Raw genomic sequence first — 57,671 nt, 5'->3', positions numbered from 1 at the left:
CGCGTGCTGGAAGCCGCCGGGGCGCTGGGATACCGGGCTGACCCTCTGGTATCCCTGCTGATGAGCCATCGTCGTACCGCCACCACGCCGAGTTTCCAGGGAGTCATCGCCTACCTCACCCGTTATGAGACACCGGGCGCGTGGCAGGAGTTTTCGGAAAGTTTCACCCGCATCCACCAGGGAGCGACCCACGCGGCGGAGCGGCATGGATATGCGCTGGAGGAGTTCTGCGTGCCGCAAGTCAAAGGTGCCGTGGCGACCTTCCAGCGGGTGGCCCTGGCCCGCGGCATCCAGTGCATCCTCCTCGCTCCCCTGCCCAGGCCGAACGGGCATCTGCGGCTGGACTGGGACAAGTTCAACACCATCGGCATCGGCTACTCGCTCATCCGCCCTGAGATTCACCGTGTCGCCACGGATCACTTCGGCTGCCTCATCCTGGCGACCCGGCAGGCACGGCGGAGAGGGTACCGGCGGATCGGCGTGACGCTCAACGGACAGGTCAATGAACGAACAGACCGCCGCTGGCTGGGAGCGCTGCTGGTGGAGCATGAAAGGTCACGTCCGGAGGAGCGGATCCCGCCGCTGGTCACACGGGATTGGGACGAGGCGGCCTTTCTTGAATGGTACAAGGTCCACCGGCCGGAGGTCATCATGGGGGTGCACATGTACCGTGTGGCGGATGCCCTGAAGAAAATGGGCCTGCGCGTCCCGGAGGACGTGGGGTTGATCTCACTCGAACTCCGTGACCGGGAGAAAGGCATGAGCGGCATCGACCAGAACTTCGAGCAGATCGGCGCCACCGCCGTCCACAACGTCATCGGGATGTTCCACCGCGGTGAACGTGGACTTCCCGTGGCGGCGCAGAAGAGCCTGATCGACGGAAACTGGGTCGAGGGAAGCACGCTGCGCTGACCTCTAGTTCCCTGCCCCGCCCCGCTTGATCGCCGGAGCGAGCTTGTCATCAAGCAGACGATGCCGGCTCCAGAGGTTCTCGTGGTGGGCCCAATCGAATGAGACGAAACCGGCGGCTGCGGCCTGTGCGATCGCATTGGCGGCCATGTCGCCATAGTAGTAGTCGCCGTTGGCGTCCCCCTTCCCTGGATTCTCTCCGGACTTGAGGAAGCCATAATGGTCGGCGATAACGGCGATCCAGCGTGAGGCTCCCAGTCCGTCGATGAACGGCCAGTTCGCCTTGTCCATCGGATCACGCGCATCTCCGGGTTTCGTGAGATCAACCGGGTTTTCCTCCGCCACGGAGCTGCAGTGCAGGGAGACCTGGGCTTTATCGTGGATGGCCCGGGCGACCATGTGCCATGCCACACCCATCGAAACCAATTCATTCGGCTTGGGCTCCCCGGCGGACAATGCAGACAGGCTTTTCGCCACCGTCGAGGGCCCCGCGCCTTTGCCGGGCATCATGATCTGGAAAGGACCGTTGAAACCCGCCTGTTTGAACGCGATGATCTGGAACTCCGCCGCGTCCGCCAGTGCGCCGACATACCATTCGTACCATTGTTCCATCTGCTCCGCAGTGGCCGGTTGTCCGGGCCTCCAATCACCGAGCGGACGTCTCGGGATCGTCGCGGGTCGCGCTGATTCCCCCTCCGCTCCGGCATTCGCATCGTATGCCCAGAGTGCGTCTTCCCTGGCATCGGGAAACGCGAGTTCGCCCTGGATGCCGCCATTGCTGACGCGGACGCTGAAGAAGTTCTGCGGACCGAGTTCTTTCGCGAGACTGCGGATGACGCCGATCAAATGATCACGGACGTTCTGATTGAAAACGATGTTCGGACGTCTGCCGCGCGATCGCCGTTCGAGATCGCCACTGCGGATTCCGGCGGCGCCGACATAGGAGGAATCAGGAATCTGCCAGATCCACCCGGGATAGCGGTGCCATTCGATGTTGAGCACGCCTTTCAGGCCATTGCGCTCCAGCATCGCCACGCGGTCTTTGAGGAACTTGATTTTCTCCGGTGAATAGACGGAGGGAGCGATCTCATACTCGCTCCACGGGACGCGGATTTCGACATTGCGGATGCCCGCTTCGTGGAGCCGCTGGGGACGGTCCGTGTTGGGGCAACCGGGACAGCCTTGCGGATCATTCACCCATCTGGTGTCACCCAGCACACCGAAGACGGGCCGGGCAGGCGCACGGGGAATGCCAATTGCAATAACCGTGAGAAGGAGGATGAACCCCGGTATCCGCGGGCGGAGAATGCCAACGGCTGCCGGGGTGTGGATCACTTCGCGTGGAGATACTGCCAGATGGCCTCGTATTGCTTGCCAGCGTCTCCCTCCAGCACATCGGTGCGCTGGGACGCGTTGCCATCGGCATAGCGCGGCATCTTGGTGCTCGGCGTGACCATCGCCGGATTGTCCATCCAGCGGTGGTAGTAGTCCGGGCGCATGCGGTCCGGAACAAACTGGAAGTTGATGCCCTCCACCTCGAACGCGGCGGTGGGTTTCACCGGGCCGACACCGTGGCAGGTGGTGCATCCGAAACCTTCCGTCCCGGCGAGCTTTTTGCCGATCTCCACCATCTCCGGATTCGTCTCCACCTTCACCGGCGCGCTTGGCTCGAATCCGTGTAGTTTGGAGAATCCTTCCGCAAGAGGCTTTGCGTGCGCCTTGAACGCCGGCATGCGGGTGCCCAGCCACGGGCGGGGCCGCTGCTCCATGGAGCCATCCAGCATCTTCTCGATGTAGCTGGTGAAAAGCATCTCGCCGATATAGGTCAGTTGGGGCCGGGTCTGGTCCACCCGCTCATGCAGGCCCGCCAGGTGCTCGGTCAGCTTCTTGCTCTCCTCATGGGTCGAGCTGAGGAGCGACTGCCGGTCATCCATCGAGTGACAGCCGATGCAGCGCATGGACTCGATCTGGCGGCGCGCGAACTCCGCCGGAGTGTCCCGCTTGAGCGAGTCCCCGCCGGTCTTGCCAAAGGCAGCCAGCGCGGTGCGTGCGTCATCGTCGAGGTTCAGCACCGGCGACTTGCCGCGCTTGTCCTCAGGAGCGGCGCACCCGGAGGCGGACCAGTCCTTTTTGAAAATGGCCTCCAGCGGAGCGACCTTGCCGGGTTCCATCGGCAGGCCAGGGTGGCAGGTGCCGCATTGCATGGAAGCGGCGACTTTCTCCCCCCGCGCGGCGTCGCCCTTCGGATACGGTTTGGCCGCTTTGGTCTCGTTCCCGGCGGAGGCCTTGGTGAGATACGCGGCGATGGAATTCGCCTCTTCATCGGAGAACTTGAAATCCGGCATGCCGGTGGTGGCGTGGTAGGCGTCCGGCCTCTTCAGGAATGCCACCAGCGCGCCGGGCTGGAATTTGGAAGCGACGTTGTTCAGCGGAATCCGCTTGTTGTCGAGATCCGGACCATCCCGGTCGGGGGTGCTGTGGCAGGCCACGCAGCCGAGTTCATGGAAATGTCCGCCACCCTTTTCAGCCAGGGCGGGATCAGGTGCGGGAGTCGCTGGCAGGCCCAGCTTCGAACCGGCGAGGAATGCGGCGAGGTCCGCCGCCTGCTGGCGACCTTCCTCCGTCTCCGCATTCACCAGAGTCGGCATGTGGGTGCCGGGGCGGAGGTGCTTCGGATCGGCGATCCACCGTTGCAGCCATTCCTCCGTCACGCGCTCCCCGATGCCGATGAGGATGGGTCCGATCTCGCTGGTCTCCGGCATGGGCGTGGCGCCAAAGCCTTCGCTGGGCACGTGGCACTTCGCGCAGTTCTGCTGGGCGAAATGAAGCCTGCCGGAACGCAGGAGGTCACCCGCCTTGCTCTCTTCCGTCTCTTCCACGGCAAAGGCGGTCGGAGGGATGGTCTGGCGGACGAAGCCCGCCTCCTGCCAATAGACCCGCATGGCGGCGGAGCCATCCTCCTTGCTTTTGTAGATCAGTTCGAAGTCGTGCTCGCCTGGATTGAGACGCTTCGTTTCCGATGGCTCACCCGCGAGCGGTCCCTCGCGCTTGAGCATCTCATTCCCGCCGATCTTCAGCTCGACGCTGCCTTCGCCTTCGAACGAGAAGGCGAGCCGCTGGCGCTTGTCCAGTTTCAGTTTCCCCCTCCAGACGACTTCGAACTGGCCGGGCGTGAGGAAGGGGGTGGCAGGTTCCCCTTTCGCGATGCTCAGTGCCGGAAACCGGTCGCGCCGGGTGTCCGTGGCACCTTCACGGGTGAAGGTGGCGATCAGTTCGGCGCGGGCCGTGGCGGCCAGCATGAGCAATGCGAGAAAGGGGCGCAGCATGTTCGAAGACTTCGGGATAAGTCGTCTCTGGGATGGGATCAGTCCTTGTAGACGGTGGCGAAGATGTCGCCCTTCAGGATCTCACCTTCGGTTCCTTCCAGGTCGAAGGAAACCTTGAGCTGGTGGGATGGCTTCATGCCGGCGAGGACCAGTTCGACGGTCTTGCCGTCTGCGGTCAGCTTCGCGGATTCCACGGTGACGGTGTCGTGCTTGCGGACGCCCTTGGACTCCTTGGCCAGCGCGGCCTCTTCGGCGGCGGCGTCCACTTCATCCACGGAGAACTCACCGGAACCATACATCGGTCCGCGGACGTAGTTCCAGCGCTCCACGCCGTAGCTGGAGGGGTCGTTGGCCAGTTCAGCGTCCAGCTTGGAGGCGAAGCTGATCTTCACACCGGTCGGGGTGTATTCGAGCTTGTCCGGCACCGGCAGGGTCTCACCGCTGTAGCGCACGCGTTGGAAGGCGCACTCGGTGGCGGCATTCGTCTGCCAGCCGCGGAAGCCGAGGAGGTAGAGCGAGCCGTCGTCGTGGAAGCGTCCGCGCATCGCGGAGGACTGGAGCTTGATCGGCAGCTTCACCACACCGCCCTGCAGCGTGTCGCCGCGCTTCACGGGCAGCACGCGGTAGACGCTGGACTGGCCGTAGGAAAGGTGGATGAGTTCGTTTTCCGCAAGGCCGAATTTCGCCTTCTTGTCCACCCACACCTGGGAACCGCCGGAGTTGTCCACCTCCATCGGCAGGTAGCAAAGTGGTTCCAGATACTTGGCGTCCTTCAGCGCGTGGCGGGCGTCCTCCGTGCCCCAGAATACAGGGAGCTGGGATGCCTTGGCGAAGTTGATCTTGCAGCGTGGCTGCCAGGTACCCTCGTTCTCGCCGGTGGTGATCTCACCATTCGGCCCGACGGCCAGACCGCCGGGTGCGCGCAGGCCGGTGGCGACCACCTCGAACTTCGCGCCGTCCGGAGAAATTTTCGCAACAACGCCGTTGTGATCGAGGATGCGGTCGAAGCCACGGCCGCCGCCCTTCACCGGGGACGCCTTGGCGAAGTAGAAGTTGCCTTCCTTGTCGGTCTGCAGATCGAAGGCGAACTCGTGGAAGTTCGCGGTGATGATGACATCGCGGTTGAAGGTCTTGAAGTGATCCGTCTCACCGTCGCCGTTGAGGTCGATGAGCTGGGTGATCTGGTCGCGGCCGTTCACGTAGATCGCGCCGTTGACGACCTTCACGCCGAGCGTCTCGAACAGACCGGAGGCGATCCGCTGCCACTTGAGGTTCTTCCAGTCGCCCTTCAGGCCCTTCACGGTCCAGACGTCGCCGTTCCAGGAGGAAAGCGCCGCGCTGTCCTCGTCGATGAAGTCGAAGCCACCGAAACGCAGGTTCGCGTTCCATGGGTTCTCCGTCGGCAGGGTCAGGATGTCCGTCGCATACGGGGACTCCTTGTCCTCGGAAACGGTTCCGGCGGTCTCGATGGTGCCGGGCCAGAGAGGCTCGCCGCCTTTCTGGAGCGCCGCGAAATCCGGAGCTGCGGCAGGCTTCGGCTCGCCGCCTTTGCCGAAGGCGAGCTGGACAACCGTCTCGCCGCCCTTGGCGATGGTGCCGATCTTGCGGCCCGGGGTCTTCGCGTCGTCGGAAATCTTGATGTCGCCACCGGCAGCCACTTTCAGATCGGCGGAGGAACCGTCATCGCTGACGAGCAGGACCAGGTCCTTGTCGCGCTTGCCGACCTTCAGCGTCCGGGTGAATACGCCGTCTTTCTGGCTGACGATCTCCTGCACGGAAACGCCGTTCACCACGTAGTCGAAAACGATGGTCTTGCCGCTGCGGAAGTAACCCTTGAAGGAGGCGTCCTTGAGGTTGCCGTAACCGGCGGTCGCGCGTTTGTCCTCGAAGGAACCACCCTGGTCCGCCCAACCCGGTCCGGAGGCGGTGTTCACCAGGGCTTCCTTGTTGCCGAGCGTCACCAGCGGCCCGTGGGCACCGGTCCATGGGGTGCCGCCCCACTCGATGCCGCCGTTGAACACGGTCACAAGACGCAGCGTTTCCGTATCGAAAAGGGCACGGTTGCCGTCGCCCAGGTCCAGCAGGATGCCCTTCAGGGCCGCCGTCCGCTTCTCCCCCTTCAGGTAGTCGCCGAAAGTGTTCGACCATGCCGGGCCGATCTGCATTTCTTCATACCATTTGGTGCCTTTCTTCGCTTCCGCCGCATGGGTTACGGGGAGCAGGGCAGCACTGAGGGCAAGGGTGGCGTAGAGTTTCTGCATGAGGCCCGACGATACGAACCGCCGGTTGGCCGTCTAGCACAGAAATCCGTGTTTTTTATCTTCGGAAATCTGTGAGGATCCGCTTCATTTCCATGCATGATCGACATGCTCGTGCGGCTCTACGACCTCCCGGATGGCACGGAACTCTACCGGTCGGTCGCGGAAAAAGGCGTCACCCTGCGGAAGGCCCGCGCCTTTGAGAAACACACCGTCGCCGCCTTCGCGAAAGAACACTTCTCCGCGAAATGGGTCAGCGAGGTGGAGGTCGCCATCTCCCGCCAGCCCGTCGTCTGCTACATCGCCACCCGGGACAAGGAGATCCTCGGCTTCTCCTGCTATGACGTGACCCAGAAGGCCTTCTTCGGCCCCACGGGCGTCGCGGAATCCGCCCGCGGTCTGGGATTGGGAAAGGCCCTGCTCCTGAAAGCCCTGGAAGGCCTGCGCGACAGCGGCTACGCCTACGGCGTCATCGGCGGCGTGGGACCGAGGGAGTTTTACGAAAAGGCGGTCGGCGCGTTCGAGATCCCGGGGAGCAGCCCGGGGGTGTATGGGGATATATTGCCGTGAATGCGGGCGGAGGCCATTTCCGGCTGCCAATTCATCACAGATCATCTACATGATCGTCTGTTCGTCATGGCTGTAGCTCCCACCTCCCCCGCCGCCGTGGATTTCCCCTATTACGCATTCATCAGCTATTCCCGGAAGGACGCGAAAGCTGCCGCATGGCTCCAGAAACGGCTCGAATGGTTCCCTGTCCCGGTCAAATTGGTGAAAAATGGGGTCACCACCAAGCGATCACGATATCTCCGCCCCATCTACCGGGACAAAACCCATCTGGAGATCGATAGCGCCCACTACTGGGACAACATCCGTTCCGCCATCAGCGGCAGCCGCTATCTGATCGTCCTCTGCTCTCCCCATTCCGCGCAGTCCGGTCCTGTGGACAAGGAAGTGCGGCATTTTCTGGAAACCCACCAAGGTCCAGCCTTCGTGATCCCGGTTATTCTTTCTGGACGGATCACCGAGGACAACGAAGAGAACTGTCTCTGCCCCGCCCTGAAAGAGCTCGGCGAGCATATCACCGGAAGGAACCTGCCCCAGATGGTTCAGGAAGACGATTCCTCAGCAGCAGACTCTTGGGAGCGAGGCTTCATCGGCATCATTTCCTACATGCTGGGAGTGAAACGGGAATCCCTGGCCGATCACATCCGGCGCGAGGAACGCAAACGTGCCGCACGGGCCAGGAAACTTGCCGGCGTCATGCTTGTCCTAGCCTTGGCCGCCGTCGCTGGTGCTGTTTTCAGCGTTATCAAAACCCACCAGGCGGAAGCAGCGGAACGAAGAGCCACAAACTCAGCCCGAGCGGAAGAGACAGCAAAAAAAGAAGCGGTCGCCAAGAACGTGGAAGCAGCTCTCAAGGCACACGGTCGCGCGCAACAGGCATTCGACAAGGGAGAGCCGCGGGCCGGCATGGCTTATCTAGCTGAGGCTTTAAGGTATACCCCGGATGCCCCCCTTATCCGCCTGGATTCAGTGAACCGCTTGGTCCATCTTGTCACCCTCCATCCCATACCGACAGTCCCTCCTCTTAAGCACGCAGGTCGGGTCGCCATGGTATCCTTCAGTCCCGATGGAGCTCGTGTCGTCACCGCCAGCATCGACGGAACTGCGCGCATCTGGGATGCCGCTTCAGGCAAACCCATCGGTGAACCTCTTAGGCACGAATCTATGGTCGCCAGCGCCTCCTTCAGTCCGGATGGATCGCGTATCGTCACCGCCAGCTTGGACAAATCCGCGCGCATCTGGGATGCAGCTTCAGGCAAACCCATTAGCGAACCTCTAAAGCACGAAGATTTCGTCACCAGCGCTTCTTTCAGTCCGGATGGATCGCGCGTCGTCACCGCCAGCTTCGACAAAACCGCTCGCATATGGGACCCCACTTCAGGCCAACCCATCGGTGGGTCGCTAAACCACGAATACTCCGTCTCCAGCGCCTCCTTCAGTCCCGATGGATCTCGCATCCTCCTCACCGACCATAACGGTAATACCGCGCGCATTTGGGATGCCGCTTCAGGCAAACCCATTAGCGAACTTCTAAGGCACGAATATCCCGTCACCGGCGCTTCTTTCAATCCCGATGGATCGCACGTCGTCACCGCCAGCCTCGATCAAGATGTCCTCATCCTGGACGCAGCCTCAGGTGAAACCATTAGCGAACCTATATGGCACGAATATTCCGTCAACAGCGCTTCTTTCAATCCAGATGGATCGCGCGTCGTCACCGCCAGCCTCGACAAAACCGCGCGCATCTGGGATACCGCTTCAGGCAAACCCATTAGCGAACCTCTAAGTCACGAGGATTCCGTCAACAGCGCTTCTTTCAGTCCCGATGGGTCGCGAGTCGTGACCGCCAGCCTCGACCGAACTGCGCGCATCTGGGATGCCGCTTCAGGCAAACCCATTGGTGAACCTCTAAGGCACAAAGATTCCGTCACCAGCGCCTACTTCAGCCCCGATGGATCGCGAGTCGTCACCGCCAGCCCCGACGGGACTGCGCAAATCTGGGATGCTGCTTCAGGCAAACCCATTGGTGAACCTCTAAGGCACAAAGATTCCGTCACCAGCGCCTACTTCAGCCCCGATGGATCGCGAGTCGTCACCGCCAGCCCCGACGGAACTGCGCACATCTGGAATGTGGCTTCAGGCAAACCCATCGGTGAACCGCTAAAGCACGAATATTCCGTCAACAGCGCTTCTTTCAGTCCCGATGGATCGCGCGTCATCACCGCCAGCCTCGACCGAACTGCCCGCATCTGGGATGCAGCTTCAGGAAAACCCATCGGGGAACCTCTAAAGCACGGATCTTCTATCACTAGCGCTTCTTTCAGTCCCGATGGATCGCGCGTCGTCACCGCCAGCCTCAACGGAATTACCCGTATCTGGGATACCGCTTCAAGCAAACCCATTAGCGAACCTCTAAGGCACGAAGATTCCGTCACCAGCGCCTCCTTCAGTCCTGATGGATCGCGCGTCGTCACCGCTAGCAAGGATAACACCGCTCGCATCTGGAATGTTGAAGAAACGGAAAAAATCGATACGGATACGCTGCACACCTTAATATCCCTGACTTCAGGAATGACCATATCAGCGTCCGGAGAAACTAAGGAGATCCCCATTTCCACCTTACTGGATCTCCTGACGCGCACCAAGGAGGAGGCCGGTCAATCCAATGATCGGCACGCGGCCCTTATCCGCTGGCTATTCTCCTCTCCATCCTCACGCACCATTACGCCATCCAGCACAGTCACGGCCTACGAGCATGTCGAACGTGAGATCAACTGGTGCTTTAGACACCCGAGCTCTGAACAGCGAGTCCATATCATCCGGGAAGCAGGAAACTTTGTCCCCAACCATCCTTTGCTCCCATTTGCCAGGGCTTCCTTGGAAACGAATACCATGCGGAAGGAATTTCTCATCAACTATGGAGAAAAACGCCTGCCGGAGGATGTGGAACTGCTGGAAAAAGTAGTGGGATATCTGGACACACTCGAAGCTGCACCCGGGGCCACTCTACGGGTCGCCGAGCGGCTTCTCAAGTTCTCGCCGAAGTCTGCCGCCGCTCTTCGACTGAAAGTATGGGCCTTAGGCGAACTCAACAACAGCGAGGCTGTCATCGCTACCTACCATGAACTTCTCGCCCTGGAAGAGGCGGAGACAAGGGATTTCACGGACGGAGGATACTTCGCATCGAAAATGAACCGCACGGATCTGGTTCAGCAGTGGTTCTCCCTGGTCGCAGGGACGGCCCTTGAAGATGAAAGTATCCCACGCACTCATGGCTGGGCTCTCCTCAACCTTGGCGATGCTGCGGGAGCCACCGCGGCATTCGAAAAGTCCCGTTCCCTTCTTCCAGCGAGCTCCCAATCAGGCCAAGACCTCCTTGCTGGGCTCGCGATAGCAGCCTGGCTTACCGACCGTCGCGATGAGGCAACCGCCTACTACTGGGATCTGATCAAAACCGGCAATTCCGCAGAGAAGCCCACCTACTGGACCAAAGCCGAAACCATCACAGCCCAAGGCTGGCCTGAGGTCGAAATCCGCCCATTGGAAGAAATACGGAAGGAAACCCTCCGCCGCTTTCCGGAAGCAGCAGAGGAACAATAGGCGGAAAAGCAACCCCGCTACATATCACGGGTGGCTACACCGCATGCACACCCACGCCGTGCCTCGCACAGAGCTCCGCGACTTTCTCCTTCTCCAGCAGCAGGGTCATCCCGGCCTCGATGGCGATGCCGGCGACGCCTGCTTTCGCACAATTTTCGATGGTGTGCGGGCCGATGACCGGCACGTCGAAGCGCATGTCCTGGTTCGGTTTTGAGACTTTGACCAGCATCACGTCCTTGCCCCGACCAAGCGCACCTCCGCGGACGATGCATTCGTTGGTGCCTTCGAAGGCTTCCACCGCCAGCACGGTGCCATTCCGGACGACGACGGTCTGGCCGATGTCGAGGCGGCTGGTTTCCTTGGCGATCCTGAAACCGAAGGCGGCGTCCGCGAGCTGACGTTTCTTGAAAGCGGGGCCGCAGACATGGCCAGCGCCGGGAAGATGGTCCTCCAGAAAGGTGGTGGCGGGCAGCAGGGTGATGCCGTCCTTGGCCATTTCCTCGCCGATGGCGCCGAAAAGCGTCTCCGCATTCCGCTCCTTCACACGCGCCAGCATCATCAGGATGCGGAGGTCCGGACGGAGGTCGAAGAGGTTCTTCGGGGAAATCTGGCCAACCATCACGGCTTCCGTGGCACCTTCCTTTTTGAAAAATTTGATGAGCTTCGAGAGCTGGCCGACGCGGAACCAGCCGATGGCGTCCACCTTGTCCGCCAGCTCGGGCTTGGTTTCGTTCTCAAAGGCGGTGACGACCAGACGCGTGCCCGGGGAATGCCTGCGCGCGGCGGCGACAAACGTCTCCGGATAGACTCCGTTTCCTGCGATGATACCGATCGTGCGGGTGGCTGCCATGCGTGTTACCAAGGCAGTGTTCCGGGTGAATCCGGCCGCGTCAACCATCCCGACATCAGGTGAGATCCACAATGCTGATCTCCGGGGGACAGAACAGGCGGATGCCATGCAGGCAACCGACGCCCCGCGTGATGTGGATCTTCCGTCCTTTCCAGTCGTAGATCCCCTCCACCATGGAGCGGTCCTCGACGGGAAGCAGCGGTGCCCAGTCGATGATGGGCACCTTGACCTGCCCGCCATGGGTGTGGCCGGAGAACATGACATCCCAGGCGTAGTCCTCCGCGTCCACCTTGCTGTCCGGATTGTGCGAAAGCAGCAGGGTCGGCGGACCGTCGGACCCTGCGGGGATCAGGCACTCCCACGGCTTCGCCTCATGCCGCCAGATGTCACCGAGACCGGCGATCCGCAGCATCTGCCCGCCCACTTCCTCATCCACGCGCCGGTTGACCAGAAAGCGGACTCCGGCTTTCCCCATCTCCGCCTCGATCTGCCGGGCGCGGCTGTCCGGCGGGAGATACTTGCCGTCATGGTTGCCGAAACTGGCGTAGCAGTGCGGAAAATCCCGCAGCGGAGAGAGCGCATCCGCATAGCCGGAAATGTCATCCCTCCGGGAACTGATGTAGTCTCCGGTCAGCACCACCAGGTCCGGCTTCTGCGCCATGCCGGTCCTCACCGCCTCATGGATGTGTTCCCATGAAACACACCAGGAAGCGTGGAAGTCGGAAAGATGCAGCACACGCAGCGGGCGGACCAAGCCCAGTCCGGAGATCTTCTTGAACGTGGTGTTAAGCCACTTCGCCTCGATCGTGGCCGCCCCGATGCCACCAGCGGTCCCCAGGACACCGAGACCTCCCAACATCAGAAAATTCCGGCGGGTCAGCAGGCGGCGCGGTTTGCGGTTCATGGCGGGATGTTACTCCGGCACCGAACCGCCGCGTGTGAAATTACCGTGAAATCGGCAATTCGAAGAAGAGAGAAAGTAGCGGCCGTGGGACTCGAACCCACACTCGTTGGAACTCGATTTTGAGTCGAGCGCGTCTACCGATTCCGCCAGACCGCCATCTGGTGCGGGCGGAATGTGGCAATCCCGGTGCGTGCGTGCAAGAGGATTCTGGAACCGCCCGCGCCGCGCGGCTAGCGGTTGGTGACGGTGTATCCCTTCGAGGTGTTGTTGAACGCTTCCTTGCCCTCCGGGAGTCCGGAGATGGTGTTGCCCTCGAAGATGCCGGTGCCTTTCGCCTGATCCGTGATGTGGACGGCGGAGCCTCCCGGGGAGTCGATGGTGTTTCCGCGGAAGAGGATCTGCTGTTCCGCCCCGCCGGTGATCTGGATGCCGCTGTACATCGGGGAAAGGATCCGGTTGTTCTCGAAGACGACGCCTTTGACCGTGTCATTGCCCGCGAAGATCCACGCGGCTCCCCTCCTCTGTCCGACGTAGTTCCCGCCACCGCGCAACAGCGTGTTGCCGCGGACGATGCTGTCGGAAAGCGGATGGTTCGGGTAGGCGCTGGTCATGTTGATGGTGAAGACGCCCATCATCGCATTGTCCGCGAGCAGGTTGTTCTCGACGAGGTGTTTCGACCCACCGGCGAGGTCGAGGTTGTGGCCCCACCAGACGGCCTCGACGGTGTTGTTGCGGAGGATGTTCCGCTCCGCGGGCGGATCCTTCCGCTCCGTCTCAGAAAGGATGGCAATGCCATCATCCCCGCAGCCGCGGACATGGCAGTGTTCCACCAGATTGTGGCTGGCTCCGCGGTTGAGGTTGATGCCATCCGCATAGGTGAAGCGGACGCGGCAGCCCTGGACCTTCCCCTTGGACGCCACACTCATCCAGAAGCCGGTCTGGGTATGGGTGATCCAGACGTTCCGCACGGTCCAGTTAACGGGCGTAGCCCCGGTGAAACCCTTGCCATTCGACTTCCCCCGCTGGGTCTGGGCGATGCATTCCAAATAGAGGTCCGCGACCTCCGCTCCGTCCCCGGCAAGGCGGAAGCCCATGTTGCTGGCGAAATCCTCTCCGAGGACCGTCCCGAGGATGGAAGTGTGCCACATCCCCGCGCCGTGCACCTTCACCGGGCCTTCCAGCTCGAAGCGCTTCGACTGGTGGTAGGTGCCCGCCGGGATCCATACGACCTTCCTCTGCGCCTTCGCCTCCCGGATGCAGGCGATGATGGCGTCCGTATCGTCCTTCCCGTCCGTTCCATTGGCTCCGAAATCCACGACAGACAGCGAATTGGCGGGCTGTGGCAGCGGCGGGGGCGCGAGTTCCAGATCAATGAGGTCGATGCGGTAAAAGGCCGCCGCGTCCTTTTCCTGACGGCGCAGCTCGATGCGATCGCCCGGCTTGATCTGTTGCTTGAGGATATGCCGCGACTCCTCCCAGAAAACATGGGGAGCCTGTCCCGGAGTGTTCGACTGGCCGTTCTGCCCCTCCTCCCCGTAGAGCCAGTTGTGACGGGAGCTGAGGGTGAGCGATTCGCTGAACGCGCCGTTGATGAACAGGGACAGCGTGGCTTCCAGTCCGCCACCCTCCGGCGCATCCGGAATGCAATGGCGGATGACGATGCTGTTGGCGCGGGCCTTGACCGGGAACACCACCGCATCACCGGTTGCCTTCAGTTCCACATACCCACGCCCGGAGGCCTCCATCTCCGGCGTCACGACCTTTCCCGGCAGTCCCTGCAGGGTGACCACCGCGGCCTTCGTGCTGGCTTTCTCCGCCTCCAGGGTGGTGAAAGGCACCTCCGCGCCCACGGATGCGGCATGGACGGAAACGGGCAGACAGAGGACGGCAAAGGCGAGGGGCTTCATCATGCGGTTGGTTTCAACGCATGATGAAAGCCGGATATATCAAGACCAGCCGAAAGGAGGATGAAAGGAAACCGCGCCCGGAGACTTGCCGGGCGCGGAAATCGGGATCACCACTCGGGCAGGAAGGTGCCGGATTCGCAGGTCATCCGCATGGCCTTGCCTCCCTTCGGAGCACGCACGACGATCTTGTGGATGCCCGGCTGGAGGTCGGCGGTGCCGCTGGGGGCGGACTTGCCGTTGATCCAGATGTCGGTCGGCTTGAAGCCATCCGCGAAGGTGAGCTGGATCTTCGCCGCTTCGGAAAGCTGGAGCTTCGTTCCGGCCATGATCTCACTGGAGCTGGGAGCCATGGCGGCGACATCCTCCGGGAGCAGGCGTCCGTTCACGGTGGCGGTGACAGGCGTCCAGCCCAGGGAAGGATCTCCGGCGGAGGCTTTCTCCTGGAGGTCCGTGGTGAGGCCCAGCACGGCCCACACCTTCGGGGCCTTGCTCTTGGTGGCGTCGTAGTCACCGGGCTTGCCGAGTTGGGAAAGGAACTTGAACAGGTCGTTCACGTCGTTCTCCGGAAGTCCGGCGATCAGGTTGCCGGGCATGAGGCTGCCGGCGTCCGTCTTCTTCGCCACGTTGCTCTCCGGAATGACGATCTCCTGGCCCGCGCCGTCACGGATGGTCATGCCGCTGCCACCGCTGCGGATGAGCTGGCCCATGATGGCCTTGCCGTCCTTGGTCTCGATGATGACGGAGTGGTAGCCTTCCTTCACCTTCGCGCCCGGGTTCACCACGGACTCGATGAGGTAGTCCATGGGCGCGCTGGCACCGATGGAGGTCATGTCCGGGCCGACCTTCCCCCCTGCCCCGCCGATCGCGTGGCAGGCGGTGCAAGCGAGCGCCGGACGACGGTAGACCGCTTCACCGCGGGCGGCGTCGCCTTTCTCCGTGGCCTGTGCGGCCATTTTCTTGATGGTGGCGTCATCGTAGGTCTTCTGGGCGGAACCCGCCTGCTCACGCAGCACTTTCAGGAGCGCGTCATGCTCCGCCACATCCGGGATGTGCTGGAGGGATGCGACGGCGGTTTCCGGCGAGAATTTCTTCTCGGTGATGACTGCTGCCAGTTGTTTGGAGATGCCTTTCGAGGAAAGCGCCTTCTGCCAGAACTCGCGGCCCTGCTCCGCCTCGGTGATGCCGGAGGCGTAAGCGGCGATGAGTGGCACGGCGGTGTCCCGGTGATGCTTCGCCAGCGAAAGCACGGCGTGGCTGCGGATGTCCGCGGGCTGACCATCGGCCGCGGCGGCCACCAGGGCCGCCTTCGCGGCGGGTGCCGGGAAGTTCCCCAGGGCATTGATCGCGGCACCACGGATGGCCGGGTTCCCCTTCGCGGAAAGTTCCACCAGCGCCGGGATGAGGTCGGACGATACGGTGGCACCGGCGAGCGAGATCGCGGCGACCTTCTGGGCGTCGGAGCCGCCATTGATGAGCGGCAGCAGCTTCGAGCCATCGCCCGCGGGCTTGATCTGGCGCTGGGAAACGGCATCCCCGAGACCACGGAGGGCAGACAGGGTTATGGCCTCATCAAAGCCCTGCGAAATCACCTGGTCGTAGATGGCGGTGAGGACGGTGGCGTCGCCATTCTTCAGGCCGAGCGCGAGCCATGGACCGGAACCATCCTTCGGCAGCGGCTTGGGGAACAGCTTGGCAATGGCTGCGGTCGCCTTGCTTGGAGGAAGATTGCCGAGCACGAACTCGAGCGCCTTTGCGTTTTCCTTCGACTCTGGCGAGGCGAGCCATTCCTCACCGTGTTCCTGGATGTTCAGCCAAAGAGCGTAGTCGATGAAGCGGTCCGTCGGCTTGTCGAGTGCCTTCAAGGCGAGGTCCATAGCCTGCGCGCCGGGCACCTTGGAAAGAGCGCGGATCGCCTCGATGCGGACGCGGGCGAAGTCATCGGCAACCGCCGCCGCGAGGATCTCCATCGCCTTTTCCGGACCGATCTTCCCATCGGTGATGGAGTCGCCATAGACACGCACCGCCGCGGCGCGCACCTCGCCCACCTTACTGTTCAGAGCAGCGGCCAAAAGCTTTTCATCCAGCCCCTTCGTGTCGCGTGTCTGCTGCAGCCAGAGAGCCGCCAGCAGGACGCGGTCATCCTTCGCTCCGGCGGACCATTTCCCGATCTCCGCATCCAGCGTCGCGGACTTGCTCTCGAACAGGATCGCCGTCGCCTGGTCACGGTCGTAGCGGTTGTCGCTGACGAGCGACTCCAGAAGCTCCTTTTCGGAAAGCTTGGTGAAGTCCTTCGTCTTGGTGACCGGGCCACCTTTCTTCGTGATCCTCCAGATCCGGCCGTGCTCGCGGTCGCGGCGCGGGTCGCGGAAATCGACCTCGCCGTGGTTGATGATCGGGTTCGACCAGTCCGCGATGTAGAGCGCGCCGTCCGGGCCGATCTTCGCGTCAATGGGGCGGAAATTGACATCATCCGTGCGGACGAGATCGCCCAGTTCCTGCGCCGCGTAGCCGGAACCCTGGTCCGCGATGCCGAAGCGGACGATGCGGTGCGCGCGGAAGTCGCAGGTGATCATGTTCCCCTGCCAGTCCGCCGGGAAGTGCGCGGACTCCACGATCTCCAGGCCGGAGAATTTCGGGTAGCTGCCTGGGCTGATGCTGCCGAGGATCTTCGGTGCCTTGGCAAAGGTGAAATACATCGCACCGGGGACGCCCCAGTTGATGCCCGCGCCACCGGCACCGTCGGTGACGAAGGACTGGCCGTATTTGTCGAACTGGTGGCCCCACGGGTTGCACCAGCCGTAGAAGACCGGCTCGATCTTCGAGTCACGCGGGTCGAAGCGCATGATGCCGCCGCTTTTCAGACGGAAGACGCCATGCGGGGTCTCCGTGTCCGTGCGGGTGTAAATGCTCTGGTTGAACCAGAGGCGGCCGTCCGGCCCGCGGCGCAGGGTGTGGATGTTGTGGTGGGTATCCTCCGTGCCGAAGCCGCTGAGGACGCGGGTCTTCACATCCGCCTTTCCGTCGCCGTCGGTGTCCTTGAAGTGCAGCAGGTCCGTGCTCTGGCCGACATACACGCCGCCATCCCCCGGCAGCACCGCGGTGGGCATGAGCATCCCGTCGGCAAAGACGGAGGACTTGTCCGCCTTGCCATCGCCATCACTGTCGGAAAGGACGATGATCTTGTCATCCGCGGTCTGGCCGACCTCCACCTGCGGGTAGGTTTCGGAACTGGCGACCCACAGTTTCCCTGACGGGTCGAAGTTCATTTGCGTCGGCTTGTGGAGGAGAGGGTTCTCCGCCCACAGGGTGATCTCGTAACCCTCCGCCACCGTGAAGTTGGGATGCGGCTGGGTGACATTCTTCGCGAAGGCGGACTCCGTGCGCACCGGGGCGTCAGGCACCACGACGTTCTTGGAAAGGTCGCGCATCTTCGCGATGGCGGCCTCCTGCTCCGCGATGAGCGCGTCGAACTGCGGGATCTCCTTCGCGTTGTTCCCCTGCTCCTTCTTCCGGAAGCCGAAGATGTAGGCCATGTTCGCCGGCCGGGAACGGTTGAAGAACCACTCGTTCTTCTTGAGGATGTGGCGGCGCAGGGCGGCTGCGCTGTCGCCCTTGTCCCATGCTCCGGCTTTCCAGCCGAGACCCTTCTCGATATGGCGGGCCAGCGCCTTGTAGCCTTCACCGGTGAGGTGGATGCCGTTCTGCGTGTAGGCCGCCTCCTGCGGGAGGTCCGCCAGGGCAACGAAAGGAAGGCTGCGCTTCGCCGCGGTGTCCTTCAGCACCTTGTCAAACGCGGCGAGGCGTTCGCGGTGCGCCGCCGCCTCCGACGCGGCGATGCCGGGGAACTCGAAACGCGGTGGCGCTCCCAGCACCACGATGCGCACTTCATTTCCGGCGGACTTCGCCGCATCATCCAGCAGGCGGTCGAGTTCCTTCTGGAACTGCTCCGGCGTCCCGCCCTTCACCAGGGAGGATGCCATGCCGTAGCCGAGGACGATGACGTTCGGCTTGTAGGTGGTGAGCTGGTTCTGGAGCTGCCTCCATCCTTCCTCCGGGGGTTCCAGTCCGGCTTGCAGCAGGCTCAGGCCATTCCGCGAATCGCCGGCCGGGGTGTCCGCATTCCAGCCAAGGTTGCGGAACGTCACATTGCGGTCCGGAAATTGGGTGGTGAAAGCGAGTTCCACCCAGCCTTCGTATTGCTCGCGCTCGATCAGGGCATCACCGAGAAAAGCGACGCGATCGCCGTCCTTGAGTTCGAAGCTGGCGGCGAACACCGGCGCGGTCAGCACCGGCAGGAGGGCGAGAGATGGGATCAGGTGTCTCATGCGGAAAAACGGATGGGTTGGGAAAAAGGAAAAACGGCGGCGGACCATGGCCCGCCGCCGCAGGGAAAGTGGATCAGCGTTTCTGGATGTGGATGAAGGTGCCCTTCTTGTTGGCGGTCAGGAAATCGACCAAGCCGTCGCCGTTCACATCGCCGGATGGCAGCATCACGCCCACCCCGGAGTCCGCGTGGATCACGTTCGGCGTGAACTTCACCTGACCGTTCTCACGGGTGACCTTCAGCCAGAAAAGGGTGGCGGGATCATTCACGCCGGGGTCACCGGTGCCATCGGCCTTCGGTGCGTGCGCCCAGAAACGCTTGCCGGTGATGACGTCCTTGATGCCGTCGCCATCGACATCCACGAACTCGACGCCGTGCATCTGCGTCTCATTGAAGCCGCCGGCGGAGGTTTCCTTCTTCTCGGTCAGGATGGGGTGTTCCTTCCAACCGTCCGCCGTCTGCTCGAACCACGACATGCCGTAACCGTGCGCGTCGATGACGGTGAGGATGTCGTTCTTCCCGTCGCCGTTGAAGTCATAGACGTACATCTGCGCCCCGCCCTTTCCGGGGATCGGCACCGGGTGCAGCACCCACTCGCCGCCATCCTTGCCCGGGTTCTTCCACCAGCCGCGCTTCTCGATGAAGTCGATCTTTCCGTCACCATCCACATCACCCACGCCCTGGCCGTGCGTGTAGCGGAAGACGGACTTGTCCGGCGGGGTGATCGGCTTGAACGTCCATGGCTGGGTCGGATCCGCTCCGGGCGAAGCGTAGCCGTAGGAGCCGTTCTGGGCGCAGACGATGTCCAGCTTCCCGTCGCCATCGATGTCCACGAAGTGCGGTGACTCGCCATCGACGATGTCCAGCACCTGGTGCTTCGGCCAGTGGCCTTCCTTGCCCTTCGGGTTCTCGTGCCACCAAGCCCCTTTGCCCGGCCAGCTATAGACCATGACGTCCTGCCAGCCGTCGCCGTTGATGTCGTGGGCGAACTGGAGGAAGATGTCCGAATAGACCTTCGGGTCGTAGGACTTCGTGTCGTATATCTCCTTCCGCTCCTTGAAATCCGGACCGGCATACCAATACGGCCCTGAGATGATGTCCGGTTTGCCGTCATTGTTGACGTCGGCGATGGCACCGCCCTCCGCGAAGAAATTGTTGTCGAGCTGCTTCGTCTCCCAGGAAATGGAGACGACGGCGGCCAAGGCGATGGTGCCGGTCATGGCTGCCAGCGGAAGGATCAGGGTGGGTTTCATAAAGGGAGTATTTCGGGATCCGGACAAACGATCAATCAAAGATTTTCACAGACATTCACAGATTTCCACAACCTGCTTCGTCCGATACGCGAAGGCTCCCGAAAGCATTTCATGAAATGCAAGCCCCCCTCCATCCGGAAGACTCCCGCCCCATCTTTGGGTAGCCCCCCATATCATCTTTATTCTCTTTGGTACAGCCTCCTGAAATTACGCCATGCCATCAAAGGAAAAGCCCGGAATCTTTTCAGATTCAGGGCTTTATATTGGTTGCGGGAGTAGGATTTGAACCTACGACCTTACGGATCTTAGTTGCTAATTATCTGACACTTAGGAACAACGTAGACACATTTTACTTCATTTTTGTTCATTTGTGTCTACATTTCTGCCCATGGCGACCCTTTACAAGCGGCCAGGCAGTGACAGTTGGATCGCCAAGTTCAAGACGGCTGATGGAGTCAGGACGTCGAGAGATACTGGCTGTTCTTCAAAACGCGAGGCTCAACGGATCGCCGCAGGCTTTGAGATGGAAGAACGAGACGCGTCAAAAAAAGCGTCTTCCCTTCCACGAGCATTTTCCAGGATTATTGAAACGGCGGCAAAGGAAGCCGCCGCAGGGGAACTCACGCTGACGCGGGCTGAGGAACTTGTCCACAGGCTCCACAAGCTGGCCAATCCTGATTTCGATGAATCGACCTTGAAGGAGTTCTGGGAGAAGTGGATCGCGGAGCAGAAGCCCCATGTAGGAAGTTCCACGGCCAGAGGATATGAACAGGATCTCCATCTCTTTGAGGCGGTCCTGGGACCCTCAGCGATGAAAGCATCGGTGAAATCCCTCACCTCTGACCAGATTGACGCAGCCATCAGTAAGGCGAGAAAGAAAGGCGATCGCCGTGCCTCCACGATCAACAAGGCTCTGGCGAGCCTCCGAAGGGTCATGGAACATGCCGTCGCAATGGGAGTGGCCACTCACAACCCGGCGAAGCAATCTCGGTCCCTGCGCCAAGAGGACAGCATCGAACGCGCGCCGTTCACTGCCCAAGAAATCCGAGCGATGCTTGATCATCCAGAAACGACAGAAGAATGGCGCGGGGCAATCCTCATTGCTGCGCACACAGGACTCCGTCTCGGCGATCTTCTCAGTCTTTCGCGGAAGCATGTCGATGGCTCGCGGCTGGTGATCATGCCTTCGAAAACGTCCAGACAAAAAAAGGTCATCACTGTCCCCCTCACCCCTCCCTGTGTTTCTTGGCTCGGCGAGAAGAAAGGCGACTTCTTTCCCAAACTTAAGGCTCAGGCTACTGCGACCACCTCGATGCAATTCATCGCCATTATGAAACGGACGGGAGTTCCGCGGGAAATCGATCAGCCCGGTGGCCTGAAGGCATCGCGAAGCTTCCACGCCCTGCGTCATACTTTCGCCTCTTGGCTGGCCGAAGCTGACATCCATGCCGATGTTCGACAGAAACTCACCGGCCATTCATCGAGCAAGATTCACGCCCGATACAGCCATCATGACGAAGCACTCGATCGTGCCATCGCCGTTCTCCCCGATCTCACTCCATCCGCTAGGATTGACGAGGACCCGCTTGCGAAAGACGCTAAGGAAGGTTCCGCATGAATCCCGACGAAGAATTCGAGAAGTGGAAGGCCACCGCCCTTCGCCGCGAAATTCAGGCGGCAGAAGAACACAATGCTCATCGCAACATGACGGAGCAGCGGCTGGCCATCCCTGTCGATCTGGTTGTCGCGAACGAGCAATATGTTCGAGCTCTGGAGAAAGGCCAGGGGGACCCGAAGAAACTCTTCAAGAGATTCTTCGGTGTTGATCAGGATAAATTTGAATCAGCCCTTGCCGCCGAAGAAGCTGCCGAGAACAAGGACTCCGCTGCTTCCGATGGGATGCCGCTTCTTCAGAGGACGAACTCATACATGCTTAAGCTGGCCGCCTTGGGGAAGTTCGATTCACCGCCACCGGGACATCCCGCCGGCAAAATGATGTCGGCGAAGTTCGTCGAGAATAGGAAGAAGCTCCAGGAGCGGTATCGGGATGATTTGTTAGAGACGCGCTGGGAGCAGTTGTCGTCGAATCTCCGGAGGATCCGCTTGTTTCTCGGAGGTCTCGCCGATGATCTGCAGTCGACTGATCCTCGCAAAAGTTCCGATACGGAGAATCGCCTTCTTGATCCCTTCAAGAACATTGTGTTTGTCCTGGCAACAATGCCGCGTTCTCTCCGTCCGCAAGCGTTCTGCGAGCTGCTGCAGGGACGCAGTGAATTCGCTCGGATCCCAGTGATCAACGGGAAGGAGCTGCAAGTGAGAATCCCTCTTCACGTTCCCCTTTTCGAGCCATCGGGCTTACGATGGAAACCCGTCGTGTACGACCGTTCGTTATCAACGTGGGTTCCCGCCTCGGTGGACCTGTTAGAACTGAGTCGCCTCAAGCTTGAAGATCTAGCTCAGGCGAATCGTCCCCTCGCCACCCGCCTTATCCATATTGTGACCCACAGTGATGAGGAATCGGTTCTCGATGACTGGGTGGCAGCTTCCCTCACACCTTTCAAATCTATCGAAAACCCCAAAAACCGTATGACTTGGCAAGGTGTCGTGACGGAATCGATGCGGATTTTCGGAAGTCGCATCGAAAGCAGTAACGAACTGGCCGAAGTGCTTGGGTTGATGCGGATCGACAATGAGAGATTCAGCAAGTTCCTCGAGAGTGAAACGGACCGAATTTCGATATGGGATTCCGTTCCATCAGAAGATATTTCCATTGAAAAGCTCCAGCGGCTCTATTCGGCATTCAACCGCCGGACAGGAAAATTCAAAGAAACGGTCGAACCATGGATCGCCGATCCCAAGGATCTGGGCCTGCTGCTAAAGTTCATCCGCGGGGATTCCTGTTTTCGCAAGGTGAGCAGCCATCATCTTGTTCACCGTCTGGCGTTCCAAGCCGCCGTCGCAGAACGAGTAGAACGCACCAAGAAGCGTGAAGATAATTTTCTCAACTATTTGAAATAAAGTTTTTTGTAAAATTCTTCATGTCGTCCTGAAGATTCACGGAAGGTCGGCGACACAATTCTGATCGTAGCAGAGAGTCCCGCTCGGGGTGCATCGTTCGCTCGCCAATGCGAACCGAACGCTCACCTGAGAAAATCAGTAATTCCGGAGACTATCCGGCTTTTGTGGGATGGTGGCAGGCCGGTCCGCCTGCGTCCCCTACCCTGCTTCTGACAAAGCAGGAATCTGCCTCTTCTCATACCGTCAAGGCGGCGGAGCAATACCTTCACCTCCCCGTCAATGATGTGGACATGAGGTTCGCCGGATGCGCCTCGGCGATGTTCTCTGCTAGCCCATCCCTTTCCTTCACCCTGAGCGGCGTTGTTCACCCGAATACGGAGCACCACTGCTCCTCGTTGTCCGATGGTGAGCCGGGTTCCGTGACGAGCAGCGCCTAACAACAGCTTTTCCAACACAAGCCAACACCTTCATCAACCAAATGGCAGCAAGCACCAATCATGTTCCACTTCAGTGGCTCTCGATTCCTCAGGCTGCGCGATATACCGGCTTCACCACGCCGACCATTCGCGCAGCCATTTCAAATGGATTGCTGAAAGCCCGCCGGGTCCAACCCAGCGGTCCCGGCACGCGGGCGAGTGTCCGCATCAAACGCCATGATCTCGACGCCTGGATCGAAGGCGAATCCGGCGGGCAATGAATACCTACCGGATCTCTTTCCTGAACCCAACACCAACGAAGGCACAAATGCACCACTACCGTGTGACCACCGCCGCAGGATCCGAAGGGAAGACCCACCGTCTCCACCTCGGAACCATCCGCCCCACCCATCAGGACCGTGCTTCCCTCATCGGAACCGACCCCGACCACGTGAACAACTCCAACCACCACACCAACGCCTAAAAGTCCGGGCCGCCCCCATGCTGAGAACGACCCGGCGGTTTCTGACGACCTGCCAGAGTCTACCTTCTTCCGGAGCGGCACACAACCTCATAAGTGCCGAAATGTCCTTCACTCTTAACGACATCATCAATTCTCTCCCCCATCGTCCTTCGGCGGGCGGCGGGATTCACCCCTGGCTTTATCGGAGCGCCTGTCTGCTCCATCGCCGCGGCGGACCTGCTGGCAGGCTGTCCAATGAGGAAATCCATCTGGTTCTGAGGGTTGCGGTGGCCGGTTGCGGCCGTCCCGTTCCCGAAAAGGAAATCCGGGATGCGGTCCACAACAGCTCTCCGGACGAAATGGCCAAACGTCAGGTTGCCGGCGGATCTCCACGCATTTCCAAATGGCCGCTCCGTGACCCGTTGCTCCAGGCGAAAGCAATCGCCGAGTCGGCCATCCGGCAGATGGTCGATCTGGCGAAAGCCAGCCCGGAGCCCTGCCAACCTCCCCTCGCTGCCTCCGCTATCATTGGGACTCTCTTCGATGACAATCCCCTCATCTGCGCGGGGGATGATACGCGGGCCTGCAATACGATGCCGCGTCTCTGCTGGGGCACCAAGCTCGACGACCTTCCGTTGATCGTCCCCAGCGCCATGAGTGCTCCCTTGGGCAAACCTCAAGGGAAGGACTATTGGTCGCCGCGTACGCTGGAGAATACCGGGCCGCGTCTTTACCTCGTCACCGAGTTCGACCAAGGCACCTTCGATGAACAAGCAGCTCTGATCTGGCATCTCACCACCTGGGCTCCCTTGGTCATGGTGGTCCACTCCGGTGGGAAATCCCTCCATGCGTGGTGGTATTGCCGTGGGGTTCCGGAGGAAAAGCTCAGGGCCTTCATGCACTATGCCGTCTCCCTCGGTGCTGACCCGATTACGTGGACCCGTTGTCAGCTCGTCAGGATGCCGGGAGGACTTCGTGACGGAAGCCTTCGCCAGCGTGTCCTGTATTTCAACCCCGGAGCCGGAAGGGAGGAGGCATGAACAAGAGGACATACTTCGAGGACATTCCTCTGCCTTTTCCCACCCGCGTCGCGCCCACGCCTCCTGACATTGGTGATGAAGATGAAGAGAAGAACATCGCCTTCCCGGTGGAGGCTCTTCCGCCTGTCGCCCGGGCTATGACTGCGGAGATCGCCAGGGTCTCCACCTCGGGCAATGTGCCGCTGGCCGCTCTCTGTGTCATCGGGATCGGCTCGGCTGCTTTGGGAGGAGGAATCGCGCTTTCTTCGGGAGGGGGACGACAGACGAAGGGGAATCTCTACATCTTGGGCATCGCTGAATCGGGGGCGGGCAAGGGCGAATCGTTCAACCTCGCGGCGGCTCCGTTCTACGCAGCCGGAGGTGAAGCCTTGCGCCGGTTTGAGGAGGATACAAGACGTCCGCTCGATGCGGAACTCCAACTTCTCGAACGAGAGGCGAAATCCTTGGCTCAGAAAGCAGCCAACAAGGAAGGAGAGGAAGCCGGCAAACTTCGTCAGGAGTTCCAGATCCTCCAAACCCGCATCAACGACATCAAGGCAAGGCTGGCCGCTGCCCCGAAGTACTCGGTGGCGGATGCCACCAAGGAGGCCTTGGGCATCGCGATGCTCCATCAGCCTCACAACGCCATCGCCTCATTGTCCAGCGAAGCCAGGGGGATATTCTCCATCGTCAAAGGGCGCTACGGCAAAGAAGGAGGAGACGAGGATTTCTACTGTTCCGCTTACTCCGGCGATACCCTCATCGTCGATCGGGTGAACCGCGACCGGGTGCATCTTCAGCATCCGTGCCTCACTCTGCTCTGGCTCGTCCAACCGGGTGCAGCCCAAGAAGCCCTTGGCGACGAGAAGCTGCGGGACTCGGGATTTCTCGCCCGCTGTCTCATCGTCGATGTGAAGGCGGAGCCCCGGCTCCGTGACGCACCGCCGGTTCCCATCTCAACTGCGATCAACCAGGCTTGGACGAAAACCATCACCGGACTCCTGACGGCCTACCGTAACAATCAGGGGGATGCCTTTTGCGTCCAGCCTGACGATGGAGCCGTCCAAGTTCTCCATTCCTATGAACAGGAGAACATTCGACGGAGGACCCGAGAGGGAGACCTTTCCGACATGGCTCCCTCCGTCGCTCGTTGGGGGGAAAATGCCTACCGGCTGGCACTGGTGTTCCATGCGCTGGAGCATGGTTCCGAGGCCCACGCCCGGATGCTGAGTTCGTCCACGGCGGAATCCGCTGTCATCGCCATGCGCTGGTTCAGCGAACGCCAACTCGAAGCCCTTGCCGTTACCCGCACCGCCCACAACCACAAGAGACTTCTGTCACTTCTGGCAGTTTTGGCACAGCACGGAGGAAAAATCACACTTCGCAATCTGGGCCGCTCCCACGGGTTCGACGAAGACGAAATCCGCCGGCTCCACCAGCTTTACCCTTCACGATTCACGATCACGGAGGAGAAGCCACCGACGGGCAGGCCGTCCGTGGTTGTGACCCTCACCTGACTCGAAGATGTGAAGAAACCTTACCCACCTACCTAACTACAAATGCACCATTTCGTACATCCCCAAGGACAAAACTGCCAAAACCGACAAAACACGACGCCCTCCACTCCCCCCGTTCTCGAATTGATCGGTCTTCCCCAATGGGCCAAGATCATGGGGGCTGACCCCGCCAATGTCCTTGTCACCGCCGCGACGATCTTCTCCGGGGTTGCCTCACCGTTCGCCTACCTGAAGCTCCCGTGGGGATTCGTCCCCCTGCCGAAATGCCACCTCGTCGTCCCGCACAACCAAGGCAACCTCCCCTTCGTCCTCGATCACCTCCTCAGCCCGGCTTTCCGAGCCAACCGCCAGATCCTGGCGAACATGGCCGGCATCAATCCTGCCGCCTTGAACCACCTGATGTACGGCTCCTTCGCGGGAGATCCCGGCAAGATCAACTCACGCGGCGAGATCGAGGGATACGTCCTCAAGGCACTCAGGGAGGGTGCTGCCTTCGATCCCCAAGGCTCTCGTGTGGCAGGCGGTGAAAGCGACCTGATCCCATATCCCAAGCTCTGCCGGCTGGAAGCGATCACCCACCCGGCGATCCTGCTGACCTCCCCGCCATCCGCTCGGTTGGAAAAACTGCTCCACGGCTGCCACCGGGGCCACGCGCTCGCCATTGGCATTCCTCTCGGCTCCCTCGCGTCCGCCAGCAAGCCGGCGAAAGAGGTGGCGAATCTCCTCACCTTCATGCGTGGCACCGAGATCGAAGTCCCGCAGCCGGTTCACCCTGTCGGCATCGAGCCTCACCGGACTGCCGGCGTTCAGGCCGTCTTCAGGGAAGATCCGAATCTCCTTCGCCAGTTGCAGCCGCCGTTGGAACCCGTCTTGAACGAGACGCTTCTCCTGACGAACACCCTTCCGGAATTCGCCGTGTCCGAGGAGAGCACCAACTTCTCGACCCTGTATTCGACGGCCATCTCCCGGGCGATCATCCTCCGTCGCAACTCGGTCCCGATGGAGGCATCATTCAGCACTCCGGCGCACGCCTGCAGGTTCCAGAAGCGCTTTCTCGACCACCAGGCCGCCTGCGATGCCAGCGACGTCACCATCGGCTCGTCGGTCCGTAACCTTCCCCTGACGCTGGCATGGTTCCTCCTGACGCTCAGGGGGCACATGCACGGACGCGCTCTCCCGACCGACGATGCCATCATCGAAGCGGTGTTCGCCTCCTCCTCCGCTCTGCTGGAACGCCACTGTCGGGCGATGACCGACCTTCGCCATGCCGCCGAGCGTGACGAACTCCTGAAGCGGGTGAAGGCCATCGTCCGCAAGGTCGCCGAAAAACAACTCGTCACTGAAAGCCAGCTCGCCCGGTCCTTCAATGACCAGCGCATCGGACTCTACCGCCCGCTGGTCCAACTGCTGATCGAAGAGAAAGTCCTTTCCATCACCGCAGAAGGAACGCTCCGCATCGGTTCCCGCAGCCTCGACGACGCCCTCCCGAAACTTCTCCTCACCTCCATCGAAACACCATGACCCATCCCTCCACGCCTAATTTCAACCAGCTCGTCGCCGGGTGCCGCAATGTCGCGCACATGACCGGCATTCCGGCTGAGTGGATCGTCGCCCACGGACTTCTGTTCGGCACGGCTCTCGTCGGTGGAAAGGTTTGCTACCGGAAAGCCCGTGGCCTATCGCCTCATATCATCGGCTCGCCAGTCACCGTTCTCAGCGACGATGAACACTGTCCCGGTTGGTTCAAGACATCGACCTCACGGTTCCAAGCCCTCCAGGAGACCGTTCACAACAAGGTAAGTTCTTTCATCAGCAACGCTCCCTCACCGGCCATGATGAAGCGAGCACGCACCCTGATGAAGCAATGCGCCGCGGTTCGGGACATCCTTCCGGATCCCGTGCTAGCCGCAGCCGAATCTACCTGTCCGCGGGTGATACCCGACAACTTCACCTTCATCCACGATCTCCTAGACGGAACCGATATTCACGACCCCGGCTATCGCTCATTTGGCCCGGACATTCTGGCCCTCGCTCCCGGCGATGAATGCTACAGGAGATTTTTCGCCAATATCGGCGAGACGCCCTCCATCCTCACCTCGACCGCCACGGAGCCGCCCCATACACGCGTCACCCTCCACGGCTGGGGGAACAGGCTGCGTCTCCGCCGGGTGTTCAGACAGACCGGAATGGATGCCCTCCCCCCGCTAGGACTGCTCCTCGAATTTCCTCCGAACAGTCCGCCCCCCTTCGCGACTGAAACATCGCTCACGCCATACACCGAATTCTTCGAGGCGGTGTTCGCAGCACGGTTGGGGCCGAATATCACCTTTCTGCCCGGTCCAGAGCTCGTGGCCGTCCTCGACAAAGCCGTCACTGAACAGGCCCAACGTGCGGCCATCACCGGCCTCCCTCCGGCATCAGCCAACCCGATCCCGGCTCTCCCATGGAACCTGTCCACCGCGCTCTGGCTGATTGAGCGCCAAGGAGGGGAACCCCGCCCCGAGAACAACCCCGAGCTGGTGGCCCGCGCCTGCACGCTCGCCACGCACATTCACGCCAACCACCTCGCCACTCTGCACCGGATTTTTCCTCCCGGAGAGGACCTCACACCCGATCCGACCAATGCCGCGATCATCGACAAGCTCTCAGTATCGCCACTGCATCTGCGGGAGCTGACCCGGAAATTCCACCGGATCAGCGCCGGGGAACTGCTCCAGCGCCTGTCATTCCTCACCGAAGCCGGCCTGACCCGGCAAATGGACGACGGGAGGTGGATTGTACCCGCTCCTTGGACCGAAGTTGCCGGGGAATCTCCATCACCGGTGTCAGCAGAAGCCTCAACAGCCTCAGAATCTTCCGATCCTCCGTCCATTCCTACTGCAACCGCCTGATGTTGCCATTTGGCGACATCAACCAACTTCAATTCCCATCACCTGCCACAAACGCCACCATGCAACCCGAATATACCAACCACATCACCACTGCCAGTCACCCCCGCTTCGGCCCGCTCCGTCTCATCCACCTCGACGGCGAGCCGTGGCTCTGCCTGATCGACATCAACCGGATTCTCGAATCCACCGAATCCGCATGGGGCGAGACGTTGCTGTCCAACCGCCAGGTCCAACATGCCTCGGGAATTACGTTCGTCCGCCTCTCGCTGCCCGTCGAACGCCTTGTTGCACCCCGCGACGAACTTCTGGACTGGCTGGCCTCGATCCTCACCAGCGGGTGGACCGGCCACTCTCCCGCATGTGAACATGCCGATCCTGGCATAAAACGCGGTCCTCGCATGAAGCTTGTTTCCAGTCTGACGGTGGACGCCTCCTCCATCTACGCCTTCACCGACCGCCCCATGGCGTACGCGGACTGGCTTCTGGACAGGGAGACCCAGTTCCGCACGGCTCTTCCCGACAAAACCGCTTGGGCTTCCCATTTTTCGATCGGGCGCCTCCCCATCATCACAGCGGCCGTCGAGATAGATTCCCTCGGTCAATCTGAGCTGAGCTGGCTCGCCAGAATCGTCCTCGATGAAGCACTGCACGGGTGGCACACACAGGACTCGCTGGACCGCGCCTTGACCCTGTGCACCAAGCTCCAGTCCGATCCTTCCGACCAGATGGATGCCCGGGCACTTCATGCCTTCCTTGGAATACCCGCCTCCTTCCCGGTCTGGTTCAATAAGCAGGTTTACCGGGATGAGCTTGTCCACGGACAGGACTACTTCACCTCTAATGTCAGTAGGTTTCTCCCGATCCACGAGGAAGACGCCACCTTCGATGTCGGGCCGCGGTTCTCAGTCGCAACCGCCATGAGCCTGATGATGCGACTCCCGACACTCCGCGGAACCAGCATCCGTCATCACTTCATCAGGATTTCAAAGGTGGTGGAAGAACGCTTAGGAATACTCAACCCGATCGAAAAGGTACAGGGAAAGGTCTTCACCGGTCTGGAGTGAGAGTTCATGGACCTTCCGGATGGTACTCTCGCAAAGGGGAAAGGGTTGACTTTGACAATCAACTCTTTGCCCCAGAGGTTACCTCCACCCAATTCAGGATTCCCCGAAGCGGAGCATCTTTCGCATGTGTGACACGCGTGTCGAGTTTGGCGAAAAGCCGCCAGCGCAGATGCAGCCTGACAGCATTCTGTCTGCTTGAAGTAGTCCTTCCCGTGAAGCAGTTCCTGCCGGTAGATGCTTTCGTTGAATCAGGATCGGGAAGCAGAAAGGCGGAATTTGAGAATCGACCACTCCTGTTTCTTCAGATTGGAATGTGCCACATGTGAAGCATCACAGCCTATTCTTGCCGTATCTTCTAGCTCCTCCACCGTATGCTGGGGAACCGGCCGCGTGGAGTCCCCTTGAACACCAGACTCCCTTCCACCTCAAAAACCGCGACACCGACTACGCCACGGACTAGCGGAACTGGATGCATTGCAGCCACCTCAGCACCCATGAACCTCCAACTTCTCCATCAAAAACTCAAGACCTACAGTGAGGGTGAACTCGCCAAACTCCATGACCAGCTTATCGGAATCTGCACCAAAGGACGCCTTGAGAGCCATTCCGAGATCAGCCGACGTCTCTCGATCATCGAGACCACCGACAGCGCCAGAGGTTCGCTCATCCAGCCTCTGCTCGGCAAAACCGGCGTCCTCGACACCAAGTGGATTCCGGCCAATTCGGCGGATCGCCTTTACCTCAACACCGTCCTCTACTTTGAGTCGGACCCGAAGGCTTCTAATCCGAAGTTCTCCGTCATCCCCATGGGACAAAGCCGAAAATCTATCACTGAAGAGGAAGCACTAGCCCACGTCCGCCAGGCATCCCGAAGCAACCTCGCCCACATTCATGTGGTTGCTGACTTCGAGAAACTCCCAGCCGGGTGGACTCTTGTTTGCCACCCCCAAACGGCACCGGGCAATGGCATTTTAGATCTCGTTTCCTCGTGGGATCCGGCAACTTTCTGGCTGCTAGTCTGCCGAGACCAGTCCGCTGGCACCCAGATTCTAGCCCCATTCGAGAATCATCCGAAGCTTCCCACGCCACTGCTCGTCCACTTGTCCGATCCTGTGGGGCCGCCGTTGCCGGATGCGATTCCGGATTTCATCTGCCATGTTCCGTTTGTGGAAGCCGCGAACGAAGTGATCGACCGAATCCAAACCCTTCTTGAACGCTTGCGACGGATTGCCAAGCCCGGCAAAGAGGAGCTGATCTACTCGATCCTCCAGTGTCACCAAAACGCCACCGAAATCCAGGAACAGGCCAAAGAACGCAAGAATCAACAAACAAATCATGAACTCGCTCTCGAACAGGCGGCGACCGACTGGCGGCTCTTGTTTATCAACGAACGACGGGAAGCCATCCGGGACATCCAGTTGGAGTCAGTCGCCCACATGATGACAAAGTTCAAGCTACTCACCCGCAACGCACGCGAGGCACGTGTCGCCATCTACGCCCAAGATCAGCTCTACCCCCGGCTTCGGAACCTGATCGGGAAGTTCATCCTCAATTTGAGAACGACCTCCCGGATGCAAATCACAAATACCGGCAATCATGAAAGTCCGGTCGCAATGTGGACCAACTTTGAAAATGCGGCAATGACCAAGTCCGGAATTCTACATGCGCTCCCCAGTATCGGTCTGCTACTGCCAGTTTCGCTGGTGAGTGTCTCTGAAGTTCAAGGCCGGACTCAGAAGCTCCTGACAGAACCAAAAGAATACGGAGATAGCAGAGGCTGGTTGACAGGCATGCGGAACAAGGCGCTCGAGCCCATCTCAGACCGGTTAGACCAAACCAACGAGCATCTATCCGACACCAACGAGCTTATGGCCGATCTTATTGATTTTCTTGTAACGTCTACCGCAGGAATAGCGATTGGAACCGCTGTCGCCGGCGCTGCTGCAAGCTTTGTCATCGCCAAGGGTGCGATCGTGCTCAGGCAAGCCGAGCAGATGATTCTGGACCTCATCGACGAAACGGAACAATCCTGGCCACTGGTCGAGGAAAACCTCCGGGCCTTGTTATTTGCCGTTAACGACGACTTGGATGATCAAATCGTGCGGAAAGCCAACTGCGTAGTTCAACGTCTCGAGTCAATCTAGTCATGCAACACCTTTTCCGGAGAACAAAACTAAAGGAAGCGGAATTGGCGATCCATCTTGCCGGATCCCTCGCCCGCCGCTGTGCGCACCTGACGCTCCCCATCCTTCAGGAGCATGATCCACAGGGCTTGGGTCCGCTCACCAGCAGCCGCCTGCATTTGATCAACTCGGTTGACAACCTCACAGCCAATCTCAGGACCGGGGTGATCCTCAACCTGCCATCAGGTCAAGCCATCCTCCCCCTCCTGGAGCACACGTTCCCGGAAGAAGCCACCCCGATTTCACGTAACAGCCGATCACACCGTCTCGCCGTCTGGGATCTTGAATCCGCACCGGTTGACCCGAATGCGGTTGTGACGTTTATGGCCGCAGCACGAGGGGAAGCCTCCCCGTATCTTGCCATTCTAATCGGAGTCGCGGAGGAGGTAACGACGTCACCGGTGCTTGACTTACTCCATGAACATTTCGGAAATCGGGTTCCGTTGTTTGAGCTCTACGGTGATTCCGTGATACTCCATTTGTCCGAAAGACACCGTTTGCCTCTAAGCAGACATTCCGTTGCAGCCGTGTTGGCGATCTTAGCTTGTTTCCCTGCATTTCAAGACCTCGTATCAGCAGTGAAACCAGTGGAACCGGATGAAGCCGACATCCTGATTGAAATATTCGGCGAAATCTTCGCGCCTCCCCCGTCATGAGCATATTACCCAAAGGCACCCAAGGTTTTCTTATCGGGAGATCCCTCCCCAAATATGAACCGGACTTTCGTCCAAGCTGGCTATGGACGAGCCGCGGAGGCAGGACAATCGTGGCCACAGGTAAAATGCTTTTTCCATTCTGGCCGACGGCCAGCAATCATATCGTTTGTGGAAACACCCGCGTCGGAAAGAGCACCTTGATCTATGAGGGACTCACCGAACTCGCTGGTGCGGGCATCTATAATCCGGGCGACCTGCTACAACTTTCCAAACCCCTCAAGACTGAAAATCCTTCTCGCTTCACACTCGAACGCGAAGGCCTGATTGAAAATGTGGACTCTTGGATAGACATCAAAGGGGAGGATTTCACCGAGTCATTCTCCCCCGGCCCGCAGGCGGAGAAGAGGAACCCATTGTTCGAGGCATTCCTCAAGCAAGTTAATTCCATCGTCATGATCGTATCCGCTCAGCAGTTGATCGACGTTTATCGTCGGCGGGACAAACCCACAAAAGGAGATTCTAATCTGATTAGCGGCTTCGTTCAGCGGATCAACAACTTGCATCCAACAGCAGTTAGGTCATTCACGCGCAAGGGTTACCGATGGTATCTCGTGGTCAATCAATGTGCGGATGTGTTGGGTAACGGAACCAACAAACACGGCGAACTCGTCAAGGCCATCCGTCATTTCTCGGATAGGACCGGATTTCACACGGTGACCCGCACGGCAATTCTCTGCGACTGCAAGCCCGCTGACGCTGCATCGAGTGGAATCAAACTGGCACGAATCTTGGTCGGCCCTAGAGGAGGTATCTACCTCACAAGGGGAGGGAAGCCGAAAGTGTGCTCCGCCGGGGTTATTCTCGGGATCATACTCGGTCGCATCCGCTTTCGTGCAAACGATCAACAATTTATCATTCCATTGAAGGCATCATGAACCAATCACCTGACTGGATCACCGGTGGCGATCCCATCCGGACACATTGGCTGGCCGAAAATGAACTTCTCCATGGCAATGAACTCCGCTGGCATCGACTCGGAGAAATCACCGATGGGCCCGACTCGATTGCATTCGAAGCCGGAACGGCTGCAAACGGAACAACTTTAGCTTTACGAGCTCACGCAAGAATCAGCTCGACCGCACGCATGCTCTACGCTGAGGCAGGTTGGTGCGCAGACATCAATTCGCCACTTGAGATTCCATTACTTTCCCCATCAAAGTGGCAGGAAGACTGGTTATCCTTCCTTCATGGTGAACTCACCCTCCAGTCACTGGCCGGGGCACTCGGTCGGGCAGCAGAAACAACCGGAGGTTGCTTAAAATTCACACCAACATCGCCTAAAGCGCGCGTGTCTCCCTTTCCGAAAGTTCCTGTTTTATACATTGCCCTTGTGTCCGCAACACTCGGATTCTTTCTGGGAAGGTTCACAAGTGACAAACCTTCTAAAGCGGCTAATCCGACGAGCACCATTTCCCGGAGCGAACAGAAATCGGAAGCATCACCAAAAACTTATGAACCACCGAGCTCGCCCGCTACGCGGCCACCAAATCCACAGAGCTCACACCCGATTCCCTGATACCGACCGCAAACAGTGAGTTCGCAGACATCAAGCCTGATGGCAACGAGGAGATCGGCTCCATCCTTCCAGACCATTTTCTGAAGCTGAAATTGTGTGCGGTTGTGTGAAAAATGATACCATCGGTCTTACGATCTTGCTTGAGCAGCAATTTCTAAAATTTCAGTCGCTACGTTTTCCCCCAGCACACCAGTCCGAATCGCCTCGGACTGGCTAGTTTCGAGTATTCGGCGAAAGAATACTCACGCCGCGCGAGGTAGGGTAGGCCGTTGGCAGCGATAAAGACCCGATTGGGCTTAGTTCCGTAGCCATAGATCACCACCCAGTGATCAATGTGCGGGTCATCGGTATGGACGCAGGTAATGATCGGAAATCCATTATCGATTTGCTTCCGAATTCCGCTGAAATCCAGGTCCTCGCGAATCGAAACGCCGATACGAAAATTCCGTAGGGCATTGACGACCTTACGCGCGGAGGCTCCATACTTCTGAGTCGGCCTGACGGCTTTGAAAAAGCGGTCGATATTCGCTTCGGGACGGAAAGTATGAAGCACCATCAGACCTGCCACGAACCCACAGGTGTAGGACTCAATCTGACGATACCCCGTTATATCCAAGGTTACGACATCATCAGAAATAGGGTGCCCCAATCGGTCACGGAGCACGCAGATGCCTGTACGTTCGGCGAAACTGTCGCAAATGCCCGTGCAGGTCTCGGTGATCTTTCTTCTAACTGAGATTTTCATAGGTGATTATCTATCTGGTAGAAAAATGTCTGGTAGATCTACGATAGTTTGACGTTCTTGGACGAGGGAAAAGTAGCAACGTCTCATATCGATCTTGGGCTCGGCGTGGGGATAAGATCCCATGAAATACTTCCATCCTTTTCTTGGTTCGGAGCGCGCATCGGAAAACTGTTTGCTTGCCCGTGAGAGTCGCGGCGACCGAGGGCGGCGCGAATATCCGCTCTCCGACTTTTCCCCACTTCGCTTGAATTGCTTCTCAAAATCCCGGGTATTTTTCCCAAATCCTGCGGCTCCATTCTTCGTCCGGCGTGTACGGCCCTATCCTCCAATTCGGACAATCGTAAAGATCGTCCGCCAATTCAGAGATCACACCACGAAGTTCCAGCGGTTCCAGCCATTCGGAGGGGATCGCTTTCACTCCGTGCATCGCCCCCAGCAGGTTGCCTACGATCGCTCCAGTCGAATCCGAATCACCGTCGTGGTTGACCGCCAACATGACCCCTTCCTTGTAACTCCGAGCCACCAGCGCGCAATAGATCGAGATCCCCAACGCCTGTTCAGCGATCCATCCTTTGCCCAAGCGAGCGATCGCCAGATCATGCGGCATTCCTGAACTGGCGGTGTTCTCCGCCAACTCGATCGCATGAAATGTCTCCTGATAGCCGTCCTTCCCGCGTAGAATGTCCTTGGCCGCGGCAATCGCCTCGAGCAGTGGCACGTCTTCGACAAGGGCCAGAATCAGAACCGCCAGAACTCCACCGGTCAGCGAACCTGTCGGGTGTCCGTGGGTCAACCTCGCCAGCTCCGTACCGATCTCGAACGCCTCCTCCGGCGACGTATCTTCGCCCGCCCGCGAGACGAGCAACCCGACCGGTGCCATTCTCATAACCCCTCCGCAGCCCTTACTGTTGTTCATCGCCGGATCCCCGAGCCCGCTCATCTCCCGCAATGCCAAAAGACAGGTGTTGCCCGGAGCCCTACGGCTGTGCAGTTCCGGTTGTTGGAACAACCAGCCTGTCTCGTCCTTGGCAAAGTCGAACTGGATCTTCGGTCGCTCGCCCTGCGTTTCCAGCCATCGCAGATAGGCATGTGCGGTGACGCAAGCGAAGGACGTGATGCCCTTATTCTTGAGTCGGACCAAGCTGCGGATGAGCCCTTCCGCGGTGAAAAGCGTCATCTGGGTGTCATCCGTGATCCTTCCCAACCCGCCGTAAACCGGAGCATAACCGGTGATGCCTGCCGAACCGAACTCCTGGAGAATCTCGCTTCGCTTCATAAACTCTACCGGGGCGCCCAACGCATCACCGACAGCGCCTCCTAGGAGGCACCCATGAAAACGTCCCCGGAGCGTCCGCTCAATCTGGCGTTTCCTCTTCCATCTCCGCGGCCTAGACGGATCGGTCGTCCGGGAGGTTGTAGCGGATACTTCGTTCGAAATCGGATCCGGATCCGCTTCGGACTCCTCAACTCCCGACAAACCTACCCCGTCCTCCGGCTCGTCCTGAGAAACCGATTCCAAGACCTCCTTCTCCTTCATCCGTTCATGAACTTTCAATTCCGCCGCCACCCTCGCCGCGGGCCGCGCGACAAAATTCCTTTTCAAGATCCATTCCGGTGAATCCGTTCCATCACTGGAGACCCCTGACCCATCGCTCCAATAGGAGAGGTGGGCGAATCCTTGATCGAACGCATAGAAATTCCCCGTGCCCGCAGAACAATCGAGAGCGTATTCCCAATTGTTATCCCTCATGCACACCCCGCCTTCCGGTTGCGGCACCCGCGAGAGTTCAGTCAAATAGCGGGCGCTCTTCGCATCGAGCGGCCGGAAAACCGACACCCGCAACCGCCCCTCCGGCAACGGTTCGATCGCCGCGATCAGATGATCTCTCCGTTGGATGGTCACGATCCTCCCTCCAAGATCGACAGGGCCGATCTCGATCCACCATCCTTCCCCGGACACCGCGAGGGTTTCCCGGTTGTCGTCGTCTGCGATCAGCTCCGCCAACCTCTCCATCGCCGGCTCCATCGCCATCCAGTCCGCGCCACTCTCATCGCTCCGCTGCTGCAATCCATGTAACATCGCTGCAAAAGGCAGACCCCCGCCACTCTCCAACGCGTAATCCAACGCGTCGGCAGCCACCGGATAGGGAATATCCGGCAAGCGGAAGCGTTCAATAGTTTCGGCTTTGAGAGTAAGGTCTGTGAAATTTCGCATTTAATCCCCGACCGGGGTCCCCAAACCTGAATTGGAATCAAAGGAGAGTCTACAACGATGAAATTACTGCGGATAACTCCGTTACAACCTGATCGAAAGCACCCGTCGTCCTGAATACGAGCTATATGCCTCCCTACGGGACATCCTCGAACGAGGCCCGGCGATGAAGTCTTCCGAGGTCAGTCAAATGCTAATGTCAGTTTTGGCGGCCATTTCGTCGCATCACCCGAGATAACTAATCGGACTGAGATCAACCACAAGGCTCTTCATGGCCGAAGCTAGCTCCCCGGAAGTTAGTCCTCGCCCCAATAGATGGTCCACCAACTCGACCTGCCGAGGCTGGCCAAAAGCCAGCCTGTATATTGCCAAAGTCTTGAGAATGTGAATCAGCCGAGCTCTGTCCGCGCTGAACGGGTAAAGCGGTATGACGCGCTCGATGCGGATCCGCCGGTCCTCCGGATCCGGATCGATATGCCAGAAAGGGACGAGATCACACGTGCCCTGCCCCTTGGCGGATTCGGCCAGGCTGAACAGCCGTTCCCACACATCCTGGTCCGTTGTCAGAGAGCCGTGCTCCATGACGGTGGAGCGGTATTTCTCCGCCAGCAGCTGACGGATGACCAGGCTCTTGTAGCGGTTGATCCTCCCTTCCCGCTGCTCCAGATCCACGGGATTCCCCGGGAGGTTCCAGTGGACGATGCGGCGGCAGTAGGAATGGAAGTCCAGCCCCTCCTGACCAATGGATGTCGTGGACAGCACGAACGGTCTGAAGGGCGAATTGAAAACCTCCCGCAGGCTGCTGGCACGCTTCCTTCCTTGGTCTGTCTCCACCCGCTGGCTGCCGAACTCCACCGCGTAATGGCAGCGCAGCTTCCGTGGCTTGCCGGTGGCGAACGATTCCCTGTCATCGGCATTGATGCCGGCGACGTTAAGGTTGATAGCATCCTTCAGTCTTTCGACCACCCCCGCGGGGTCTGTCTGCTGCCCGGACAGCAGATGCAGATACTCATCCAGCACGGACTGAAGGCAGCCGGACGCGCAATAGCCGGTGACCATTCTCCAATACCCCTCGTGATTCTCGCTCAGCCTCACCGCCGCGATTGATTCCGGCTTGTTGAAAAGGGAGCAAAACTGATCCGCGATGTCGTGGGCTTGTGAAAGCAGTTCGTCCACCGGCTGATCCGGGAATTTCCTTCGCAGCGCCCTCAGTGACAGCACCGCCGGCGAGCCCAAAGCGAGATCCGCCAATACCATCGCGAGATCCCCCGGCATCGGCCCGAGCCCCATCAACGAAGGATCTCTGGCGCATTCCGCGAAGAAGCGGAGATGTTCTTCCTTTACGCCGGCCTCATCCTCTTCCTCGCCCAATGCCCGTCCACCCCGATCTGTCCCATGGCGGCCAAGCCAATGTCCAACAAGATCCGCCGATTCCTTTTCCGTCAAATCCAGAAGCAGCGGGGCCGCCCAATACCAGCGATCGGATTCTCCATCGGGAACAATATGAGCGGCCAGCTTGCTCTCCTCAATCCGTCGGCGAATCTTTTCGGCGGCACGCCCGCGCAGCACGCCGAGCGTCTCCCCGTGCGCGAGATTTCCGACGGGATCCACGATGGCTGCCAACGCCGGGGAAGGATGCAGCAAGGTGAAATTGCTCATGTTCGCGGGCGTCACTCCGCCCTTCACCGGTCGCCGGGCATAGCGGATCAGCGGGATTGGATGGCGCTTCTTTCCGTCCGGGGTGAAGTAGGTTCTTTGCTCCGATTCCGTGGCCTCCCGCGTCGCGGAATTTCCGACGGTGCGTTTTTCCACCTCATAGGAGACAAGAGTGGAGATCATCCGCGGCACCATCACCCAGGCGGAGAACACCAAGGTTTTGGAGAATCCCTCGGAGCCTCCAAAAACCTTCTCCAACGGGTAGTAGGGAAGGCTGGGTGGGACCCACAGCAGCGCCGCGCCGTGTGGGCCGATGGCCTTGTCCAACAGCATGGACAAGCGCGCATTAGCGGGCCCATCAACGCCCCCGACCGGTGTCCAGCTGTAGGAATCCATTGCCGCGAAGTCGAGCCACGCGTTGGGTGCGTCCAGTGCTTTGGCGATGCTTCGCCGACTTTTCCTTTCACGCAGGCTCTCCTTGAACTTGTAGTGATCCAGAAAGGAGAGCGGGAACAGAGCGGATTTACAGTATTCCACGGGTTTCGGCACGTCCACCTCAAGCCGCTCCAGCGCGCGGGCGATACCATCCGCAGCCAGGAAATTCCGGATGTCCCCGGATCCGAACGGAATGGCGTGGCTGTCCTCTTTCCAGACATCCTCGATCAGCGCTCCGGGATCCGTGGCGGCACCGTAGCGTTCCGTGCGGCAGATGACGGAACGGAGAATCTTCTGCACCGCATCCCTGTGGGTGGTGTGCGGCTTCGCGCCGGAACCGCTCCGCAGATCCAGGATCTGCTCATGGAGCTGCCGCCGGTGGTCGTCATAGCGGGCAATACCCTCCGGATCATGCCCCAGCAGGAACCGGAGGACCTTGCCGAAGTCCTTGTAATGGTCCTCCCCGCGATCCGCCTCCTCCGTGGAGGTGAAGGCCTTGAAAGGCGTAGCGGAGAGCAATAACACCCGGCTCTTCTTCCGGCCGAAAATGATCCGCGCGATCCGCGCCTGCTCCTCCTCGCTTTCTTCATCCACCAGTTCCCGGAATCGCTGGAACTCGTCGAGGATATAAAGCTCCGCTCCGACGTACTCCAGGCAGCACTCAATGAGGCACTCCCTGAGCGTCCGGGCAAGATAACGCGCGGCGAGGCGCCATCTCTCCCAATTCCTTCCATCCACCCGCTCCGACAGGAGGATCAGAAGGTCGTAAACCGAGTGCTCTTTCCTGAAATCAAACTCGTCGTAGATGCACGAGACATCGCGCGACACGATCTTGTCCTTGATCATGCGGAGGAATCTGCCGGGCAGATCCGGGCGGAGATCTTTCTCAATCACTTCATCCATCTCTTGCCAGAACGCTTCACGTCCCTCCCGGGAGACCTTCCCTTTCAGAATCCATTTCAAACCGTTGCGGCGGTTACGCAGTCGCCTGTCCTGGCAAAGCGTCGCGTAGATTGCCAGACGCTCCTGCTTGTTCCCCATGCCGATCTTGGTTTCGAAGGAGGTGGCCGGAGTCAGGGTATTGAGCGCCAGCGGAGGGCGCGGCCCTCCCCCGTCCGTATTCTCCGGCGCGTAGGCGAGGAGGGAAATTCGGTCCACCGGCCGGCCGGCGGCCATCCCCTGCGGAAAAGGATTCAGTTTCCTGAGGTTCTCCCGGGCGATCACCTGATTGGAGCAAATGTAGGTGACCCTCAGTGGCTTCCGGTTCCCCTGCTCCAGCCGGTCCTTGATGAGCCGAGCGATCAGCCCCCGGGCCACCACGGTCTTGCCAAGCCCGACCTCATCAGCCAGCAGCATCCGCGGCAGCTCTTTCTGATAGAGACCCGCGTAAAGGGCACGCACCGATGCATTCTGGAAATCTTTCAGCCCTGCCAGCGCCTTCTCCAGATGGACCGCCATCTCCATGAATTGCGGGCTCATGGTTTGCCGGAAGGGGGCAGGGGGATGAAAGGCTTGAACATTTCCCAGAACGAAAGGAACGCGGCGGGCACCACGCTTTCATCCCCGCCCTCCGAAAGCTGACGAACGATTCCATCGATTTCCCGCAGCCGGTGGGGCTGCCGGGAGGCCGTGACTAGCAGCTGCTCATAGATGGGCATGTGGTTGAAAATCCCTCCCGCTCGTTCCGCCGGTGTATTCCCCTTTTTCCCGGCGTCTCTGCCTAACAGATCCTCCTTGCGGATTTCGTCCGCCAGGAGGAAGCGCAGGTAATCGAAGAACTTATCCTGGCTGTCGATGATCCGGCGGAGGATATTGTCCAGTCGGGTGGCAGGCAGTGGCATATCGATCTTCACCAGGAAACTGTGAACCGCCATCCCCGCCGCATCCTCGATACGGAAGTGGATGAAGCGGCTTAGCTCGACCTCCGCGATGTTTCCGAAAACCCTCTCCTGCCGGCTCCCCGGCACGAGGCGCGACGGCTCACCTCCCCAGTTGAACGGCTGCACGTACAGATTGAAGCCATCCCGCGCCGCTACGGCACGTAGGTCGAAATCAAGATGGAGGTCGAAGTTGATTCCGTTCGAGGCAGTTTCGATCCGGGCGATAATATCCGACTTGAGGAGGGCGTGCTCGAAACGGCGAACCATTCCATCCCGCGCCACTTCCGCGGAATTGTCCCTGCCCCCGTCCGCCGGATCAAACGGGATAAAGGGCCCCTTGCCACCATCATCGCCGGTGAACTCCTTGAGACGTGGCCGGATGCCGCAGGTGGGGCGGCTACCGCGCAGCTCGAGCATGAACTCGATGTTCTTGGTGACCGCCGCCTCCGTGGCATTCGCGGAGCCCAGGAACCATGAGATGTTGTCCGGATCCTCGAAGATAAACAGCTTCGCATGCAGGTTCTGCTGCATCGCCTCCGGACCGCCATCCTCCGCTCCCGCCATTTTCTCCCCATCCACTATCACTTCCGACAGGTAATGGCCGTCGAAGCGCTCCAGCAGTTCCTGCGGCAGCTTCTCAAGCTCCCGGTATTCGCTGAACACGGAAAGTCTCCGCGTCGTCCTCTCAACCAACGACCGGATGGCTTTTTCATGCAGGAAAGGCGAAACGACAAGCAGACCGCGGGGCGTCCGCGCCAGCAGCGCGCCTCCACCGTAGCCCTCGGTGCCCATCGGGTGGAAGGCATGGGATTCAAAGGGATGGGGCGACTCAAACTCGACCCGGCCGAGCTCCTCCAACAACCGGTCCAGACCATCGATGGGGCTCTCGCGGTCCAATGCGCGCAGGAAATCCAGGAGGGGCCGGTTCCTGCGGACCCGCCTGTTCTTGGGTCTCCCGTCGAGGCTCGCCGCCACGTCCCAGCTGCGATCAAACGTGAGATTCCGGCTAAGGGAAATGAAACGATAACGCGGTGGCTCCTCCCCCCCATCTTCCTGCGGCACATAGCGGATGAGCCACATCTTTGGATGGAAGGCGGAGAACGGGTCGCCTTGCAATACCGGAACCAGCGCGTCCTCCAACCAAGCGTAGAGCCAGTTCAGTTTCGCAGGCAGGAGCAGCTGTCCCTTCTGGTGATATACCTTCACCTGACGGGAGAAGCGCTTGATCGCCTCCAGCAACTGCAGCCGCGCTCCGCCAGGATCCCCTTCCAGCGTCTGGGAATGCACCAGGGCGACGGGAATGGAGAGCAACGTCCCGAGATCCACGCTGTAGGCGGTGGCGATCGCCCGGTCCAGCCGGTAGCCGGAGGGCGGCGTGAGCAACTGTCCGTAATCCAGCCGATTTTTCCGGCAATCAAGCATCGGCCGCCCCCTTCGTTCCCAATCCATCCCGGATGTCGCGGATGATTTGCCGCACTTGTATGAAGCGGTAATCAATCGTCCCTAGCCCAATCCAGTCGTTGACAGATTGTTTGTTCCCCTCTCTCAGCCGGGCTCGGTTCCTTTTAATGGCGCATTCCTGGGACCTCACGACTTCATCGCACAAGGCGAGGTCCCGGCAGCCTGACGCGACTTGCGCGATCCAACCTTTGATGAATTTTTGTGTAGGCCTACTGGCCGACCGGTTCTGCTTCTTGACCAGCGCCCACATGAAATCTGTGCTCCAACTGGCGGGAAGACCCGGCATCCCCGCTAGCCACGTTTCCCAATGCTCCTGCATCGATTCCCGGCCGCCATCATCGCCGAAGCGGTCCTGCAACTGCCAGTTGTAGCGGATATGCGCACCCTCCATGATTCTCCAGAAATCGCGGGCGTGGACCACCGCGTTCCTCAGCGCGGCATCTGGAATGTGTTTCGCCAGATCCGACTCCGCGAACACCTCGAAAGTATCGATGTCCGCCAGTGCCTCCATCCTCCCACCGTTCCCGAGCAGATGGGCGAGCACACTTTGCGGCTGCCGCTGTCGGATGCGGTCACGCAGAAACTCCGCCTCCTCCCGTGTCAGTCCGATCGACAACTCCTTCCAGTAATCTCCTGCGATCTCCGGGACCTCCACCCGCGGCAGCCCGCTGCGGTGCTCCGCATCCACATCATCCCCCGCCTCTTCCTTCGTCCCGTTGAACAATGCGGCGAAGGCCTCCCGGCCCCCGGAAATCCGTCGGCTGAACTCCGCCAGCGAAAGGTCATCGGGCGAGACTATCCCGAAGAGCCTCAGCCCGGCCCAATAAACGGAGGACGCGCGCCGGATCACATCCCTGTCTGTTCGGGAACCGAATGATCCTCCGATGACTCCCAATGCCTCCGGGGCCCTCTCGACCAGCGTGATCCTGCAACGCAATTCCTCCTCCGCCAGATACGTCTCGAACGCCCGCGGCTGGCGCTTTTTCAGTTCCTCGGTCTGGTACCGCCGGATCAAAAGCGCTGTCACTGTGAAATACTTTGCCCTCGTCTGAATGGTGGAGATCCCGGGAAACATCTCATCCGCGAAAGTATCCCGGATCACTCCGATACCTAGCTCGTCAACCACTCCCGGCGCAGACAACAGGTCCATCACTGTCCGTACTTTTTCCCGGTGCTCCGAAGAGAAATCGATCCAACCAATGGAAGACATTGAAAAATCTAAAGTTTCGCTTTCCAACCAAAGAACGACCATCGAAATCTATCAGACTTTGGTCAATGCTGATTTCGAGCACAAGAAGGTGGAGTGAACAGGTCAAAAGCGGCACCGAGACGATGGACGAGACCTGCCGCAAGATGGGGGTGAGCAAATGTAGACGTTCCTCGCCCTGAGCAGAACAAAGGGACAGCGGGACTCAGGTTTGACGGTTCTTCTGCCCGGTATTTTCGAGCAAACTGACTCTTCTAATCTTGCCACCTTGATGTGTGGTTTTTAGGTATTTAGCCACGCATTTTGCGCTCCAGCCCTCAATGGACACACTCCAGCTCCACGATCAAGTCGTCCTGCGTTATCAGGATTACATCCAGAGCTTCATCGACATCGAGGATGACGACATCCGCGACACCGTCACCGCGAAACTGAAAGAGGGAAAACTGTGGCCGTCGCCGCTGGTCCAGTTCAACCCCGCCTTCGAACCGGGAAACTCGGTCAAGGAGCTGGTCGACGAGGGTGTGCTGCACCCGGAAGTGGAGAAGGTTTTCAGCGGCTACCAGCTCTACACCCACCAGGTGGAGGCTATCCGCCTCGGTGCCGTGCCAACCAGTTTCGTGGTTACCTCAGGCACCGGGTCCGGCAAGTCGGTGACCTACCTCGGCTCCGTCTTCAACCATCTGTTCAAGGACGGCCACGGCACCGGCATCCGGGCGATCCTCGTCTATCCGATGAACGCCCTGATCAACTCCCAGATCGAGGAGCTCGGGAAATTCGCCCGGAACTACCAGGAGCAAATGGGTAAGGAGTTCCCTCTTCGCTATGCCGCCTACACCGGTCAGACGCTCCGGGAGGACCGGATCAAGGTGTTGGAGTCGCCGCCGGACATCCTGCTGACCAACTACATGATGCTCGAGTTGCTGTTGACGCGGCAGACCGAGCGGAACTTGCGCGACTCGATCTACGCAAACCTCCGCTTTCTCGTTTTCGACGAGCTGCATACTTACCGCGGGCGCCAGGGCGCGGATGTCAGCATGCTCATCCGGCGCATCCGAGGCCGGTCCAAGCACGCCGTCACTTCCATCGGAACGTCGGCCACAATGGCGTCGAAGGGGAGCACCGCAGACCAGAAGGCGACCATCGCGACGGTCGCCCAGACAATCTTCGGCGAAAAGTTCGAACCCGATCAAATCATCGCGGAAACCCTCACCCGTTCGCTTGCCCGCGATAACTCCGTTCCCGGAGCTCAGGCCCTTGCCTCCGCGATTCAAGGGGGCGTCGATCCCACTCTGCCAGAAGAGAATCTCGCCTTGGATGCGACGGCGGTCTGGCTGGAGAACCGTATCGCCCTGAAGGAGGAGCCGCTGGACGACGGCAAGCTGCGGCTCCGGCGTGGAAGCCCAAGGAGCCTCCCGGAAATCGCGAAAGAGCTGTCGGAGGCCTCGGGAGCCTCGGCAGATCAGTGCGCCCCCCACCTCCGCGATCTCCTTACCTGGATCAGCCAAGTCAATGTCGACCTGCTGGCCAAGGGAAAGCGCTACACCTACCTCCCCTATCGGCTTCACCAGTTCTTCGCCCAGACGGGATCCGTCTACGCCACCCTCGAACCGCCCGGCACCCGCTTCATCACCTTGGAGCCCGGTGTCCGGCACGGGGCTCCCGGAGAATCGGAGAAACTCCTCTTCCCCCACGTTTTCAGCCGGGCGTCGGGACACACCTACATCTGCGTCACGGCTAGCCTTCAGGAACACCGGCTCACGCCACGCGAGTTCACCGATCAGCTCCCCCCCGAGTCGGGCCACGAGATCGGCTACATTATCCCTGGCGGCGACGAGATCTGGAACCCAAGCACCGATCTCGACAGCCTGCCTACGGCTTGGCTCACGACTTCCGTGAAACACGGCACCCGCGTCGCCAAAAATTACGACGGCCGCATGCCCCAGCGGATCGCCTACGACGCCAAGGGCAACTACCAGATGGGAGACGCCTCGGACCTCCCCTTCCGCGGCTGGTTCATGACCTGCGCCCCGCAAGGACTCCTCTTCGATCCCACCGCCGGCCTCTTCTTTGAAGGCAATACCAACGAGCGAACCAAGCTGACCACGCTCGGCAACGAGGGCCGGAGCACGTCGACCACAATCACCTCCTTCCTCGTCCTGCAGGGCCTCGACCAGCAGGGATTCCCGGTACGGGACCAGAAACTCCTGAGTTTCACCGACAACCGCCAGGACGCGGCGCTCCAAGCCGGCCACTTCAACGACTTCGTGCGCGTTGTCCGCATCCGGGCCGCCATTGCAAAAGCCGTGACCGACGCCGGAAGCCTCACCTTCAAGGAGCTGGGCACGCGCGTCCGAGAGGCATTGGCTCTCCCTCTCCGCAGCTTTGCCCGGATCGATGACCCCGATCCGTTCCCTGCCGTCCGACAGCAGTTCGAGAAGGCCTTCGACAACTACCTGCTCTATCAGGCCATCTACGACCTCCGCCGCGGCTGGCGTGTGATCCTGCCCAATCTAGAGAAGTGCGCCCTCCTCGAAGTCGACTACGTGTCGCTCGCAGAGAACGCAGGCCACGAGAGCGGCTGGAAATCCGTGCCATGGGTCTGCGACATGGACGTCAACGACCGGATCAGGTTCCTGAGAACCACCCTCGACCACTTCCGGCTCGAATACGCGCTTCACAGCAAAGAGCTGCTAGAGGCGGACAAGATCGCCGAGTCGGCCAAGGACTTCGGAGAGAAACTCCGCAAGCCGTGGACTTTCGAGGGAGACAATGCCTACCTCCCGTCGTTTATCCGCATTGGAAAACTTCACCCAAGGGATCTGCGCCGCAGCAGCTCCGTCAGCTTGATCAGCGCCTACGGAAAGTTTGCCAAACAGTTCCTGCAGAACTGCTTCCCCGACTCCAAGATCGGTCAGAAGGATTGGGACGCGTTCATCGCCCCCTTCCTCAGGGCGCTGGTGAGCGCCGGCTACCTCACCCCCCTGAAAGCGCGGGCCGCCGGCGGGGGTGAGACCGATGTCTACCGCCTTCGCATCGACCAGATTCTGTGGAAAGCCGGGGATGGCAAGACGGTGCGGCGCGATGAAGTCAAGGTCCGCACCTACAAGCCCTTCCAGGAGGAGCCGAACTCCTTCTTCCAAGCGCTCTACCAGACCGACTTCTCCAAGCTGAAAAACTTGATCGGTCAGGATCACACCGGCCAGCTCAACAACACCCTGCGGCTCGAACGCGAGGACGCCTTCCGGGCGAACTGGTTCACCGAAAAATCACCGCCACAGATCGACGAGGACCGCATCCGCAACGAATCCATCAGCGCCCTGTTCTGCTCGCCCACCATGGAGCTGGGCATCGACATCGCCAACCTCAGCGTGGTGCACATGCGCAACGCACCGCCGAACCCGGCCAACTACGCCCAGCGCAGTGGTCGCGCGGGCCGGAGTGGCCAGGCCGCTCTTGTTTTCACCTATTGCTCCACCTATTCGCCGCATGATCGCCACTACTTCAGCGACAAGGAGGGCCTCGTTGCGGGCTCGGTCGAAGCACCCCGCATCGACCTCCGGAACCAGGAACTCGCCGAATCCCACCTCCGCGCCTTCGCACTGTCGGAGATCGGGATGCCCGGCGTCACTACTTCCGTCACTGAGGTCCTCGACGAGAATCTCCCCGGATGCCCCCTCAGGCCCGAGATCGTCTCAGCACTCACGGTCTCGGAGAAAAAGAAGCACGAGATCGCCGCCGACTTCCATCAGCTCCTCGGGCCCTTGGCGCCAATTCTGGCGGCCGAACTCTGGCACACCGACGAGTGGGCGGTTACTTGCGTCGGCACCTTGGCAAAGGATCTGGACCGCGCGCTTGAGCGGTGGCGGATCATGTACAAGGAAGCGCGGAACACCCTTTCCCGAGCCACCAAGGACCTCGACGCCGGAATCCACACACCCCAGAGCAAAGAGTATCGGAACTTGAAGCGCTTGGTCGACCAGGCCACGACGCAGCTCGCCCTCCTCAAGAACGACTCCAAGGGCGGCCACTCGGAAATGACCGAGTTCTACGTGTTCCGCTACCTTGCCTCGGAGGCCTTCCTCCCCGGCTACAACTTCGCCAGGCTGCCGGTCCGGGTCTTCGTCAATGAAAGCGCCACGGGTGGCGACTACATCTCTCGGCCGCGGCTGATTGCCCTGCGCGAGTTCGGCCCCGGCAACATCATCTACCACAACGGCGACAAGTACGCCGTGAACCAGGTGATCCTCCCGGAAATCGCCAGCCAACTCCGCCCTGTTCGGGTCTGCACCTCGTCAGGCTACTGGCTCGACGAGAACGACGCTTCCCTCGACCAGTGCCCGTTTACCAGCGCCGACCTGACCACCGACAAGCACCGCAAGGATCTGCCCGACGTCCTGCCCCTGACAGAAGCTAAGGCCGTGCCCCGCGAGCACATCACCTGCGAGGAGGAGGAGCGCCGACGCCTCGGTTACAACATCCAGACCTACTTCTCAGTCCCGGATGGCGACATGTCCCGCGTCCTTCGTGCCCAGGTAAAGGCGGGCTCCGATGCCCTCCTCAACCTATCCTGCATCCCGGCCGCCCGGTTGATCCAGGTGAACCTTGGCGACAAGAGCAAGAAGGAGGAAGGCTTCCCGCTCGATCTCGTGACGGGCTTCTGGAAAACCAGCACCGACCAGCCTGACACCGAGAACGAGATCCGCCGTGTGCGCGTGGCGACCCACACCACCGCCGACGCGCTCTACATCGAGCCGGTCATCGGGCTCGCCCTCGACGGCCCCGGGGTGCTCTCGCTCCAGTATGCGCTCAAGCGCGCCATCGAGCACGTCTATCAGATCGAGCCGTCCGAGCTGGGCGTCGTCGGCATGGGCGAGACCGACTGCCCGAACATCTTCCTCTACGAAGCGGCGGAAGGCAGCCTCGGCGTCCTCTCGCAGCTCGCCACGGATGTCGACGCGTTCCGCACCGTTGTGAAGCGGGCCATCCAGATCTGCCGCTACGACGACAAGGACTACGAGGAACGCGCCTCCTACGACGACCTCCTCAGCTACTACAACCAGCGGAATCACCTCGTCCTCGACCGCTTCCTCATCCGGGACGCTCTCGACCGTCTCGCCTCCTGCCACATCGAGGTCAAGTCATCGACCGAATCCTACGACGACCAGTACAAGCGCTTGCTCGGTGAGTATGACCCGAATTCGTCCACCGAGAAGTCGTTCCTCGACCACCTCTACAAACACGGCCTCCGCCTCCCGGACAGCGGGCAGAAATACTGCACCGACATCTACGCCCAACCGGACTTTCACTACAAACCGGACACCTGGGTGTTCTGCGACGGCTCGGTCCACGACCAACCCGATGTGATGGCGGCCGACACCAAGAAGCGGAAAGCCCTCAAGGATAAAGGCGAGGAAGTCATCGTCTGGCACTACAAGGAGCCCCTTGAAGCCGTGATCGCCAAATACCCCGAAATCTTCAAGAAAGTGCGCTGATGCCTGCCGCCACCCCACGCTACCAGCCAGGATCCCTCGTCACCGTCCGCGCCCGGGATTGGGTCGTCCAACCTTCCGATGACCCGGAACTGCTGATCCTTAGACCCCTGGGTGGCTCGGAGGAGGAAACCACCGGCATCTATCTACCTCTCGCTGAAGGTCCTGACCACCCCACCGACGCGGTATTCCAGTCTCCTACCTCCGCGGATCTAGGTAACTTCGCGCATGCCCGCCTGCTCAATGACGCCGCCCGCCTCTCGTTCCGCAATGGCGCCGGCCCCTTCCGCTGCTTGGCAAAGCTGTCGTTCCGGCCCCGGAACTACCAGATGGTGCCGCTCGTCATGGCGCTTCGGCAGGAACGGGTCCGCCTCTTGGTGGCGGACGATGTGGGTGTTGGTAAGACGATCGAGGCGCTCCTTATTCTGAAGGAAATGCTAGAACGGCGCACCGTCCGCCGCTTCGCGATCATCTGCTTACCTCACCTCTGTGACCAATGGCAGCAGGAGATCCGGGACAAGGTCGGCATCGACGCCGTGGTGATCCGTTCCAACACCCAGGCCCGCCTAGACCGCGAGATCCACGGCGACAGCTCGGTTTACGATTACTACCCCTACCAGATCATCTCGGTGGACTACATCAAGTCGGACCACCGCCGAGCCGTCTTCCTCGCCGAGGCTCCCGAACTGGTGATCTGCGACGAAGCTCATGCCTGCGCCCGGCCACAGGGTGCGGCGGCGTCCCAGCAACAACGTCATGCCCTGCTGCGGGCGCTCGCCGACAAGCCCGACCAGCACCTCGTCCTCCTCACTGCCACCCCGCACTCCGGCAAGCGCGAAGAGTTCGGCTCCCTGATCGGCTTGCTCGACCGCCAGTTCGAGAATATTGACGTCGCCCACGCCGACCAGAAGCGGCGCCGCGAGCTAGCCCGCCATTTCATTCAGCGCCGCCGCGCCGACGTCGAGAAGTGGCTCGGAGAAACCACCCCCTTCCCGAAACGCGATCCCGGCGAGTTCGACTACGATCTCTCCCCGCGCTACGCCGTGCTTTTCGACAAGTGCCTTGATTTCGCCCGCAAGCTCGTGGCCGGCGATAGCGACGCCCGCCACCAGCGTGTCCATTATTGGACCGCTCTAGGCCTCTTGCGCGGCATCATGTCGAGCCCGGCGGCGGGCATTGCCATGCTCCAGAACCGCCGCGACCGACTTGGTGGCGACTTGGACGATGCCGACCTCGATCAGGCCCGCGACCGTGTCCACGACAGCCCCGACGGCCTCGACTCCGACCTCGCTCCCACCGAACTCGTCGAGACTACCGATTGGTCCGAGTATCAGCAGAAGCGGATGCGCGAGTTCGAAAAGGAGCTCTCCGAACTTGGGGGAGCCGAGCACGACCAGAAGCTCGAGGCCACCCGCCTCATCGTCGAAGACTGGCTCAAGCAGGGCTACCACCCTGTGCTCTTCTGCCGCTACATCCCCACTGCCGACTACCTCGGCACCCACCTCCGCGCCCTGCTCGCCAAGGACTTCCCGAAGATCGACGTGCAGGTCGTCACTTCCGAGGATCCAGACGACCTCCGCCGCGAGCGGATCGAGGCCATGGCCGGGTCGAAGCACCGCGTCCTGATTGCGACCGACTGCCTTTCCGAGGGCATCAACCTCCACTCGCTGTTCACCGCGGTCCTCCACTACGACCTGCCGTGGAATCCCAACCGGCTCGAACAGCGGGAAGGTCGCGTAGACCGCTTCGGCCAGACGGCCAAAGAGGTGAAGGCCTACCTACTCTTCTCCAAGGACAACCCGGTGGACGGCGTGGTGCTCGACGTGATCCTGCGCAAGGTCCGCGAAATCAAGCGGGCCACTGGCATCAACGTCCCTTTCCCCGAGGACAGCAAAGGCGTCATTGACGCCATCACTCAGTCCTTGCTCCTCAACCCCGACAGGAAGATCTCGGCCAGGCGCCAGGACGACCAGATCGAGTTCTCCTTCGAGGAGTTCGACGAAGCGAAGAAGCTCGATCTCGAAGTCTCCGACAAGTTCGAGCGCTCCAAGCAGCTCGTGGAAACGTCCCGCTCCATCTTCGCCCAGAACGCGATCAAGCCGGATGAGATCGAACAGGATCTCGAGGAGGCAGGCAAAGCGATCGGGAATCCCGCGGACGTGGAAACGTTCGTTACTCAATCGCTGCGCTCGTTATTCGGCGTTCAGATCGACGCGACCAAGGACGGCTACCGGCTCTACACGGCCAACCTCCCTCCGGCTGCTCGAAGCCTGCTTCCGGCCGAGCCCGAACTTCTCGTCTCATTCATCTCTCCCACCCCGGAGGGCCATCGCTACCTCGGCCGCAACCACCCCTTCGTCGAGCAGCTCTGCCAGCTTGTCCTCGCCCGCAGCATCACCCGCGAACCGGGTGGGGCCTCACGCGCCGCCGTACTGCGCACCCCCGCTGTCGACACGGCGACCACCATCATCCTGTTCCGCTGCCGCAACGTGATCGAGGAGAAGACCAGCGGCAACGGCCACCAACTCGTCGCCGAGGAGATGCTCCTCTGGGGCTGGCGCGGGGACCCGGGCGACAGTTCGTTCCTCAGCTCCGAGGAGGCCAATGCGCTGCTCGTATCCGCCACCGCAGGTGGCGACCTAGCCTCCGAGCGCAAGGCCCGCCTGATCGAGGAGCGTCTCGAGGTCCTCCCGGGCCTTCGCAAGGACTTCGATTCCTTGGCCGAAAGCCGGTCCCAGCACCTTGTCGAAGCCCACGAGCGGTTTTCCGCCCTCGTCAACAAGCGCCGCTATGGAGTCGTCTATCCGGTTCTCCCCATGGATACCCTCGGCGTCTACGTGCTGTTGCCTGCCTGAAAGCCAGCAACTTGACTACTTGAACACCTCACTATACAAATAGTCATGACCGTTTTCTCCGACGCCCCCGCCATCCCTCCGGAGCCTGTCCGTCGCACCGCGATGGAGGCCGCCCGGGAGAGGCTTTCGGGCTTCCCCGTCCTGACCATCACCGGCCCCCGCCAGTCGGGAAAGACGACTCTCTCACGGATGCTCCTGCCTGATGCCCCTTACTTCTCGCTCGAGGATCCCGACACCCGCGCCTTCGCCACGGAGGATCCCCGCGGATTCCTGCGCCAGGCGGAAGACGGCGCCATCCTTGACGAGGTCCAGCGGGCACCTGCCCTCTTCTCCTACCTCCAAGGCGTCGTCGATGCCGAGCGTCGCATGGGACGATTCATCCTTACCGGGTCGAGCCAGTTCGAGCTGATCGAGTCGATCACCCAGAGTCTCGCCGGCCGCTCGGCGATGTTGACGCTTCTCCCCTTCACCCTCGGTGAACTCCAGGCCGCCGGTCGCGCCCCGGAAACGGTGGATCAGCTCCTCTACTCCGGCTTCTTCCCGCCGGTTCACGACCGACCTATCGAACCCTCGATCTGGCTCCAGGACTACATCGGCACCTACCTGGAGCGGGATGTCCGGCAGATTCTCAACATCCACGATCTCGCCACCTTCCAGCGCTTCGTCCAGCTCTGTGCCGGCCGCATCGGTCAGCTCGTCAATATCTCCTCTCTCGCCAGCGACGCCGGGATTACCCGTGTCACCGCAGATTCGTGGCTCTCCGTTCTCCAGGCCAGCCATCTCGTCTTCCTCGTGCATCCATGGTTCAGCAACTTTTCAAAGCGTCTGATCAAGACACCCAAGCTCTACTTCTGCGACCCCGGCCTTGCAGCGTGGTTACTCGGCGTCCGCAAGCAGGAACACCTCACCGCTCATCCCCAACGGGGCGCCCTGTTCGAGAACTGGGTCATGAACGAGCTGCTCAAGGCGCAGACCAACCGTGGTTTAAAGCCCTCCCTCCACTTTCTTCGAGACAAGCAGGGCCGCGAGGTCGATGCCCTCGTCGAGACCAGCCCGACGGAGATCCAGGCGATTGAGGTCAAATCCGGCGAAACCATCGCGTCCGACTTCTTCGACGGCCTCAACTACTGGCGTGAGAACCTCCCCGGTCGTGAAATCACCCCGTGGCTCGTCTACGGCGGCGCTATTCCCCAGAAACGAACTCAAGCCACTGTCTTGCCTTGGAATGACGCATCCTCCCTTTTCTCGATCCTGTCGGCTCCATGAACCACGCAAAACAAAGACTTCCTGCTGATATAACAGACGCATTGCAAGCGCTGGATACTGGGGTTTCCAAACTTCGAAGGGCCGCGAAACCTTACTCTCCCAATCTAAAGTTCACCCTGGATGGCCGACTCATCGGGGACATCGGTGAACTTCTTGCCGCCAAGGAGTTTGGAATCACCATACAATCCAAACAGAACACGGGTTACGACGGAATCGACGAAAAAGACCGACACGTGGAAATAAAGACCACTCGCTTAAATTCCTTCGCTTTTCGCAAAATCTCCGAGCGCGTGATTTGCATCAAACTCCATGACTGCACACACTGGCAGGTCATTTATAACGGCCCAGGGAGCAATCTCGCCAAGCTATTCGCTCTGGATCACTTTGTGAATCAATCCCGCAAGATAACGCGAAGATTTCCTGCCTCTTTGAGATCGCAACGACAGTTATCGATCTCAAGCATCCTCGCCGTATCTTCTACCTCCTAATCACGGTCTCCACTCGTCTCGAGATGCCCGCCCTCCAATCCATCACCGGTTCCAACCTCATTTCTACTGTCGAGCAGGCGCGAGGGCGTGTCGTCCTGGTCGCCCCGGGCGTCGCGAAGCACTTCTCCGGCCTCCCCTTTGTCGTAGAGCATGCCACCGCCAAGGAGCGGAACCTGAAACCCGATCCCGCCCCCTTCAAATCCTAATCCCCTCCGATGCACAGCACCTCACCAACACCGGCCCAGATCAACGCAACGTTTGTTGAGAAGTGGGCTGCGACCTACCCCACGGCCTACGACATCTCTTACTACGATCCATTTATCGCCGCCGGTCGCGCAGGCACCCCCGCTGCACTGCGTAAACTCACAGAATGGAAGAACGTCGGGAACAACCGACCGATGCCACTCTCCTCCAACAAAGAGAAGGCGTTTCAGAAGCTCCTCGCGATGCTGAAGTCCGTGTCAGATCCGACCGAGAGTTCCCTCCGACACGCCTTCCCCGAAACCTCGCCCGTTTTCGCAATCTTCTGGAGCCACGTCCTCTTCGATACCCCCATTTTCGACGTCCACACTAACCGAGCATTCCATTGGTTCCATTGTGGAATCTACCTCCCGGCCCGAGGTTCCTCCATTCCAAGAGGCGGGCACTGGCATCTCTACGACGTCTATCGGGAGTGGTTTAGACAATTGCTAGCCACGGCTCAGTCAGAGAACCCTGCCATCAACCCGCGGACGCTGGACAGAGCGCTATTCCGATGGGGCCTCACCAACAGTGCCACCCTATCTCAGCCCAATCTTCCAACCGATCAATGATCCCTGATAACTGGGCACCCTCTATTTAGACCATGCACCACCCCTCTATCCGCATCGAAGGCGCCATCCTCACTGGCGACATCCTCGATGCCATCGAGCGCGGCGACAAATCCGGCCAGTCGCCCAAGGACTTCGGCCTGCCAACCGGCTCGAAGGTCAAGGACGACATCGCCGAGGCATGGGGAGCAGCGCGCGCGTTCTGGACCGCCTATCAAGGCCGGCTCGACCGACTCCGCCCCGGTGCCTCCGGCACCACCGAGACCCGCAACCTCTTCATGGTCCCCTTCCTTGGCCTGCTCGGTTACCAGACCGAGCTTGCCGACAGCGAATCCCTCTCCGGCAAGACCTACGCCATCTCCCACCGCGACTCCACCCGCGGCGGCTTCCCTGTCCACATCATCGGGCCCAACCACACGGATCCCTCGATCAAGCCCGACCGCTCCACCCTCGACGTCCGCATTCCCGGCCAGCAGCGGATGTCCCCCCACGGCCTCGTCCAGGAATACCTCAACCTCACCGAGCACCTCTACGCCCTCGTCACCAACGGCCGCACCCTCCGCCTGCTCCGCGACTCCTCCCGTCTCATCAAACTCTCCTTCATCGAGTTCGACCTCGAGCGCATCTTCACCGACGAACTCTTCGCCGACTTCGCCCTCCTCTACCGTCTGCTCCACGCCTCCCGCATGCCCGTCCGCATGGAGTCCGCCGGCGAGTCCATCATCGAGCGCTACCACCAGGACTCCCTCGAGGACGGCTCCCGCATCCGCGACGGCCTCAGCGACGCCGTCAAAGGCATCGTCCTCGACCTCGCCAACGGCTTCCTGAAGCACCCGGAAAACGACGCCCTCCGCCAGCTCGCCGCCGCCCGCCCCGCCGGGACCGAGAAACCCTTCGCCCGCGACCTCTACCAGCACCTCCTCCGGCTCGTTTATCGCCTCCTCTTCCTGATGGTCATCGAGGAAAGGGGCCTGATCCATCCGCCGGACACCCCGCGCCGGCTGCGCGACATCTACGCCCGCTGCTACGCCCTTGCCCGGCTTCGCCGCCTTTCCGAACACGGCCACTTCGCCGATGCCCGCCACACCGACGCCTGGCTCGCCCTCGCCGCCCTCTTCCGCATCTTCGACGAATCAGGATCCGGGAAAAAGATCGGTATCGATCCCCTCGGCGGCGACCTCTTCGACTCCCGCTCGCTAGGCCCTATAGCCTCTGCCACGCTCGACAACGCCACTCTCCTCGGCTGCCTCCGTCGCCTCACCCTCTTCAAGCACCCGGACACCGGCCAGCGCATGAGGGTCAACTACGCCGCGCTCAACGTCGAGGAGTTCGGCTCCGTCTATCAAGGGCTGCTCGAGTTCGAGCCCGCCATCGACATCCACGACGACGAACTCGTCTTCCGCCTCGCCAAGGGCGACGAACGCTCCAAGACCGGCTCCCACTACACCCCGGAGGAACTCGTCCAGCCCCTCCTCAAGCACTCGCTGGAGCACCTCATCCGCGAGATCCACGATAAGCACCCCACCACCGAGGACCGCGCGAAAGCCCTGCTCGCCCTCAAGGTCTGCGACGTCGCCTGCGGTTCCGGCCACATCCTCCTCGCCGCCGCCCGCCGCATCGGCGTGGAACTCGCCATCGTCCGCACCGGCGACGAGCAACCCAGCCCCACCGCCCTGCGCGAGGCCATCCGCGACGTCATCCGCCACTGCATCCACGGCATGGACCTCAATCCGCTCGCCGTCGAGCTGTGCAAGGTCGCCCTCTGGCTGGAGGCCCACGTCCCCGGCCAGCCGCTCTCCTTCCTCGACCACCGCATCAAGTGCGGCAACGCCATCGTCGGCCTCGCCCACCGCGCCGAACTCCAGCGCGGCATCCCCGACGAAGCCTTCAAGACCCTCGCCGGCGACGACAAGGAACTCGCCGCCTCGCTGCGCAAGCGCAACAAGGACGAGCGCAAGGGCCACCAGTCCCTGCCCTTCGCCGGCCGCGTCGAGCAGGACATCCACGCCCTCGACCAGGCCTACCGCGACTTCGAAAACACCGAGGAACTCGACGCCGCCGACTACTACCACCGCCGCGAGGAATACGAGAAGTTCCGCAACGACCAGCGCCTGCGCAACCTCCGCCTCCTTGCCGACGCCCAGGTCGCCCAGTTCTACCTCCCCAAGACCACCGAATACGACGGCCGCCACGTCACCCACGACCTCTACCGCAAGTGGCTCGGCGGCCTCCATCCCACCGGCAAAGAAATCGCCGCCGCCCAGGTCGTCGCCCGCCGCAAGAGCTTCGCCCACTGGTTCCTCGAGTTCTGGGACATCGTCGATGCCGGTGGCTTCGATCTGATTCTCGGGAACCCGCCCTACCTTGGCGACAAGGCACTCAGTGGCAGCTACGGACATACCTTCTGCGAATGGGTAAGGTGGGAGTATGCGCCCACCGGAATAAGCGATCTCGTCGTCTACTTTCT

Annotated in this window: 36 protein-coding genes and 1 tRNA gene (2 of these 37 only partly in view); 23 read left to right on the top strand and 14 right to left on the bottom strand. The window is 60.4% G+C overall.

Features of this window, described 5'->3' with window-relative positions; genetic code table 11:
- Nucleotides 1-912, top strand: the 3' portion of a protein-coding gene (locus KF712_03330; protein ID MBX3739998.1) for a LacI family DNA-binding transcriptional regulator. 114 nt of this gene lie to the left of the window's left edge; only the last 912 of its 1,026 coding nucleotides appear in the window; the start codon falls outside the window, past its left edge; the stop codon is at nt 910-912.
- Nucleotides 913-915: 3 nt separating this feature from the next.
- Here the strand turns inward: KF712_03330 and KF712_03325 are convergent, their stop codons facing one another.
- The 3 genes from KF712_03325 to KF712_03315 form a co-directional block, all read right to left on the bottom strand.
- Nucleotides 916-2,106 (bottom strand): hypothetical protein, encoded by a 1,191-nt coding sequence (locus KF712_03325; GenBank protein MBX3739997.1) that lies wholly within the window; start codon nt 2,104-2,106, stop codon nt 916-918.
- 134 nt (nt 2,107-2,240) lie between these two features.
- Nucleotides 2,241-4,235 (bottom strand): c-type cytochrome, encoded by a 1,995-nt coding sequence (locus KF712_03320; GenBank protein ID MBX3739996.1) that lies wholly within the window; start codon nt 4,233-4,235, stop codon nt 2,241-2,243.
- 38 nt (nt 4,236-4,273) lie between these two features.
- The gene (locus tag KF712_03315; protein ID MBX3739995.1) at nt 4,274-6,496 is read right to left on the bottom strand and encodes a hypothetical protein; all 2,223 of its coding nucleotides are present in this window, start codon (nt 6,494-6,496) and stop codon (nt 4,274-4,276) included.
- Between the two features lie 96 nt (nt 6,497-6,592).
- On the opposite strand from KF712_03315, the gene KF712_03310 reads away from it, so the two are divergent.
- Together KF712_03310 and KF712_03305 are read left to right on the top strand one after the other, a co-directional pair.
- On the top strand, nt 6,593-7,063 hold the full coding sequence (locus tag KF712_03310; GenBank protein MBX3739994.1) for a GNAT family N-acetyltransferase: 471 nt from the start codon (nt 6,593-6,595) through the stop codon (nt 7,061-7,063).
- Nucleotides 7,064-10,660: a TIR domain-containing protein gene (locus tag KF712_03305; protein MBX3739993.1), complete on the top strand. Its 3,597-nt coding sequence runs from the start codon at nt 7,064-7,066 to the stop codon at nt 10,658-10,660.
- A 34-nt stretch (nt 10,661-10,694) separates the two neighbouring features.
- Here KF712_03305 and lpxI read toward each other — a convergent pair whose 3' ends face one another.
- From lpxI to KF712_03275, 6 genes are all read right to left on the bottom strand, one after another.
- Complete coding sequence (gene lpxI / locus KF712_03300) at nt 10,695-11,510, bottom strand: UDP-2,3-diacylglucosamine diphosphatase LpxI (GenBank protein ID MBX3739992.1); 816 nt, start codon at nt 11,508-11,510, stop codon at nt 10,695-10,697.
- A 55-nt stretch (nt 11,511-11,565) separates the two neighbouring features.
- Nucleotides 11,566-12,414, bottom strand: a complete 849-nt coding sequence (gene yaeI, locus KF712_03295) for a phosphodiesterase YaeI (GenBank protein MBX3739991.1) — start codon at nt 12,412-12,414, stop codon at nt 11,566-11,568.
- 76 nt (nt 12,415-12,490) lie between these two features.
- A tRNA-Leu gene (locus KF712_03290) sits at nt 12,491-12,570 on the bottom strand.
- 74 nt (nt 12,571-12,644) lie between these two features.
- Nucleotides 12,645-14,324 carry a right-handed parallel beta-helix repeat-containing protein gene (locus tag KF712_03285; protein MBX3739990.1) on the bottom strand — a complete coding sequence of 560 codons (1,680 nt, stop codon included), beginning with the start codon at nt 14,322-14,324 and terminating at the stop codon, nt 12,645-12,647.
- A gap of 104 nt (nt 14,325-14,428) precedes the next feature.
- Nucleotides 14,429-18,646 (bottom strand): HEAT repeat domain-containing protein, encoded by a 4,218-nt coding sequence (locus tag KF712_03280; protein ID MBX3739989.1) that lies wholly within the window; start codon nt 18,644-18,646, stop codon nt 14,429-14,431.
- A 73-nt stretch (nt 18,647-18,719) separates the two neighbouring features.
- Nucleotides 18,720-19,898, bottom strand: coding sequence for a VCBS repeat-containing protein (locus KF712_03275; protein ID MBX3739988.1), 1,179 nt, complete (start codon nt 19,896-19,898; stop codon nt 18,720-18,722).
- A gap of 388 nt (nt 19,899-20,286) precedes the next feature.
- Between KF712_03275 and KF712_03270 the strand changes: the two genes are divergently transcribed.
- The 13 genes from KF712_03270 (at nt 20,287) to KF712_03210 (ending at nt 34,701) form a co-directional block, all read left to right on the top strand.
- Nucleotides 20,287-21,516, top strand: coding sequence for a tyrosine-type recombinase/integrase (locus KF712_03270; GenBank protein MBX3739987.1), 1,230 nt, complete (start codon nt 20,287-20,289; stop codon nt 21,514-21,516).
- A complete protein-coding gene (locus KF712_03265) occupies nt 21,513-22,916 on the top strand; it encodes a hypothetical protein (GenBank protein ID MBX3739986.1) in 1,404 nt (467 codons plus the stop codon). Before KF712_03270 ends, KF712_03265 begins: the two co-directional genes overlap by 4 nt.
- A gap of 478 nt (nt 22,917-23,394) precedes the next feature.
- Nucleotides 23,395-23,613 carry a helix-turn-helix domain-containing protein gene (locus KF712_03260; protein MBX3739985.1) on the top strand — a complete coding sequence of 73 codons (219 nt, stop codon included), beginning with the start codon at nt 23,395-23,397 and terminating at the stop codon, nt 23,611-23,613.
- 47 nt (nt 23,614-23,660) lie between these two features.
- On the top strand, nt 23,661-23,816 hold the full coding sequence (locus KF712_03255) for a hypothetical protein (GenBank protein ID MBX3739984.1): 156 nt from the start codon (nt 23,661-23,663) through the stop codon (nt 23,814-23,816).
- Nucleotides 23,817-23,917: 101 nt separating this feature from the next.
- A complete protein-coding gene (locus KF712_03250) occupies nt 23,918-24,835 on the top strand; it encodes a hypothetical protein (GenBank protein MBX3739983.1) in 918 nt (305 codons plus the stop codon).
- The gene (locus KF712_03245) at nt 24,832-26,331 is read left to right on the top strand and encodes a DUF3987 domain-containing protein (GenBank protein ID MBX3739982.1); all 1,500 of its coding nucleotides are present in this window, start codon (nt 24,832-24,834) and stop codon (nt 26,329-26,331) included. Before KF712_03250 ends, KF712_03245 begins: the two co-directional genes overlap by 4 nt.
- Nucleotides 26,332-26,454: 123 nt before the next feature.
- Nucleotides 26,455-27,852: a hypothetical protein gene (locus tag KF712_03240; GenBank protein MBX3739981.1), complete on the top strand. Its 1,398-nt coding sequence runs from the start codon at nt 26,455-26,457 to the stop codon at nt 27,850-27,852.
- Complete coding sequence (locus KF712_03235; protein ID MBX3739980.1) at nt 27,849-29,222, top strand: winged helix-turn-helix transcriptional regulator; 1,374 nt, start codon at nt 27,849-27,851, stop codon at nt 29,220-29,222. Before KF712_03240 ends, KF712_03235 begins: the two co-directional genes overlap by 4 nt.
- On the top strand, nt 29,222-30,286 hold the full coding sequence (locus KF712_03230) for an antA/AntB antirepressor family protein (protein MBX3739979.1): 1,065 nt from the start codon (nt 29,222-29,224) through the stop codon (nt 30,284-30,286). The genes KF712_03235 and KF712_03230 overlap by 1 nt, the downstream gene beginning before the upstream one ends.
- A gap of 494 nt (nt 30,287-30,780) precedes the next feature.
- Complete coding sequence (locus tag KF712_03225; protein MBX3739978.1) at nt 30,781-32,430, top strand: hypothetical protein; 1,650 nt, start codon at nt 30,781-30,783, stop codon at nt 32,428-32,430.
- 2 nt (nt 32,431-32,432) lie between these two features.
- Entirely contained in the window at nt 32,433-33,125 is a 693-nt protein-coding gene (locus KF712_03220) for a hypothetical protein (protein ID MBX3739977.1), read from the top strand.
- On the top strand, nt 33,122-34,060 hold the full coding sequence (locus KF712_03215) for a hypothetical protein (protein ID MBX3739976.1): 939 nt from the start codon (nt 33,122-33,124) through the stop codon (nt 34,058-34,060). Before KF712_03220 ends, KF712_03215 begins: the two co-directional genes overlap by 4 nt.
- Nucleotides 34,057-34,701: a hypothetical protein gene (locus KF712_03210; protein MBX3739975.1), complete on the top strand. Its 645-nt coding sequence runs from the start codon at nt 34,057-34,059 to the stop codon at nt 34,699-34,701. Before KF712_03215 ends, KF712_03210 begins: the two co-directional genes overlap by 4 nt.
- 169 nt (nt 34,702-34,870) lie before the next feature.
- On the opposite strand, the gene KF712_03205 is transcribed toward KF712_03210, so the two are convergent.
- From KF712_03205 to KF712_03185, 5 genes are all read right to left on the bottom strand, one after another.
- Nucleotides 34,871-35,446 carry a hypothetical protein gene (locus KF712_03205; GenBank protein MBX3739974.1) on the bottom strand — a complete coding sequence of 192 codons (576 nt, stop codon included), beginning with the start codon at nt 35,444-35,446 and terminating at the stop codon, nt 34,871-34,873.
- A gap of 256 nt (nt 35,447-35,702) precedes the next feature.
- Nucleotides 35,703-37,661 carry an ADP-ribosylglycohydrolase family protein gene (locus tag KF712_03200; protein ID MBX3739973.1) on the bottom strand — a complete coding sequence of 653 codons (1,959 nt, stop codon included), beginning with the start codon at nt 37,659-37,661 and terminating at the stop codon, nt 35,703-35,705.
- A gap of 222 nt (nt 37,662-37,883) precedes the next feature.
- Nucleotides 37,884-41,228, bottom strand: a complete 3,345-nt coding sequence (locus KF712_03195) for a hypothetical protein (GenBank protein ID MBX3739972.1) — start codon at nt 41,226-41,228, stop codon at nt 37,884-37,886.
- A complete protein-coding gene (locus KF712_03190; protein ID MBX3739971.1) occupies nt 41,225-43,051 on the bottom strand; it encodes a phospholipase D family protein in 1,827 nt (608 codons plus the stop codon). Before KF712_03190 ends, KF712_03195 begins: the two co-directional genes overlap by 4 nt.
- Nucleotides 43,044-44,327 (bottom strand): hypothetical protein, encoded by a 1,284-nt coding sequence (locus KF712_03185; GenBank protein MBX3739970.1) that lies wholly within the window; start codon nt 44,325-44,327, stop codon nt 43,044-43,046. Before KF712_03185 ends, KF712_03190 begins: the two co-directional genes overlap by 8 nt.
- Nucleotides 44,328-44,617: 290 nt before the next feature.
- On the opposite strand from KF712_03185, the gene KF712_03180 reads away from it, so the two are divergent.
- The 7 genes in view from KF712_03180 to KF712_03150 are tightly spaced (at most 45 nt apart) and all read left to right on the top strand, a layout consistent with a single transcriptional unit that may run on beyond the window.
- Nucleotides 44,618-49,789, top strand: coding sequence for a DEAD/DEAH box helicase (locus KF712_03180; protein MBX3739969.1), 5,172 nt, complete (start codon nt 44,618-44,620; stop codon nt 49,787-49,789).
- Nucleotides 49,789-52,641 (top strand): DEAD/DEAH box helicase, encoded by a 2,853-nt coding sequence (locus KF712_03175; GenBank protein ID MBX3739968.1) that lies wholly within the window; start codon nt 49,789-49,791, stop codon nt 52,639-52,641. Before KF712_03180 ends, KF712_03175 begins: the two co-directional genes overlap by 1 nt.
- Nucleotides 52,642-52,686: 45 nt before the next feature.
- Nucleotides 52,687-53,907, top strand: a complete 1,221-nt coding sequence (locus tag KF712_03170) for an ATP-binding protein (protein ID MBX3739967.1) — start codon at nt 52,687-52,689, stop codon at nt 53,905-53,907.
- Nucleotides 53,904-54,395, top strand: a complete 492-nt coding sequence (locus KF712_03165; GenBank protein MBX3739966.1) for a hypothetical protein — start codon at nt 53,904-53,906, stop codon at nt 54,393-54,395. Before KF712_03170 ends, KF712_03165 begins: the two co-directional genes overlap by 4 nt.
- 23 nt (nt 54,396-54,418) lie before the next feature.
- Nucleotides 54,419-54,601, top strand: a complete 183-nt coding sequence (locus KF712_03160) for a hypothetical protein (protein ID MBX3739965.1) — start codon at nt 54,419-54,421, stop codon at nt 54,599-54,601.
- Between the two features lie 9 nt (nt 54,602-54,610).
- Entirely contained in the window at nt 54,611-55,207 is a 597-nt protein-coding gene (locus tag KF712_03155; protein ID MBX3739964.1) for a hypothetical protein, read from the top strand.
- Between the two features lie 32 nt (nt 55,208-55,239).
- Nucleotides 55,240-57,671, top strand: the 5' portion of a protein-coding gene (locus KF712_03150) for a hypothetical protein (GenBank protein MBX3739963.1). 1,969 nt of this gene lie beyond the right edge of the window; only the first 2,432 of its 4,401 coding nucleotides appear in the window; the start codon lies at nt 55,240-55,242; its stop codon lies beyond the right edge, outside the window.

This window comes from Akkermansiaceae bacterium (assembly GCA_019634595.1).
Taxonomy (GTDB): Bacteria; Verrucomicrobiota; Verrucomicrobiia; order Verrucomicrobiales; family Akkermansiaceae; genus Luteolibacter.
The sequence above is the reverse complement of the archived record's forward strand: the minus strand, read 5'-3'. Positions and strand labels throughout refer to the sequence as shown.

What these genes read in the sequence shown, in the direction of transcription:
- KF712_03165 (MBX3739966.1), top strand. Translation starts at nt 53,904, where the DNA reads ATGAACCACGCAAAACAAAGACTTCCTGCTGATATAACAGACGCATTG.
- KF712_03285 (MBX3739990.1), bottom strand. Translation starts at nt 14,324, where the DNA reads ATGATGAAGCCCCTCGCCTTTGCCGTCCTCTGTCTGCCCGTTTCCGTC.
- KF712_03175 (MBX3739968.1), top strand. Translation starts at nt 49,789, where the DNA reads ATGCCTGCCGCCACCCCACGCTACCAGCCAGGATCCCTCGTCACCGTC.
- KF712_03235 (MBX3739980.1), top strand. Translation starts at nt 27,849, where the DNA reads ATGACCCATCCCTCCACGCCTAATTTCAACCAGCTCGTCGCCGGGTGC.
- KF712_03260 (MBX3739985.1), top strand. Translation starts at nt 23,395, where the DNA reads ATGGCAGCAAGCACCAATCATGTTCCACTTCAGTGGCTCTCGATTCCT.
- KF712_03265 (MBX3739986.1), top strand. Translation starts at nt 21,513, where the DNA reads ATGAATCCCGACGAAGAATTCGAGAAGTGGAAGGCCACCGCCCTTCGC.
- KF712_03315 (MBX3739995.1), bottom strand. Translation starts at nt 6,496, where the DNA reads ATGCAGAAACTCTACGCCACCCTTGCCCTCAGTGCTGCCCTGCTCCCC.
- KF712_03275 (MBX3739988.1), bottom strand. Translation starts at nt 19,898, where the DNA reads ATGAAACCCACCCTGATCCTTCCGCTGGCAGCCATGACCGGCACCATC.
- lpxI (MBX3739992.1), bottom strand. Translation starts at nt 11,510, where the DNA reads ATGGCAGCCACCCGCACGATCGGTATCATCGCAGGAAACGGAGTCTAT.
- KF712_03160 (MBX3739965.1), top strand. Translation starts at nt 54,419, where the DNA reads ATGCCCGCCCTCCAATCCATCACCGGTTCCAACCTCATTTCTACTGTC.
- KF712_03245 (MBX3739982.1), top strand. Translation starts at nt 24,832, where the DNA reads ATGAACAAGAGGACATACTTCGAGGACATTCCTCTGCCTTTTCCCACC.
- KF712_03190 (MBX3739971.1), bottom strand. Translation starts at nt 43,051, where the DNA reads ATGCTTGATTGCCGGAAAAATCGGCTGGATTACGGACAGTTGCTCACG.
- KF712_03220 (MBX3739977.1), top strand. Translation starts at nt 32,433, where the DNA reads ATGCAACACCTTTTCCGGAGAACAAAACTAAAGGAAGCGGAATTGGCG.
- KF712_03200 (MBX3739973.1), bottom strand. Translation starts at nt 37,661, where the DNA reads ATGCGAAATTTCACAGACCTTACTCTCAAAGCCGAAACTATTGAACGC.
- KF712_03230 (MBX3739979.1), top strand. Translation starts at nt 29,222, where the DNA reads ATGTTGCCATTTGGCGACATCAACCAACTTCAATTCCCATCACCTGCC.
- KF712_03195 (MBX3739972.1), bottom strand. Translation starts at nt 41,228, where the DNA reads ATGAGCCCGCAATTCATGGAGATGGCGGTCCATCTGGAGAAGGCGCTG.
- KF712_03270 (MBX3739987.1), top strand. Translation starts at nt 20,287, where the DNA reads ATGGCGACCCTTTACAAGCGGCCAGGCAGTGACAGTTGGATCGCCAAG.
- KF712_03205 (MBX3739974.1), bottom strand. Translation starts at nt 35,446, where the DNA reads ATGAAAATCTCAGTTAGAAGAAAGATCACCGAGACCTGCACGGGCATT.
- yaeI (MBX3739991.1), bottom strand. Translation starts at nt 12,414, where the DNA reads ATGAACCGCAAACCGCGCCGCCTGCTGACCCGCCGGAATTTTCTGATG.
- KF712_03215 (MBX3739976.1), top strand. Translation starts at nt 33,122, where the DNA reads ATGAGCATATTACCCAAAGGCACCCAAGGTTTTCTTATCGGGAGATCC.
- KF712_03250 (MBX3739983.1), top strand. Translation starts at nt 23,918, where the DNA reads ATGTCCTTCACTCTTAACGACATCATCAATTCTCTCCCCCATCGTCCT.
- KF712_03310 (MBX3739994.1), top strand. Translation starts at nt 6,593, where the DNA reads ATGATCGACATGCTCGTGCGGCTCTACGACCTCCCGGATGGCACGGAA.
- KF712_03280 (MBX3739989.1), bottom strand. Translation starts at nt 18,646, where the DNA reads ATGAGACACCTGATCCCATCTCTCGCCCTCCTGCCGGTGCTGACCGCG.
- KF712_03255 (MBX3739984.1), top strand. Translation starts at nt 23,661, where the DNA reads ATGCACCACTACCGTGTGACCACCGCCGCAGGATCCGAAGGGAAGACC.
- KF712_03170 (MBX3739967.1), top strand. Translation starts at nt 52,687, where the DNA reads ATGACCGTTTTCTCCGACGCCCCCGCCATCCCTCCGGAGCCTGTCCGT.
- KF712_03155 (MBX3739964.1), top strand. Translation starts at nt 54,611, where the DNA reads ATGCACAGCACCTCACCAACACCGGCCCAGATCAACGCAACGTTTGTT.
- KF712_03305 (MBX3739993.1), top strand. Translation starts at nt 7,064, where the DNA reads ATGCGGGCGGAGGCCATTTCCGGCTGCCAATTCATCACAGATCATCTA.
- KF712_03210 (MBX3739975.1), top strand. Translation starts at nt 34,057, where the DNA reads ATGAACCAATCACCTGACTGGATCACCGGTGGCGATCCCATCCGGACA.
- KF712_03180 (MBX3739969.1), top strand. Translation starts at nt 44,618, where the DNA reads ATGGACACACTCCAGCTCCACGATCAAGTCGTCCTGCGTTATCAGGAT.
- KF712_03225 (MBX3739978.1), top strand. Translation starts at nt 30,781, where the DNA reads ATGAACCTCCAACTTCTCCATCAAAAACTCAAGACCTACAGTGAGGGT.
- KF712_03320 (MBX3739996.1), bottom strand. Translation starts at nt 4,235, where the DNA reads ATGCTGCGCCCCTTTCTCGCATTGCTCATGCTGGCCGCCACGGCCCGC.